Below are 55,907 nucleotides of genomic sequence, written 5' to 3'. Positions count from 1 at the left end.
GCACATGACCCATCGCGCCGATGCGTCGCCGCTGGAGCTTTCCGGCGGCCAGCAGCAACGCGTGGCCATCGCGCGGGCGCTTGCCCAGAAGCCCAAGCTGATGTTGTTCGACGAGCCGACCTCGGCGCTCGACCCCGAACTGGTGCACGAGGTGCTAAAGGTGATGGAGGAACTCGCCGCCGAAGGGCGCACCATGCTGATCGTCACGCATGAGATCGCGTTTGCTCGCGACATCGCCGACCGGGTGCTGTTCCTGGATGGAGGCCGGATCGTCGAACAGGGGCCGGCGCGCGACTTGATACTCTCTCCACGTGAGCCGAGAACCCAGGCTTTCCTCCGCCAGATCCGGCATTGAGGGGCATGCCATGACCGGACCATCGAACTTCATCCTGATCTTGGAAGGGCTTCTCACCGGGGCTGGCGTCACCGTCGTCGTCACGCTGGTGTCCTTGTTCCTGAGCGTGTCCCTCGGCTTCGGCCTCGCCCTCGTGCGGCAGTTCGGAAAGCGCCGCACGCTGCATGCGCTGATCGATGTCTACTGCGAGATCATGCGCAACATTCCGGCGCTGACCCATCTGTTCATCCTCTATTTCGGGCTGGCCAGCATCGGATTCCGGCTCTCATCCATTGCCGCCGCGATCCTCGGCCTCGGGCTGATCGGCGGCGCCGTCACCTGCGATCTGTTCCGGGCGGGCTTTGCGGCCCTGCCGAAAGGCCAGGCCGAGGCAGCACGCGCCGTCGGCTTCACGCCCACCCAGACGATCCTCGATATCCTCACCCCGCAAGCCATGCGCCTCGCGCTGCCGTCGCTTGGGAACTATGCCGTGCAGCTTCTGAAAGACACATCCATCGTTTCCGCCATCGCGGCGCCAGAGATCATGTTCTACGCACGCTCCCTGGTGACCTCGTCTTTCCAGACCACGCTGATCTACACCATGGTTGCCGTGCTTTACCTCGCGCTCGCCCTGCCTTTGATGCAGGCGATCCGTGTTCTCGAAACCCGGTACGGAAGGCTGAAGGCATGACCAGATTCATCCAGCCCTATATCGACCATGCCGGCGAATGGCTGCCGCTTCTTCTGGAAGCGATGGGCAAGACGGCGTTGCTTTCGGTCTCGGCCTTTGCTCTCTCGCTGGTGTTCGGGCTTCTGTTGGCGCTCTGCCGCACCACACGGTGGCCGGCACTCGAGCGGGGCGTGGCGTTCTACGTTACGGCCGTGCGTGGTGTGCCGCTTCTGGCCATTCTCTTCCTGCTCTATTTCGGACTGCCGGGGATCGGCATCACGTTCGACGCCTTCACCGCGGCCATCCTCGGATTGGCGCTCGCCTTCGCCGCGCAGGTGGCGGAACTGTTCCGCGCTGGCCTGATGGCGATCCCCGCCGGCCAGCGTGAAGCGGCGCTCGCCGTCGGTTTCACGCCCTACCAGAGCTTTACGCTGATCGTATTGCCGCAAGTGGTGCGCATCAGCATCGCCCCGCTCATCGTCACCTTCGTTTCGCTGCTGAAGGACTCTTCCCTCGCATCGCTGATTACGGTGGACGAACTGGTGCTGACAGGCCGCGCCATGGCGACGGAATATTTCCTGCCGTTGCAGATCTATGTCGCGGTGGGCGTCTGCTACTTCCTGATCGCCTGGCCCTTTTCGCTTCTTTCCAAGCGCCTCGCGCCGTCCGCGGCCCGCTAACTTCCATTGAAAGACAAGACAATGACGATTCCTTCCCATGAAGGCCGCCCGACCCGGCGCGCCGTCATCCTCATGACGCCGGATATAGACGATCCGGCCGGCGTTCCGACCGAGAAGACCTATGCGGTGAGGGCCAATTATGCAGAGGCGATCAGCGAGGCGGGTGGTGTGCCGCTGATCCTTCCCTATGAAACACATGCGCTCGCGGCAGCACTTGATCTCGCCGATGGCGTGCTGATCACGGGCACGACACCCGGTGCCGAAGGGGTGGCCGAAAGGCGGTTGTTCGAATTGAAGCTCGTCGAACACGCGGTCAATACCGGAAAGCCTCTCCTCGGCATCTGCCACGGCATGCAGCTCATCGGAGAATGGCTGGGCGGCACCTTTGCAAGGAGCCTGCCGGCTGAAACCGTCGACCACATGCCGAGCGCTGTGGCGGATCGCATTGCCCACGAAATATCGGTGGAGCCGGGGAGCGCGCTTGCTGACGTGCTCGGCGGCGGCACGGCAAAAGTGAACAGCCTGCATCGGCATGCGCTGACCGGTGCCGGCCGGTTCCGCGTCACTGCCCGTGCCCGGGACGGGGTGATCGAGGCCTTCGAGGGGGAAACGCCGGGCTTTTGCCTCGGCATTCAATGGCACCCCGAATATCGCCTGACGGATTTCGATCGCGCGATCTTCCGCACGTTCGTGGAGCGGGCCGCCGCGCGCGGAACGGGGGATGGCCTTCCGAAAACACCTTGTCCAGTGCGGGGGCGTCTTGTCGCACTCGGCCTGGCCCTGCCGGAGGCGCCCGCGCCGCCTGGCGCTTTTGTCGGCGCGGTCAGGGTCGGTGATACCGTGACGGTATCCGGCCAGGTGCCCTTGAAGGACAAGGCCGTTCTCCGAACGGGCCATCTGGGAAACGGTGTATCGCTCGAGGACGGGCGAGAATGCGCCCGCTGGGCGCTTCTCAATGCGCTGGCGCAATTGGAGCGGATCGCCGGAAGACTCGACAGGGTGAAAGGATTTGTGCGGCTTGCCGGCTATGTGGCCGCAACGCCGGATTTTACGCAGCACGGAGCGGTGGTCGATGGCGCCTCTGAATTACTGAGGGAGATTTTCCCGACCTGCTGGCCGCATGCCCGCCTCGCCGTAGGTGTCGGATCGCTACCGCGCGGCGTGCCGGTGGAGATCGAGCTGACGGCGCTGCTTGGCGATGTGGAGGGCTGATGCGATGCACATCGCCGTTATCGGGGCCGGCGTGGTCGGCGTTTCATCGGCCTATCTGCTGGCGCGGGCCGGGCACCGCGTCACGTTGATCGATGCGGAGGCGGCGCCGGGCAGGGGGGCAAGTGCGGCCAATGCGGGCCAGTTGTCCTGGGCCTATGGCGATGCCATGGCCTCGCCCGCCTTGCTGCGGCATTTGCCGGCTATCCTGGCGCATCGTGATCCGGCGTTTCGCGTCCGCCTGCGGCTCGATGCGGATTTCTTGCTCTGGGGTCTCCGGTTTCTCAGCCATGCGCCGTCGCGGCGCTGGTGGAAGAACACCAGCGCCATTCTACGACTTGCCGATGAATCCCGGCGGGAAATGGCAACGCTCTTGGCGGAAGCGGATCTGACTTTCGACTACCGTGTCGCCGGCAAGCTGCATCTCTATCCGGATGCACCGAGCCTTGCCGCAGCCCGTCCGACCGTTGAGCGCAAGCGGCAGATGGGGCTAGATCAGCGCATCCTGTCGAGGGCCGAGGCCGAGGCCGTGGAGCCGGCCCTAAAAAAGTATCAGGGCGATGTCGCAGGCGCCGTCTACACCCCGGACGATGCGCTCGGCGATGCAGCGGCATTCTGCCGACAACTGACGGACTTTGCGGCCCACAGATATGCCATATCGAGAGCCTTCGGAAAAAGGGTTGTCGGGTTCGAGCAGCATGCCGGGCGCCTTTCGGCTGTCCGGTTTGCGGATTGCGAGCCGCTGCCGGTTGATGTCGCCGTCGTTACGGCCGGCCCGCTGATCCGCACCCTTACTGCGGCCCTGCCGGAAGCGCGGGCGGTCCAGCCCGTCGCCGGCTATTCCCTGACCGTGCCCTGGCAGCAGGGCGCGCCCCACGTCAGCCTGACGGATGTGAAGCGCAAGCTCGCGTTTGCGGCTATCGGCTATCGGTTCCGCGTCGCGGGCCTTGCCGATATCGTGACACCCGGCTCGGGCTTTGCGCAGGATCGCTTCGCAATCCTGCGGGAGACGGCGCGTGCCGTGCTGCCCGGTTGTTTCGATCAGGCGGAATGGTCGCAGCACTGGTCCGGCGAGCGTCCGATGACACCATCCTCCCACCCGCTCATCGCCCCCTCACGAAAAATCCGCGGCGTCTACGTCAACGCGGGACACGGCATGCTCGGCTGGACGCTCGCGCTCGGGTCCGCACGGCGTCTTGCCGACATGCTGGCCTGAAGGCTCTGGCATCTTCGGCGGGGCCAAGGCGGAACAGGGGGATCCGCATGACCACCGGCTTTCCGTCAGGTCTGCGTCGACGATTGCGCGACGAGCTTTTCCAGACGCCCGATGACGAGGTCGAGGGTTCCGGTGAACTCTTCCAGCTTTGTGGGGCTTATGCCCTGGAAAAGCGCCTTTGCGAGTTCGCCTGTCTCCCGCTTCAGTCGGTCGGTGATTTCTACGCCGGCTGAGGTGAGGTCGAGCAGGATCGCGCGCCGGTCATTCGGATGATCTCTCCGTTTTACGAAACCGGTCTTTTCCAGGCCGTCGATGAGCGTGGTGACGTTGCGGGGGGTGACCTTCAGCGCATCGGCAAGTTCGCGCTGGGTAATGGTGTCCCGGTGCGAGATTGCCCAGAGCGCCGAGGCCCGCGCCCGGGTCAGGCCTCGCTCTTCCAGGCCGCGCTTCATGTCGTCCGACAGGATCACCGTCACCAGGAAGAGACGCGCCAAGGCGATCTCATCTGGCGCAGATGATGTATCATTGTCATTATGTATATTATTCATTATATCGCGATGCGCACTTCTCGAATTAGGAGCTTCGCATGACGATACCGCTTTCCACCCCTCAATCCAACATCGCGCTGATGCGGACGGCCTTTGCGGCGCTTGGCCGCAAGGACGCGGATGCAGTCGTCGATCTGATGCCGCCGGACTTTCTCATCAACATTGCCGGCGTGCCCTACCAGAAAAAGGGAACCGCCACCTGGCGCAAGCATGCTGCTTTGTTGTTTACCGCCTTTCCGGACCTCCAGGTGAGGATCGAGGATATCTTTGCCGCCGAGGACAAGGTTGCTGTCCGGCTGCGCATTACCGGCACCCATGCCGGTGAGTTCCTCGGCATCCAGCCGACCGGCAAGAAGGTCGATTACGAGAGCACCGAGATCTACCGCATTGCGAACGGAAAGATTGCCGAAGAGTGGATCTGCTCCGACATGCTGACCCTGATGGCCCAGATCGGCGGCCAGGGCCTGTCGATGAGCAAACTCGCCTCGATGTGGCTTGCCGGCTATCGCGCATGGTTCGCACTCGGCCTTGGCGTCGTTCTCGGCGCCCTCGGCGCGGCGTTCGTGTCGTTCTGAACGAAAAGCCCCCGGATGTTTCCACATCCGAGGGCTTTGCCTGTCGTCATCGGCGTGTGTCGGATTATTTCACGCCGTTCGCGGCATCCTCGATGATCTTGGCGACGGCGTTTGGCTGAGAGACGTAGACGGCGTGGCTGCCGGCCTGGTCGACGGTGGTGGCACCGGCACGCTTTGCCATGCCGCGCTGGGCGTCGACCGGGATCATGTGGTCTTCGGTGGCGACGAGATACCAGCTCGGCTTTTGTTTCCAGGCGGGAACCGTCACTTCACCGGCGAGCGCCTCGACACCCCACGGAACCTGCGAGTCAGCCATGAAGGCAGCAAGTTCCGGATCGACGTCCGCGGCGAAGGCGGCTGCGAACTTCTGCTTGTCCAGGAAGAGGAAACCATCCTGCGGCGGCAGGATCGGCGGAACGGCTGCACCTTCCGGCGGGTTGGCGATGAGCTTTGCGATGGATTCGCCGGCATCGGGGGCGAAGGCGGCGATATAGACGAGACCCTTCACCTTGGGATCGGTGCCGGCTTCGGAGACGATCACACCACCATAGGAGTGCCCGACGAGGATGACATCGCCTTCGGCAGCAGCGATGGCGCGCTTGGTAACAGCGACATCATCGGCAAGCGAGAGGGTGGGGTTCTGGACGATGGTGACGTTGTAGCCGTCCTTCTTGAGGATGTTGTAGACGCCCTGCCAGCCGGAGCCATCGACGAAGCCGCCATGGACGAGCACGATGGACTTGGCGGGAGCGGACTGGGCGTGGGCGGCCGGCACGACGGCGGCAGCGGCGACGAAGAGGGAGGCGGCGGTAGCGAGCAGGGTGTTGACGATGGACATTGGGTCTCTCCTTTGATGTGATGCGATAACCATTACCGCGATAATCATTTGATACGCGCACCTCGCACCTTTGTCCAGATGTTTTTTATCGCGATAATCATTTTTTGTGGTATGTTGCCCTCATGAACCCAAACCGGAGACCCGCAATGACTGCCCCCCAACCGATCCCGCTCGATAGCCAGCTGTGCTTTTCGCTCTACGGCACGACCATCGCCATCAACCGCACCTACAAGCCGATGCTCGATGCACTGGGCATTACTTACCCGCAATATCTCGTCCTCAGCGTCTTATGGGAGGCGGATGGCCAGACAATCTCGGTCATCGCCGACCGCCTCGCGCTGGAGCCCAGCACCATCACGCCGCTGGTCAAGCGCCTGGAAGCGGCCGGTTTCGTGGTGCGCCAACGCTCGACGAAGGATGAGCGGCTGGTCGGCGTGCACCTGACCGACAAGGGCAGGGGCCTGCAGGCGCAGACCGGCTGCCTGACCGATACCCTGCTGCAACGCTCCGGCATGACTGTGGAGGAAATCATCGCCCTCAACGAAAGCGTCCAGAAGCTACGGGATGCGCTTGTTGCCCCAGCCTCGGAATAAGCGAGAACATCCTCGACCGCTTTACGGTCCAATGCGGAATTGATTGGTATTGCCAATCAATTCCGCCACTTTGTGAATTGGAGCTAATCACCGGTTTGCGTTAGCGTTTGGTCATCGGATGCATGCCAGCATCCGCATGGGAGGAGACCAGATGCTGGACGTGTCGTCGCGAAACGGCCGGACCTTTGCCGAGCGCCTTCGCGCCGGAGACCCCTGCTATACCCTGGGGATCCGCACTGCCCGTTCGGTGGATTTCGTGCGCATGGCGGCGAGTTCCGGCTACGACGCCATCTGGATCGACCTCGAGCACAGCACCATTCCGCTCGATACCACCGCCCAGATGACGGCGACGGCGCGTGACCTTGGGCTCGACGCCTGGGTGCGCGTGCCGGAGGGTGATTTCGGCGTGATCGGCCGAGTGCTCGATGGTGGTGCCTCCGGGCTGATCATTCCCCAGATCGAGACGGAAGAGGATGCGCAAAAGGCCGTCAGCTATTGTCGCTATCCCCCGGAAGGCGGGCGCTCGCACAATGCGCTGACCTCCAGCTTCGGCTTCCGGCGGATCGATCCCAGGGAACGGGCGGCGGCGGCGAACCGGTCCGTCTTCCTGCAGGTGCTGCTCGAATCCACCAAGGCGGTCGACAATGTCGAGGCCATCGCCGCCGTTGAGGGCGTCGATGCCGTAGGGCTCGGCCTCAACGATCTCTCCGCCAATATGGGCATGCTCGGCGATGTCGAGGCCGAGCCCATCATGGCGCTGTGCCGGCGCGTCATCGCGGCCGCGAAAAAACACGGCAAGCTCGCCATCATCGGCGGCCTCAAGGGGCCGGAGCAATACCGCCGGCTCGTCGATCTCGGCGCTGCTCCCTACGTCTTCGCCGCCATCGACACCGACATTTTCGTCGACATTCTCGACCAGCGGATCGCCAGGTGGCAGGCCGCGGTCTCCGCCTGATCCATTATGCCCATTTGCCAAGGATTCTTTCATGACCGAGCCGCTGACCTCCGAACCCATGCTGCCGCTTGCCGGCCTGACGCGTCCGAGCTTCGACGTGCCGAAGGGCGCCTGCGACGCGCATATGCATGTCTTCGGGCCGCTTTCCCTCTATCCCCATGTGGCAAAGCCGCATTACACGCTGCCGGATGGCAAGCTCGATCATTTCCATGACCTGATGAAGGTGTTGCATCTCGATCGCTACATCATCGTGCAGCCGAGTTTCTACGGCACGGACAACCGCTGCATGCTCGACGCCTTGAAACTTGGCGGCGGAGCGTCGCGCGGCGTCGCCATGGTGGAGGACGACGTATCCAACACCGAACTGGAGGCGCTGCACGAGCATGGCGTGCGCGGCTTGCGGCTCGACCTCTTCAAGCGTGCCGACCAGCCGATCGAGGATATCGAGGCCTACATCACCCGCATGGCAGCAAAAATCGCGCCGTTCGGCTGGCACCTGCAATTCTACGTGCCGGGCCGCGTGGTGCGCGACCTCATCGGCTTCCTCGGCACGCTGACGGCCCCCTATGTCATCGATCACATGGGCTATATGGCGGAAGAGGACGGGCTGACGGAGCGCGACTTCCAGAAGCTTCTGACGCTGATGGTGGAAAGTCACTGCTACCTGAAGCTCAGCGGCCCTTATCGCATCGCGAAGGACAAGGGCTACGGGGCCGTCGCCCATGTGGCGAAGGCCATCGTCGAGACGGATCCGCGCCGTGCGATCTGGGGTTCGGACTGGCCGCATATCCCGAAATCCGGCCGAGACACGGGCGAGCTCCTGAACCTGCTCGTCGAATGGGCGCCTGATCCGGCCGACCGCCAGAAAATTCTCGTCGACAATCCCAACAGGTTGTTCGGCTTCGCGTGAGCGGCCGGCATGGACAGGACGGGGAGGAGACGCGCATGTTCATCGAATCACCCAGCATAGCGGCCCTGCAACGCGGCGCGACTGAGGCCGGAACCATGCAAGCTCGATCCGATACGGCGGCGGAACCGCTCCTTTCCGTCCGCAACCTCAACGTCCAGTTCCGCTCGAACGACCGGCTGCTGCATATCGTGCGTGATGTCAGCTACGATGTGCACGCCGGCGAGCTGGTGGCGCTGGTGGGGGAATCCGGCTGCGGCAAGTCGGTCTCCTCGCTTGCGGTGATGCGGCTGCTCCCCGATCCGCAGACAGCGCGCTTTTCCGGCGAGGTGCGGCTCGCTGGACGCGACTATCTTCGCCTGCCGGAGGACGCGATGCGGCGCCTGCGCGGCCGGGACATCGCCATGGTGTTCCAGGAGCCGATGACCTCGCTCAATCCGCTGATGACCGTCGGCCGGCAGATCATGGAGCCGATGCTGGAGCATCTCGGGCTCGATGCCCTGGCCGCCCGCAAACGTGCCGTCGATCTTCTGACGCGGGTCGGCGTTACCGATCCGGAACGGCGGATGGACCAGTATCCGCACGAATTTTCCGGCGGCATGCGCCAGCGCGTCGTCATCGCCATCGCGCTCTCCTGCAATCCCAAGGTCATTATCGCCGACGAGCCGACCACGGCACTCGACGTTACCATCCAGGCGCAGATCCTCGATCTGCTGCGCTCGCTGGTGAAGGAGACCGGCGTCGGCCTGGTGCTGATCACCCACAATCTGGCGCTGGTCGCCCGCTATGCCGATCGCGTCAATGTCATGTATGGCGGGCGTATCGTCGAATCCGGCTCGGTGGAGGAAGTGCTACGCCGGCCGCGCCATCGCTATACGGCGGGCCTGCTGATGGCCGTGCCACGGCTCGACCAGCCACGGCAGGCACGCCTGCATACGATTCCCGGACAGCCGCCGAGCCCGGCGCGCTTCCCCGCCGGCTGCGCTTTCAGCCCCCGCTGTGGCGCGGCGACGGCGGCCTGCGGCAGTGTACCGACCGATACGGTTGCCGGGGGCCGGCACTATGCCTGCTTCCATCCGGTCGTAGATGCGCTGCCGCAGGACGGCCATCCCGCGGCGGCTGGCTCTGAACGCAGCCCTGGCGAAACCGTGCTCAGCGTGCGCGGCCTGACCCGGCATTTTCCTTTGAAGCGCGGCGCGGTGGTGCGCGCGGCGGAAGACGTCTCCTTCGACATCCCGCAAGGCGGCACACTCGGCCTCGTCGGGGAATCGGGCTGCGGCAAGACGACGGTGGTGCGCACGCTGCTGCGCCTCCAGGATGCGACAGGCGGCCGTGCCGATTTCGAGGGCCGTGACATCCTGACGGCCGGCAAGCGCGACCTTCTTGCGCTGCGCCGCCAGATCCAGGTCGTCTACCAGGATCCCTCCACCTCGCTCAATCCGCGCCACCGCATTGGCTCCATCCTTGCCGAGCCGTTGCTGGTGCACGGCATCTGCAAGGACCAGCGGGAGGCACGCACGCGCGTGGAGGAATTGCTCGATCTCGTCGGCCTTCCAGCGGAGATGGCCGAGCGCTATCCGCACCAGATGTCTGGCGGCCAGCGCCAGCGTGTCGGCATCGCCCGTGCGCTTGGCATGAGCCCGCGGCTCATCGTCTGCGACGAGCCGGTCTCGGCACTCGATGTGTCGATCCAGGCGCAGATCATGAACCTGCTGGCAGATTTGCAGGCAAAACTCGGCCTCAGCTATCTCTTCGTCGCCCATGACCTCGCCGTCGTGCGCCACATTTCCGATGTCGTGGCGGTGATGTATCTCGGCCGGGTGGTGGAGACGGCGACGCGGGCCGAACTCTTTTCCAATCCCCGCCACCCCTACACGAAGGCGCTGCTCGCCGCCGTGCCGTCCTTCGCGGCGGATGCAGGCGCGCCGGAGGCAAAAATATCCGGCGAACTGCCGTCACCCCTCAACCCGCCGAGCGGCTGTGTCTTTCGCACACGCTGTCCCATGGCGGTGGAAGCCTGCGGAAAGGCGGTGCCGAAATCCGTCGCCTTTTCCAAGACGCATCACGCCGCCTGCATAAGGGTCTAACGCCATGCTTCCGTTCATCGGCAGACGTCTCCTCCTCGCCATCCCCACGCTTCTCGGCGTGGCGACGCTGACCTTCTTCATGCTCAACGTGTTGCCGGGCGATATTGTGGAAACCATGCTGCGCGCCGAGGGCGGCAACCCGACGGTCGAGCTGGTCGCCGCCGAGCGCAGCCGCCTCGGTCTCGACCGGCCGCTCGTCGTGCAATATGCCGATTTTCTGAAGGACCTCGCGACCTTCGATCTCGGCCATTCGCACTGGACGGTAAAACCCGTCTCGGAGGAGATTTTCTCCCGCCTGCCGGTGACGCTGCAGGTGGCGGCGCTCAGCATGATCGTCGCGATCCTCATCGCCATTCCGCTTGGCACCATCGCCGGCATCTATCCGGGCAGTATCGTCGACTACGCGATCCGTACCTTCGCCATCGCCGGCATGGCGCTGCCGTCCTTCTGGTTCGGCATGGTCGTGGCGCTCGCCATGCTGTGGTATTTCAACTGGCTGCCGCCGCTCGGCACGGCCTCCGTCTTCAAAGACCCGCTGACCCTCCTGCAGCAGTTGATCCTGCCCGCCGTCGCCGTCGGCTATCGCTATTCGGCGATCCTCATCCGCATGATGCGCTCCTCGGTGATCGAAACCATGCACGAGGATTTCGTGCGCACGGCACGCGCCAAGGGGCTCGCGGCGGCCGCCATCATCCGCCGCCATGTCATTCCCAATTCGCTGTTGCCGACGATCACCATGATCGGGCTGGAATTCGCGCTGCTCGTCGGCAGCCTCGTCGTCATCGAACAGGTCTTTTCCCTCAACGGCATCGGACGCCTGTTCATCGAGTCCGTGTCGCGCAGTGATTTCATCGTCATCCAGGGCATCGTCCTAGTGCTGACGGTCATCTTCATCGTGGTCAATTTCCTGGTCGATCTCGCCTATGCGGTCATCGATCCCCGTATCCAGTTGGGTTGAAGCCATGCGCAAATCCGTCGCCACCGAACTTTGGATCACACCGCCCCGGTCGCGCGGGTCGATCGCGAAACTCGTGCTCGGCCAGCCGCTCGGAGCGCTCGGCCTCGTGCTCATCGTGTTGGGCTTTGTCGTCGCCTTCGCAGCCCCCTGGATCGCGCCCTATGATCCGCTCGCCACCGACTACGGCAATGCCATCGCGCCGCCATCGCTCGCACACCTGATGGGCACGGACAGTTTCGGTCGCGACCTCTTCTCGCGCGTGCTCTATGGCGGGCGTACGGCCTTCCTCATCGGCGTCTCCGCCAGCTTCATAGGCTGCACGATCGGGCTGTTCGTCGGCATCACCTCGGCCTATGCCGGCGGCTGGGTGGACACCATCGTCGAGCGCTTCATGGAGATCCTGCTGGCGATCCCGATCACGGTGCTTGCGCTGGTGCTCGTCTCCAGCCTCGGGCGCAACCTGGTCTTCGGCATCGACCTCAACCTCGTGCTGGCGATTGCGCTGCCGATCGTTCCCAAGATGGCGCGTGTCGCCCGCTCGCAGGCACTCACCATCCGCAACCTTTCCTATATCGACGCGGCGGTGACGCTCGGCTTCAGCGACCTGCGCATCATCGTGCGCCACATGGCGCCGAACATTTTCGGGCCGTACATCGTCATGCTCACCGCCTTCATCAGCCAGGCGATCCTGATCGAGGCCTCGCTGTCCTATCTCGGGCTCGGCGTCACCGAACCCACCCCGTCCTGGGGGCTGATGCTCGCCGGCAACGCCTTCAACACCTCGATGACCGCGCCGTGGATCGTGCTCTATCCGGGCCTCGCCATCGCACTCGTCGTCTTCGCCTTCTCGATGTTCGGTGACGCATTGCGCGACGTGCTGGATCCGAAGGCGCGATCGGACCGCTGACAGAATTTTCACGTTTCAGGGAGGAAACGACATGGATATCCGAAGGAAAATCGTGGGGCTCGCCGCTGTTGGCGCACTCCTGCTCAACGGCGCGGTCGCCGCTGCGCAGGAAACGCCGAAGTCCGGCGGCATTCTGCGCTATGCGGTAAGCGACGATCCGGCCAATTTCGATTGCCACGGCGCCAATCACTTTGCCGCGCTGATGCGTCTTGCCCCGCATTACTCGACGCTGCTGCGCTTCAAGCCGGGCAGCTATCCGGATATCGAGGGCGATCTTGCGGAGGGCTGGGAGGCCAATCCGACGGACCTCACCTATACGTTCAAGCTGCGCCAGGGCGTCAAGTTCCACGACGGCACGGATCTGAAGGCCGCGGACGTTGCCGCGACCTATGAACGGCTGGCCTGGCCACCGGAGGGCGTCATCTCCGAGCGGCTGGAAGCTTTCCGCCAGATCGACAAGATCGACGTCGTCGATGACTATACGGTGCGCTTCAAGGTGAAGGAATGGGACGAGTCCGTGCTCGGCACCTTCGCCTCGCCGTTCAACTGCGTCTATTCCGCAGCACTCCTGAAGTCGGACCCGCAATACCCCAAGCAGAAGGTCATGGGCAGCGGCCCCTACGTCTTCGATGAATTCGTGTCCGGTTCCGTCTGGAAGTCCTCGAAGTTCGAGAACTACTTCCGCACGGGCCAGCCCTATCTTGACGGGCTGGAATCCTACACGATGGAAGGGCCGGCCGTAGCGAACGCCATCCAGGCCGGGCAGATCCATACGGATTTCCGCGGCGTCAGCCCGCAGGGTGCCGACCGGCTGAAGCAGAGCCTTGGTGATGCCATCAGCATCAAATCCGGCCCCGCACTCACTCATTTTCTCGTGACCTTCAACGCGGAAAAACCGCCCTTCGACGACGAGCGCGTGCGCCGCGCGCTGAACCTCGCCATCGACCGCTGGGGCGGCGTCAAGGGTCTCGGCCGCACGACGGAGATGCGCTACGCCGGTGGCATCTTCCTGCCCGGCGGGCAATTTGCCGCTTCCGATGCGGACCTGCAGAAGATGGCCGGCTTCGGCACGGATATCGCCGTCGCGCGCGAAGAGGCGAAACGCCTCCTCAAGGAGGCCGGCCAGGAGAATCTGAGCTTCGACCTCACGGTGCGCAACGGCCCGTCGATCGTTGTCGATTTCGGCGTCTTCCTCACCGACCAGTGGCGGCAGATCGGCGTCAATGCCCGCAACGTCGTCGTCGAGACGCCACCATGGGCGGCGGCGATTTCCGACGGATCGTACCAGGCGATCGTCGACATCTATTCGGCGCTGCGCGAAGAGCCGACCGAGCAGATGACGAAGTACATCTCGCACGACGTCTCCGCCCGCTCGGCCGGCCGCTTCACCGACCGCGAACTCGACGACCTCTGGCGCAAGCAGGCGCTGGAGCAGGACAAGGCGAAGCGCAGGACGCTGCTGCGCGACTTCGAAACCCGGCTCTACGAAAAGTCCTATTCCGTGCCGGTCGTCTGGCTGGAGCGCATCGTCGCCATGAACGCGGCGCTGAAGGGCTGGACCTTCAACCCCAGCAACTTCCTCTACCTCGACCAGTCCTCGACCTGGCTCAACGAATAGGCTGCGCAAAAGCCATTTGAAACGGAAGGCTGGGGCGGCAACGCCTCAGCCTTCCTGGTTGTGAAAGGCCGTCTGCGCCAGGCGGATGAGATGGGCGATGCGGGGATTTTCCTCCCCTGCGCGGAAGGCGAGAAAGAGATCCGTCTCGGCATCTGCGTCGGCCAGCGGCATGAAGGCGACATTCGGGATCTTGATGAATTGCAACCCGGAGGGAACCACGGCGATGCCGAGACCGGAGGCGACCAACCCGATGATCGTCGTCGCCTCCTGTGCTTCCTGTACGATGTTCGGGAAGAAGCCGCGCTTGCCGCACAGTTCGATGAACTGGTCATAGATGCCGACGCCGATCTTGCGCGGATAGAAGATGAAATTCTCCTCCGCGAGGTCGGCGATACGGATTTCCGCCTTGTCGAGCAGCGCATGGCCGCGATGCGCCGCCACCACCAGCCGGTCGGTTGCGAGCTTGCGAAACGAGATCCCCGAAACCTGGTTGCGCTGCGGCCGGCGGATCACGCCTACATCCAGCTCCCGTTCGCCGATTGCCTGCAGCTGGGCGATGCTGGTGTGCTCCTTCAGCGTCACGTTGATATCGGGATAGTGGTCACGAAAGGCGTGGATCAGCGCGGGGAAGGGCGACAGCAGCGAGGAGGCGGCGGTAAAGCCGATGCGCAACTGCCCCGCCTTGCCGCCCGCAACCGCCTTCATCTCCTGCTCGCAGCTTTCGATGCGCTCCAGGATGCCGAGCGAATGGTGATAGAGCAGCCGGCCGAATTCGGTGAGCTGCACGCTGCGTTGGGTGCGCAGGAAGAGCGGCGCTCCCAGTTCTTCCTCCAGATTCTGGATGGCGATCGACAGGGGAGACTGGGTGATGTTGAGTTTTTCCGCCGCACGCCGAAAATGCAGCTCCTCGGCCAAGGTACGGAAATAGGTGAGATGCTTGAAGTTCATGGCACTGTCTCATCCGGTGTTTTAGGCTGTGCGATGATAAATGCTCATTGATATATTTTGCAAAACAAAACGCGCAAAAATTGAATTGGCTGGAACGGCCGAATTCTCCCAATATCGGGCAAGAACAGCATTCTGGCAGGGAGGCCGGCATTCGTGGACACGCCAATCGCGACGAAGGAGGGGACACAGATGGACGGGCGCTCCGAACAAGGGCTGATGCGCCAGATCGGCATCCTGCCGACCTCCGGGGCCCGCGCCTGCGAAATCTACTCGATCGACAGCCGGCTTTTCCTTGCCGTGCCGCAGCTTGCCTATGATGTGGCCGGCACGCCGGCACATATGAATGGCGGAGACAGCAACACCGATCTGCTGATCTTCGAATGGGAAGAGGGTAGGTTTGCACCGGTCTCCCGCCTGCCGGTTCCTGGCGGGGAAGATGCCGAATTCTTCGCGATCGGTGACCGACGCTTCCTCGCCACCGCCAGCGCCCGCACGGGGGCGGGACCGTACCAACCCAACATCGATTCCGTCGTCTACCATGAAGTCGGTGGAGAGTGGCTGCCGTTCCAGCGCTTTCCCGGCTTCCTTGCCAAGCAATGGAAGGCTCTCAGCTTTGGCGGGCGGCAATTCCTGGCCTTTGCGCTCGGCGTCACTGTCGAAGGCGTCGAGGCGAGCAATCCGCGCAACTCGACGATCTTCGAATGGGATGGCGCCAGCTTCGTGCCCTTCCTGACGCTCGATGGTCCCTGGGGCTACAACTGGACGAAGATCATCGCCGGCGACCGCGAATTCCTCGCCTATGCTGATCACACCGGCAAATCGGTGCTGCTCGAATGGACTGGCGAGACTTTCGAGGTTTTCCAGCGTTTCGAGGGCAAGACCGGCCGCGCTTTCCATGTCCTGCCGGTGCCCGGTCCGGTGCAGGTCGCCTTCGCCGCCATTGCCGACGATACGGTCGTCTATCAATGGAGCGGCAAAAAATTCGAGGAGATGCAGGTGCTGAGCGGCCCGGGTGGCCGGGAGTTCGCCTCCATCACGAAGAACGGCCGTTCCTATCTCGTACAGGTGAATTTCATCGAGGGCTCGCCGAAGGCGCCGAAGACCGATCTGCTCTCCGTCATCTACGCTTGGTCCGGTGAGGAATGGCAGCTTGTCGACCGCTTCAAGACCTTCGGCGCCACGGATGCCGCCTTCTTCGAGGCGGATGGCAAGACGTATCTCGTCGTCACGAACAGCTTGACGCCGGATGTGCGGTTTTCCCAAGACACCGTCATCTACGAATTTCTAGGTTGAGCGGCGCCCGCGCCGTTTCAGGAGCAGTCCTTCCATGCCTTACAGACCCGATCCCCGTTTTATCAATCTCTACGACCTCTATACGGGCCCGAACAGCATTGCCGCCGAACTTGCGCAGCGCAAACGCGACGCGACGGCCGATACGCCCATCCTCATATCGACGGGTTCCGACCTCGTGCTGTTCCCCGGCCGAGATCGGGAGCCGATCTATGAAAGCTTCCGTCACAGCACCCGCGGTTTCAAGGAACTGACCGCCATCTCCCATCTCGGCACGGCCATGGCCTGGCTTGCCGAAATGCAGGAGGAGGGCATCGACGGCTGGCAGGCCTGGGCTCGCCGTTTCCTTGCCCAGTGCGAGGCCGTGCGTGCGGTCTCCACCGTTTCCTATTGGGAGACCGAGGTGGCGGTGGATGCATGGAAAGGCTGGGAGCCGAAGATCGTCGACCTGGTTGATTATGCCTGCCGCACGGTCGAAGACTTCCTGCATACCGGCCTTGCCGATCCTTCGGTCTTTACCTACCGGGCGCTCCGGGAGCGGTTCCTGGAACCGCCGGAGCCGGGCCGCCTGCTGGTGCCGTTCAACGACGTCATGGTCGCCACCTTCGCGCTGACCTTCCTCGACATCACCCACCGCATCATGCGCTGGATCACACGGCTGGATCTCGATTGGCGGACGCTGATGGTGATGATCTGCGGAAGTTCTGGTCGCCCGACGGCGGGCCTCACCTGGGCCACCAACAATATGTGCCACCTCCTCTGGCGCGCCTCGCAAAAGACCCTCCGGCCGGAATACCTGCTGATCTCGCCGCACGCCCCCAGCCTCAACCTCGACATGATCAAGAGCGGCACCGACCTCAAGGACCTGGAAAAGGCCTATCGCACGCTGTGGTGCAAGACGCGGGTGACGGCGGAGATCGGCGCAAAGATGTTCGACGGTTTCCCGGCCTTCGTGCCGGATATCGGCACGGCCCCGGTCATCACCGATCCGGCTGGCACGCTCAGTGAAATGCCGCGGCTGAAACATCCAAACGACCGTTTCACCGCCATTTCCCGGCTGCGCATGGTCATGGAGGACCCGCGCCAATTGCTCTCCAACTCCGTTGCCGAATTCATCATCGACGAATTGAGCGACAAGGACCTCGACCCCGGGGCGATCACCATCCCCTGTTTTACCGACACCGTCTATCCGCCCGCAGGGTCGCGTGCGGTGGCTGACTGTCCACCCGCCGCCTGAAACTTAAAGGAGCACCCGCATGCAGAATCTCGATGCCGAGACGGCACCCGCACGTCTTCAGAACCTCTACGTTCCCTCTCTCGCGCCGCTCTACGAGCGGTCCTTCATCGGTGGAGAAACATTTCTGCGCGTGGTGGCGGGTGCGTTGCTCGTTACGCACGGATTTCCGAAAATCCTCGACCCGTTCGGCGCCTCCGGCCTGGTGGAGAGCATCGGTTTCTATCCCGGCGCCTTCTGGTCGCTGCTGCTCTCGGTGAGCGAGTTTTTTGCCGGCGTCTGCCTGACGCTCGGGCTGTTCACCCGGGCCGCTGCGCTTGTGGCGACCGTTATCCTGCTCGTCACCGTCTATTTCCACGGCATCGTGCAAGGGCAGGGCCTGTTCGGTGCGGAAAAATCGATCCTCTGGGCGGCGATCACCATTTTCTTCCTGCTGCGCGGCGCCAACCGGCATTCGCTGGACCATCGCATCGGCCGGCAGATCTGACCGGCTCAAATCTCGGGGCTGCATCGCCGGACAGAGGCAGCCGTGCTTCTCTTCACAGACTGCCCCCAGTCTTTGCTCGTCTTCGAGAGCAGGGGCTGGGGAACCGGGACCACAAGCAGAACAGCCGGTTCGATCGGCTTGCTATAATTTGTAACATTGCAAGGAATATCATTGACATTTCAATATGAAGTCGCACAATAAAGATAACAACAATGCGGAGCGCGCGATGCTGGCCATTCTTGCCGACGATCTGACGGGGGCGCTGGATACGGCTGCGCCGTTCGCGGCGCGGGGCATGCATGTGGAAGTGGCCCTCTCGACCAGCGCCGTCGGCGAAGCCCTGCGCGAGGCGCCGGAGGTGCTGTCGATCAATCTCGCTTCGCGCGAGATCGGCGCTGAGGCTGCGCGGCGAGAGACGGAGAGGGCACTAGCGACGCTGCCGGCGGGAACGCGTCTCTTCAAGAAGGTCGACTCGCGTCTCAAGGGCCATATCTCGGCCGAACTCGATGCCATGCCCTATCAGGCGGCGCTGGTGGCGCCGGCGATCCCGGCCTTCGGCCGCATCGTCAAGGACGGCTGTGTGACGGGCTTCGGGGTGGACGCGCCGATTTCCATTGCGGAAAGGCTCGGGTCCCATGCGGCCCGCGCGACGATCCCAGACATTGCCAGCCAAAACGAGTTGCACCTCTGGCTCGAACGGGCGGATGAGGCGGGGATCGATCTTCTTGTCGGCGCACGCGGCCTTGCGGAAGCGTTTGCCGAGGCGATGAGCGGACAGGCCCCGGCACGCGCCGCTGAAATCCCCGCGGGTCCGGGCCTTTTCGTCATCGGCTCGCGCGACCCGATTACCCTTGCGCAGATCGAGGCGCTGCTGGGCCATGGCGATCTGCGCCACCTGCCGGCGCCGAATGGTCGCCTTGACGGCGCGCGCACCGATGGCAGCGCGCTGACGCTTGTGCAGGCGGTTCCGGGCGAGGATATCGCGACCTCGGAAGAGGTGTCGCATGCGCTGGCGCAAAGCGTCTGCCCCGATCTTGCGGCCGCGGCGTCGACGCTGCTGCTTTCCGGCGGCGCCACAGCGGAGGCCGTGCTCAAGAAGATGGGGATCGTGCGGTTCCGGCTGCGTGGTGAATGCCTGCCCGGACTGGGCTTGGCGCATGCCCAAGGACATTGCATTATCGCCAAATCGGGAGGATTTGGCGAGCCGGACACGTTGCGGGAGATCGCAGACCGGCTGTGCCGCAAGACGGGATGAACGATGGGACTGGAGAACGGAACAGCACGCAGGAGCCTTGGCGATCTCGTCTTCGAGCGCATGCATCGCGCCATCAAGTCCGGTGCCTACAAGCCGGACGAGCGCCTGCCGACCGAGCATGACCTGGCGATCGAATTCGAGGTTTCGCGGCCGATCATCCGTGAGGCGCTACGGCGGCTGCGCGAGCAGGGCTTCATCTATTCCCGGCGCGGCGCGGGCAGCTTCGTGCGGGCCGTCGGCATGCGCGAGCCGCTGGGTTTCGGGCAGCTCGAAAACGTCGCCGACCTTCTCAACTGCTACGAGTTCCGCCTGACCGTCGAGCCGGCGGCCGCCGCGGCTGCCGCCGAGCGCCACGATGCGGCGACGCTCGCCGCCATCCGCCAGGCGCTGGAACTGATGCGGGACGCCACCAACCGGCAGTCCCACCGCGAGGATGCGGACTTCCAGTTCCACCTCGCGATCGCGCGCGCCGCGCAGAACAGTTATTTCTTCACCGCCATGGAAGCACTGAAGGACCATATCGCCGTAGGGATGCGGTTCCACGGCGCGTCGGTAAAGCGCGAGACCACCGGCCTCACCCGGGTCTTTGGCGAACACGAGGCGATTGCGGAAGCGATTTCGGCCCGTGACGGCGCGAAGGCGCGGGAGCTTATGTTCCAGCATCTCACCGGCTCGCGGGAGCGGCTTTTCCACGCATCCAAATAGAACGCAAAACCCCGGCAAGGCCGGGGTTTTCCTGTTGGGGAACTGCGCTTCCTAGAAAGCAGCCCGGTAGACGCCGAGCACGTCCTCCACGCTCATATCGATCGGGTTGTTGTCCATCAGGCGGCGGTTCGCGTGCGCTTCGCCGGCATAGAGGGGCAGGTCGTCCGCTACGGCGCCATGGGCGGATAGCGCCATCTCGATGCCGAGATCGCGGCAGAAGCCGTGGGCGGCGGTGAGGAGGTTTTCAGCGGTAAGGTTTTCGCCGAGGCCGAGGGCTTCGGCCACTTCCGCCGTCTTTCCTGCCGCTACGTTCTGGTTGAAGGCCAGGACATGCGGGAAAATAATGGCATTCGCCAGTCCGTGCGGCAGGCGCAACCGCGTGCCGAGAGGATAGGCGATGGCGTGGCCGGCGGCGGTGTTGACCGGGCCGAGGCAGATACCGCCATAGTAGGAGGCAAGCATCATGCCCTCGCGGGCCTCGGTGTCCGTGCCGTCGCGCACCGCGCGGGCGAGGTATTTGCCAACGAGCCGGAAGCCCATGCGGGCAAAGCCGTCGATCATCGGATGGGCGCGGCGATTGGTGAAGGCCTCGACGCAATGCGCCATGGCGTCCACGCCGGTCGCCGCCGTCACCGCCGATGGCACGGAATAGGTCAGTTCCGGATCGAGCACGGCGAAATCGGCGATTAGATGCGGGCTTTCGACCGCGATCTTGGTGCCCTTGCCGGGATCGGTGATCAGCGAACGGATGCCGGCCTCTGAGCCCGTGCCGGCGGTGGTGGCGACCTGGACGAGGCGCGTGCGGCGCCCAGCGACCCGGTTCGGGCCGGCGACGTCGGCGAGCGTCTGCTCGCCATCCCATAGTGCGGCAACCAGTTTTGCGACGTCGAGCACCGAGCCGCCGCCAAGGCCGACGATGAGGTTCGGCCGGTTTTGGCGCGCGGCTTCGATGGCGGCCTCCAGCGTCGTAATGTCAGGCTCGCCGGGGATCGCGTCGAACACGGTGACACGGCTAGCGAGCTTCAGGCGGTCGATGAAGCCGGCGGTGATCGGCGTTGCGATCACCAGTACCGAGGCAGCGTCGGAGGCCCAGGCGCCGACCTCGCCGATCGTGCCGGCGCCGACGGCGAGCCGACGCGGTTGGTGGAGCGTGATGGGGGCGATGCTCATGGTCTCATCCTCGCTTGGCGGCGCCCGACACCAGCTTGCGGGCGTAGGCTATGGCGGAATTCATGTTGCCGTGGTCGGCGATACCCTTGCCGGCAATGTCGAAGGCCGTGCCGTGATCGACCGAGGTGCGGTCGATCGGCAGGTCCACGGAGACGTTCACGGCGGTATCGAAGGCGACGAGCTTGACCGGAATGTGCCCCTGGTCGTGATACTGCGCGACGACCAGATCGAAGGCGCCGGCATAGGCGCGGTAAAACAGTGTATCCGCGGAGATCGGACCGTAGACGTCGATACCTTCCGCACGCGCTGCCTGGACGGCCGGTGCGATCTGTTCGTCGTCTTCCGTGCCGAAGAGGCCGTTCTCGCCGCAATGGGGGTTAATACCGGCAACCGCGATCCTGGGTGCTGCGTAACCGGTGCGCTTCAGGTGGGCGTCTCCGGCGCGGATGGTCGCAAGCACCCGCTCCGTCGTTGAGCGGCGGATGGCTTCCTGCAGGGAGACATGGGTCGAGACGTGGATGACCTTGAGGCGCTCGGAGGCAAGCAGCATGTAGGCGGCCTTGGAGCCCGTCAGGCTGCGCAGCATGCCGGTATGGCCGTCATAGTGGTGGCCGGCGAGGTTCAGCGCTTCCTTGTTGATCGGCGCAGTGACGATGCAGCCGATGGTGCCAGCCTGCGCATCGCGTACCGCCTTTTCGATGAAGCGGAAGGCTGCATCGCCGGCGGCCGGGCTGAGCTGCCCCCAGGCGAGGGGTGCGCCCTCGATCGGCAGGTCCACGACATGCGGTGCTAGGTCGATCGTGATGTCGAGGGCTTCGCACGCGGCCTCCAGCGTCTTGAGATTGCCGTAGATGCGGATCGTCACGCGCTCTTCCGGCGTCATGCCGGCCAGCGCGCGCACCGAAATCTCGGGGCCGACGCCGCACGGGTCGCCCATGGTGATGCCGATGATGTCGCTCATGAAAGTCTCCGTGTGTCGGCGCGGTCCCAGCCGGGTGCCAGGCGGACATATTTGATCGCACGCCGGTGATAGGTGTAGGCGAGGTGCAGGGTGCCGTCGGCTTCCGCCAGCAGCCAGGGATAGGACATTTCCTTGTTTCGGCCGTCGGTCGAATCGTTGGAAAGGCAGGTGCCGGGACCGTCCTCGATCAGAAGCCGGACGGGGAAGGTATTGCCGCCATCCTCAGACAGGCAGAGCGCGACCGGTGCGCGTGGTACGCCCCAGATCGGCGTGCAACCGCCGGCAGGGTCGGCGTCTGGGCGGTCGTCGTTCTCGCCGAGTTCATCATAGAGCGACGCGCGGCGGTCGGCGGACTGGGCCGCGTTCACCGGATTGCAGATCATTGCGACGCGGCCGTCGTTAAGGCGGATCGCGGCGATGGAGGAATTGTTGTTCGGCACATCGGTCGCCTGCGGCGCGGACCAGGATTGCCCGCCATCACGGCTCTCCGTTCTGTAGACGAAGTCCGCCTGGCGCCGGCGGAAGAAGGCGGCAAGGTGCTCGCCCTCCAACGAAACCGGTGACATGTGCACGCAGCCGATGGATTGGGCGATGTCCTCGAGCTGCCAGGTCTCTCCACCGTCCCGCGAGATGCCGACCGCGGCGGTGTCATGGCTGCCGTTCCATTTCTGGCCGGGACGCTGGACGCAGCGGAAGATCGGCAGCAGCCACGCCCCATCCGCGCGCACCGTGAGCGGTGCGCGAACGAAGCAGCCGCGCGGCAGATCGAGATAACGCCCTTCCTGCGCCACCAGCGCTAGCGGATCCGAGGCGTCGCGCCGGATTTCGGCCATGCGGATCCGGCATTCATCCTGATTGCCTGATGGTTGCGAGGTGTGGAAGAGCCAGAGCCTGCCATCGGGCGCGGTGAAGAACACGGGATTCTGCTCTGAATGCGCCGGGTCGAAGCTCAGCCGTTGCGGCGGTCCCCAGTTCGCTGCGCCCTTCGGCAGCACGGAGGCGAAGATCGAGATGTCCGACTTGCCTTCCAGTGTGCCGCCAAACCAGGCGCAGGCGAGCGCGCCATCGGCAAGCAGATGCTGAAACGCGGCATGATTCTGGATCATGGGCGACGGCAGCAGGGCTTCGTCTCGTCCGGGCAGCGTGCTTTGAAGCAGGCCATTCATGTGGCGGGCGATTTCCGCGGGGTCCATTGGCTCCTCCTGTATGGTGTTGAAAATCACCGAAATTACAAAGTTGTCAAGTTTGAGAATGTTATCAAGCTTGGAAAATTCACATATATACTACGTTAAGTATCAGAATTTATTATATAAATAATTTAGTAGCGGCTCGATTTAATTTTACATTGCAAAATAATTTGACAAACTTGTATGAAAAGAGGATGGTCTGGCCAACTTGGCAAGAGGATGCCGGGAGGAGGATTTTCATGCCGGAAGCCGGCAATTCACGGAAGGCGACGATGGCTGTGCTCTTTGCGGCCGGTGCTGCGGTGCTCGCGGCAGCTGACGCCGTGATCGTGCGCGCCCTGCATGGCGCCGTGCATCCCTTCGTGATCGGCTTCTTCCGTGCCTTTTTCGGCGCTGTCATTCTCCTGCCTTTCATTCTTGTTCGTCCGGCCGTGCTGCGCTCGACGCATCCGCTTCGCCAGCATGCCGTTCGCGCCGGTTTCAAGTTGCTGGCCATGGTCGCCTTCTTTGCCGCCTTCAGCTGGGGGCCGCTGGCCGACGTGACGGCGATCGCCTTCACGTCGCCGATCTTCCTAGTGCTTGGTGCCGCGCTGACGCTTGGTGAACGGCAAGGCCCGGCGATGATTGGTGCGGTGGCGATCGGTTTTGTCGGTGCGCTGGTCGTCATCGGTCCGTCGGGCACGGGGATCAGCCTTGCCATCGCGCTGGCGCTTGCCGGCGCGGTGCTCCAGTCGGCCATCCAGTTGATCCTGAAATCCATGTCGAAGGGCGACCGGACCTCGACGCTCGTCGTCTGGAATCTTCTGCTGACCGTGCCGATTGCGCTTCTTTTCGCCCTGCCGTTCTGGACGACGCCGGGGCCGCGGGAGGTGGGGCTGCTTGCGCTTCAGGGTGTCGTCGGCGCCGCCTGCATGGCCATGATGACCCATGCCTTTTCGCTAGCGCCTGCCACGATTGTCGCACCCGTCGATTTTCTGCGTCTGCCGCTCGTGGCCCTCGGAGGCTTTGCACTGTTTGGCGAACACATCGCCGTCACCACGCTTTTCGGTGGTGGGCTCATCTGCTGTGCGGCGCTGGTCGCCGCGCGATCCGGAAAAACAACATCTGCCTGAACACGATTTCACTAGGGAGGAAATGCCGTGAAGAAAATGCTTGTTCTGGGGGCTCTCATGCTGGGCTCCGCCTTGTCCCCCGCCTTTGCCGGCTCGGGACCGATCAAGATCGTGCTCGCCGAGGAGGCCGACCTGCTCGAGCCCTGCATGGCGACCCGCTCCAATATCGGCCGTGTCATCCTGCAGAACGTCAGCGAGACGCTGACCGAACTCGACGTTCGCGGCGACAAGGGCGTCATGCCGCGCCTTGCCGAAAAGTGGGAGCAGAATGCCGATGGCAGCTGGCGGTTCCACCTGCGCCAGGGCGTGAAATTCTCCGACGGCACGGCGTTTGACGCAAAGGACGTCAAGCACAGCTTCGAGCGCATCATGAGCGACAAGAACGCCTGTGAGTCCCGCCGCTATTTCGGTGGTATGACCGTGACACCGACCATCGTCGACGACTACACGATCGACTTCAAGGCCGATCCGGTCCAGCCGATCCTTCCGCTGCTTTTGTCGCTCGTCACCATGGTGCCGGAAGAGACGCCGCTGGAATTCGTGCGCGAGCCCGTCGGCACCGGCCCCTACAAGCTGACCAACTGGACACCGGGCCAGCAGATCGTGCTGACCGGCCGTGACGACTATTGGGGCGCCAAGCCCGAAGTGACCGAAGCGACCTACCTGTTCCGTGCCGACCCGTCGGTTCGCGCGGCCATGGTGCAGGCCGGCGAAGCTGACCTGTCGCCGTCGATCTCGCAGCTCGACGCCACCAACCCGGCAACGGATTTTTCCTATCTCGACAGCGAGACCGTCTACCTGCGCATCGACCATAATATCGCACCGCTGAACGACGTGCGCGTTCGCCGCGCGCTCAACATCGCAATCGACCGCCAGGCCTTCCTCGGCACACTCGTTCCGGACAGCGCATTGCTCGCCACCGCTATCGTGCCGCCGCCGACGCTCGGCTGGAACCCTGACGTCAAGGTCTTCCCCTATGATCCGGAAGGCGCAAAGAAGCTGCTCGAGGAAGCCAAGGCCGACGGCGTCAAGGTCGATACCCCGATCACCATCATTGCGCGCTCGGCAAACTTCCCGAACGTCACCGAGATCATGGAGGCCATCCAGGCGCAGCTCCAGGAGGTCGGTTTCACGGTCGAGCTGAAGTTCGTCGAGGTCGCCGAGCACGAGCAGTACTACTCGAAGCCCTTCAAGGAAGGCCGCGGTCCGCAGATCGTCGCCGCCATGCACGACAACTCGAAGGGCGATCCGTCGTTCTCGATGTTCTTCAAGTATGCGACCGAAGGCACGCAGTCCGGCTTCTCCGATCCGAAGGTCGACGACCTGATCAAGCGAGCCTCGGCCGCCGTCGGCGAGGAACGCGCCAAGCTCTGGTCGGAAGTGATCGCCTACGTGCATGACGACGTCGTTGCCGACGTCCTGCTGTTCCACATGGTCGGTTTTTCTCGGGTTTCCGAACGCCTGGAATTCAAGCCGACGATGGCGACCAACGGAACGCTCCAGCTTTCGGAAATCAAGATCAAGTAATCTGTCCTGGCGAGCACTATGCTCGCTGGTCACAACAGCAATCAAGGCGGCGGGATGATCACGCCGCCCGATTCCCCTGAGGGCGCCATGCTGAAATTCGTTCGAAAACGCGCTGTGGCCAGTCTGATCTCGCTCGTCGGACTGATCGTCATAGTCTTCTTTCTCTCGCGCTTGACGGGGGATCCGGCCGCCTTGTTCCTGCCGGTCGAGGCTTCCGCGGAGATGAAGCAGCAGTTCCGCGAACTGCATGGCTTGAACGATCCGCTGCTGGTGCAGTTCGGTCGCTATGTCGGTGATGTCGTTACCGGCGATTTCGGCGAATCGCTCCGCAAGGCACGCCCGGCGCTTGATGTCGTGCTCGAAGCCTTCGTCTGGACCCTCTGGCTTGCGCTCATAACCATGACGCTCGTCACCGGCGCCGCAATCGTCGTAGGCTCGCTCGCCGCTTTCCGCGCCGGCGGCTTCTTCGACCGTCTTTCCTCGATCATTTCCCTTGTCGGCGCTTCGGTTCCCGATTTCTGGATCGCCATCGTCGCGATCGTCGTCTTCTCAGTCAATCTCGCCTGGCTGCCGACTTCCGGCACCGGCTCGTTGCTGCACTGGATCCTGCCGATCTGCGTGCTCTTCATTCGCCCGTTCGGCATTATCGTGCAGGTGGTGCGCGGCTCGATGATTGGTGCACTGTCCTCCGCCTATGTGAAGACGGCGCGCGCCAAGGGGGTCAAATCCGGCCCGATCATCTTCGTGCATGCGCTGCGCAACGCCATGCTGCCGGTCATCACCGTTATCGGCGACCAGGCGGCGAGCCTGCTCAACGGCGCGGTCATCGTCGAGACCATTTTTGGCTTTCCCGGCGTCGGCAAGCTGATGATCGATTCCATCCTGCAGCGCGACTTCAACGTGGTGCTCGCCGCGATCCTCGTCACGGCGCTCGCAATCTTCCTCATGAACCTGTTGATCGACCTTGCCTATGCATTGCTCGATCCGCGGATCCGCCACTGAGGAGCATGCCATGACCCTCCTGACCACCGACACCGCCATCACCGAGGAACTGCCGTTCGCCAAGCGCATGTTCCGCATGCTGCTGGCCGACAAGTTCGCGCTCTGCGCGGCGATTTTCCTTATCGTCATCCTGATCCTTGCAATCATCGGGCCGAACTGGCTGGGTGATCTTGCAACCAAGCAAAACCTGCGCGGCCGTAATGCAGCACCCTTCGACTGGCAGCGCGGCTGGGTTTGGTGGATGGGTGCGGATGCGCTCGGCCGCCCGCTGCTCGCCCGCATCGTCGTCGCCACGCAAAACACGCTGATGGTCGCCGCTGGCGCGGTCGTGCTCTCGGCGGTCATTGGCACGGTTCTCGGGCTCATCGCGGGCTTCTCGTCGGCGCGCGTCAATCAGGTGATCATGCGCCTTGCCGACGTCATCATGTCCTTTCCGTCACTGCTGATCGCGGTGATTGTGCTCTATATCCTCGGGTCGTCGATCCTCAACCTCATGCTGGTATTGGCGATCACCCGCATCCCGGTCTATCTGCGCACCGCGCGGGCAGAGGTGCTGGAGATCCGCGAGCGCATGTTCGTGCAGGCTGCGCGCGTCATGGGCGCGTCCTCCAAGCGCATCCTCTTTCGCCATATCCTGCCTGTCGTTTTGCCGACGTTGACGACGCTTGCGACACTCGACTTCGCCTATGTGATGCTGGCCGAAAGCGCGCTGTCCTTCCTCGGCATCGGCATCCAGCCACCGGAGATCACGTGGGGGCTGATGATCTCGCAAGGCAGGCAATATCTCACCAATGCCTGGTGGCTGTCCTTCTGGCCGGGCCTTGCCATCATCCTCACCACCATGTCGCTGAACCTGCTGTCGAACTGGCTGCGCATCGCGCTCGATCCGGTGCAGCGCTGGCGCCTTGAAATGAAGGGCCGCACGAATGGCTGAGCATCTTCTCGAAGTCCGCAACCTGTCGGTCGAGTTCCACACGGCGGTCGGCGTGGTGAAGGCGGTTCGCAACATCTCCTACCATCTCGACCGCGGCGAGACGCTGGCCATTCTCGGCGAGAGCGGGTCGGGCAAGTCGGTCTCCTCCTCGGCGATCATGAACCTGATCGACATGCCGCCGGGCCGCATCAGCTCGGGTGAAATCCTGCTCGACGGCGTGGACCTGCTGAAAATGCCGGCGCAGCAGCGACGTGAGGTGAATGGCCGCCGCATCGCCATGATTTTTCAGGATCCGCTGAGCCATCTCAACCCGGTCTATACGGTCGGCTGGCAGATCCGCGAGGCACTGACGACACATGGAACCGCCTCGGCGCAGGCGAAGGCGGAGGCGCTGCGCCTCCTGACGCGCGTGGGCATTCCGAACCCCGAGCAATCACTCGACAAGTATCCGCACGAGTTTTCGGGCGGTCAGCGTCAGCGTGTCATGATCGCGATGGCGCTTGCGCTGCGTCCCGACCTCCTCATCGCCGATGAACCGACGACGGCGCTCGACGTGACCGTCCAGGCCGAGGTGCTCGCCCTGCTGGAGGAATTGCAGCAGGAGACCGGCATGGCCGTGCTCATCATCACGCATGACCTTGGCGTTGTCGCCGAGATCGCGGACCGCGTCGTGGTGATGGAGAAGGGTGTGCTGGTCGAGACCGGCACTGTCCGCGAGGTCTACAAGAACCCGCAGCATCCCTATACCAGGAAGCTGATTGCCGCAGCACCCGGCAAGGGCGAGATGCACGCGCCCGCCGCCCGCGCTGAACCGGTGCTTTCGGTGCGCGACGTGCGCAAGCGTTATGGTTCCTTCGAAGCGTTGAAGGGCGTGTCCTTCGATCTCATGGCTGGCGAGACCATGGCCGTCGTCGGGGAAAGCGGTTCAGGTAAATCGACGCTTGCCCGCATTCTTCTGCGTCTCGACGAGCCAGATGCCGGCAGCGCCATGTGGAAGGGCCGCGATCTCTTCACCATGTCCCCGGCGGACCTCTACAAGCTGCGCCGTGACTTGCAGATGGTGTTCCAGGACCCGACGCAATCGCTCAATCCGCGCATGACCGTCTACCAGCTCATCTCCGAGGCCTGGGTCATTCATCCCGACATTCTTCCCAGGGCGAAATGGCGCGAGCGCGTGGCTGAGCTTCTGGTGCAGGTTGGCCTCGGCCCGGAACATATGGGGCGTTATCCCCACCAGTTCTCCGGTGGCCAGCGGCAGCGCATCGCGATTGCCCGGGCGCTCGCACTCGAACCACAGCTCATCATCTGCGACGAGGCGGTCTCGGCGCTCGATGTCTCGGTGCAGGCGCAGGTCATCGCGCTGCTCGACAAGCTGCGCCGTGAGATGGGCATCGCCTTCATCTTCATCGCCCATGACCTGCCGGTGGTGCGCGATTTCGCCGACCACGTCATGGTCATGCAGAAGGGCGATATCGTCGAACTCGGCACGGTGCGCGAGGTGTTCGACACGCCGCGGGAAAACTACACCCGCGCCCTTCTCGCCGCAGGGCTCAACCCCGATCCCGATATCCAGGCCGCTCATCGCGCCGCCCGCCTGCAGAGCGCCTCGTAAGGCGCTGTCCCACAAAAGGAAGACACCCATGACCAAGCAAGCCTTCGTGGCCCTCGTGACCTGCTTCAACGAGGATGAAACCATCAACTATCAGGCGACGCGAGCGCAGGTCCGCCGACAGGTCGAGGTCGGCAACAACATCATGTGTGCGGGCACCAACGGCGACTTCACGGCGCTGACCTTTGAAGAGAAAGTGCGCTTGACGGAAGAGGTGGTCGACGAGGTCGGCGGTCGCGTCAAGGTGATCGTCAATGCCGGCATGCCGGCGACTTTCGAGACGATAAAGCTGGCCCGCGAGTTCGACCGCATCGGCGTCGATGGCATCGCCGTCATCACGCCCTTTTTCATCGCCTGCACGCAGGACGGCCTCATCCGCCATTTCTCGACCGTGGCGGACGCGGTGACGACGCCGGTCTACCTCTACGACATTCCGGCCCGCACGCAGAACCACATCGAAGCGGAAACCGCCCGCGCACTTTCTGGCCACGGCAACATCGCCGGCATCAAGGATTCGGGAGGAGCGAAGGAGACGCTGGAGGCCTATCTTCAGGTGGCGAAGGAGGTCGAGGGTTTCGAGGTCTATTCCGGTCCCGACCATCTGGTGCTCTGGGCCTTGCAGAACGGCGCCGCCGGCTGCATTTCCGGCCTTGGCAATGCCATGCCGCATGTGCTTGCCGGCATCCTGAGGGCCGTCAATGGAGGTGATGCCGCGGAGGCGGAAAAGCAGCAGGCGATCTTCGCCGCCTTCCGCACGGACCTTTACGCGCTCGGTTTTGCACCCGCCATGGTCAAGCGCGCCCTCTACCTGCAGGACGCCTCCGTCGGCGCCAGCCGCCAGCCGGCCTTGCTGCCGAATGCCGAGCAGGACGCCCGTATTGCGGATATCCTGCGCCAATACGGGCTGCGCTAAACACTTTTCGGCGAGGCCGCACATGAGCGCTGCAGCTCCTGTGCGGCAGCCTGAAACGACCCGGGCTACAAGAAATAGCGATGTATTTTTCGAGTCGGCAAATTTACTCAAAATTGAGTTTAATCAACCATCTCTGATGCCACTCAAGTTGTATCAAGGTGATGATATGCCCGAAATCGATATTAAACGCCCTTTGTGGATTACGATAACAGCCTGCGGCTTTGCGGCAGTGCTATTTTCCAGCGTTGCGATCGGAGGGACGGCCTGGTACCGGCAGTCGATTGCGACCAATGACGCCTTGCAGCGGGAAGTCGCGAGCGACCTGGCGCTGATCGAGACCGACATGGCAGCCCAGCGCAAGGCTGCTTCCGCTCTCGCGCTGACGCTCGCCGCCGAGCCCGAGGTCGCCGGCCTGATCACCAGCAATGCCCGTGACGAGATCATTGCCCGACATGCGGCCGCCTGGCCCGTCGTTGTCAGCGAAGGCGGTCTGCAGCTGATGACCTTCATCAATGCGAAGGGCGAGGCCGTCGCACGCATCCATACGCCGGATAAGTTCGGTGACGACATGAAGGGCCGCCGCAAGACCGTTGTCGAGGCCTTGTCGAGCGGCAAGCTCGTGGCGGGCATCGAGCCGGGCCGCACCGCGGTCAGCATGTTCGCTTCCGCGCCCGTCGTCAGCGGCGGCGAGATCGTCGGCGTCGTCGATGTCGGGACCAGCCTGACGAACGCCTACTTCGAACCGCTCGCAGCGCGCATCGGCGGCGAGGTAGCGGTCCATATCCTTGTCGACGGCAAGCTGGCAAAGCAGGCATCGACGACCGAGGCTTCATTGCTTTCCGAAGACGACCTGACGGCGGCCTTCGCCGGAGAGGCAGTTCAGAAGCGCGTGAGCGCCGGTGACACGACGTTCGTCGTCAAGGCCGTGCCGTTCAACAACTATTCCGGCACCAAGATCGGCATCATGGAGATTGCATCCGACGTCAGCGCTGTCGTCAACGACGGCAAAACCGCCGTGTGGATGACGGTCGCCGGCACGGTCGTGGTTTCGCTGCTGTCGCTTCTCGGCTTCTTCCTCTTCGCCCGCGCGCTGGCCGGTACGCTCGGTCGCCTCACCGGCACCATGACGCGGCTGGCCGGCGGGGATCTCACGGCAACCGTCGAAGGTGATGCGCGTCCCGACGAGGTCGGCGCGATGGCACGTGCGGTCAAGGTCTTCAAAGACAACGGCCTCAAGGCACGCGAACTCGAACAGCAGGCGGAAGCCCTGCGCGATCAGTCCGAAGAGCAGCGGCGCATCACGGCCGAACAGGAGCGCATACGCGCGGAAGCGATGGAACTGGCGACCAATGGGCTTGCTGGCGGTCTGCAGCAGCTCGCTTCCGGCAATCTCGCCGTTCAGCTGAACCAGTCGTTCTCCGAGGAGTTCGAGAGCCTGCGCGACGACTTCAACCGCGCCGTGCGGCAGTTGCGCGATACGATGTCGGCCGTGGCGGATGCGACGGGCTCCATCGACAGCGGCTCTCGCGAAATCAGCCAGAGCGCCGATGACCTTTCCAAGCGCACCGAGCAGCAGGCGGCCTCATTGGAAGAAACCGCCGCCGCCCTCGACCAGATCACGACCAATGTCGCGAACTCTTCCAAGCGCGTCGAGGAGGCCCGCACGGTCGCCATTCAGGCGAACCAGAGTGCCAGCCAGTCGGGCGAGGTGGTTGCGAAAGCCGTCGATGCGATGGGCAAGATCGAGCAGTCTTCGAACCAGATCTCCAACATCATCGGCGTCATCGACGACATCGCCTTCCAGACCAATCTGCTTGCGCTGAATGCGGGCGTCGAAGCGGCGCGTGCGGGCGAAGCCGGCAAGGGGTTCGCCGTCGTCGCACAGGAAGTCCGCGAGCTTGCGCAGCGTTCCGCAATGGCCGCGAAGGAAATCAAGGGTTTGATCAACAATTCGTCCGTCGAGGTCGAAAGCGGCGTTCATCTCGTCAGCCAGACGGGTGCGGCCCTCAAGACGATTGAAGGCTATATCGTCGCCATCAACCAGCACATGGATGCGATCACGACCTCATCCCGCGAGCAGTCGATCGGGTTGACCGAGGTAAACACGGCCGTCAACCAGATGGACCAAGTGACCCAGCAGAATGCGGCAATGGTGGAAGAAGCCAATGCCGCCGGTGCCACGCTCGCGAACGAGGCGGCTCGGCTGCGCGATGTGGTTGCGCGGTTCCAGCTGGGGAGCGGCACATCTGCGGGCTCCCCGGCACGCCGTGCGGCACCCGCTTTGGCGGCCGCTCATGCAGCCCCTTCGAACTCGCCCGCCCGCAACATGGTCAATCGCATTGCCAGCGCCTTCACCGCCCGCGGCTCGGCGGCAGTCGCGGTCGACAAGGATTCCTGGGAAGAATTCTAAATCCATCACTGGCGCCGCTCCGAGACCAGACGGCCAGGAGCGGATAGACTACATCACTGCTGATGCGACACGCGTCGAACCCGAGAGGTTCGGCGCGTGTCGTGCTGTGCGGCTTTGCCGTAAGCCTCTTGCCTCGCGACCGATGAACCTTGAGTTGACCGACACCCTCGGACCCTAAATGCCTAAAGCCGCGCCAGCCTTGCCCGGCGATAGGCATCCGGAATGGACAGGGCCCAGATGAAAAGGCCACCGGCGTGCCGGCCGATGAATGATTGATCCGGCGTCGTCGTCATGAAGGTGAGGATCGAGAAGAGCATGACGAAGAGGGCGAAGGTGAGCCCGCGCCGCGGCTCTCCTATCGCCACATGACCCGCGCCCGGCAAAGCGACGGCAAGAGCGAGAACGAGATAGGGATTGGGTTCTTTTCCCATTGCACAGTCCTTAGCTAACACCGACCGCTGCGCGTTGCGCAGCACTGCCTGCGAGCGAGCGGAGTTCCATGGCGAGATCGAGCGCTTGGCGTATCGTGCTCTGGGGCACGGTATCGACGGCGAAGCGCGCCTGCCGCAGCAGGAGATGGGCCGATCGCTCGCCTTCCGCGGCCTGCACCACCACGCGGATCATGCGCGGCGTGACGACAGCCTCCTTCAGCCGTGGGTCCGCAACCAGGCCGGCAAGGCTATGCCGCAAGGGTTGCCACTGCTCATCCCTGGCGTTCGCGCTGCCGCGCATGAGCATGGGAACCTGCGTCATCGGCGGCGTCAGCCATTCGTTCAGGCCGTGCACTGCCGAATAGTATTCCGACCCGGTCGGCCGCGCGAGCACGCCGATTGTCGGCCAAGCGTGGGAAATGCCGTCTTGCAGCGTGACCCGCAGCCAAAGCTGCGGCAGCCGGCGTGTCACCATCGTATCGGTGACGACATCGAGCGTGACCTGGGTGCCGTCCTCCAAAACCCCGCTCACCATAGGATGGTGATCGGCGGAAAGCCCGAAACGGGGGGCCTCCAGGACCGCCCCCGCCTCGTCCAGCAGCCGATGCCGCTGCGCCACCGTCTTGCGATGCTCTCTGGTAGCGAGCACCGCGAGAAGGGCGCATGCGGCCAATGAGAGGATCAGGAACAGGGCCTGGGAAAGGATCATGTGACCATACAGCAGGAAGTGTCAGGCGTTGGCGGCCGCAAAGCCGCCAACGGTCTCATCAATAGCCTTCAGGCCTCGGCCACGGCATGGTAAACTGGTCGCCGCGCCGCACATAGCGGTAGCGACGGAAGTGAAACCACAGCGACGCCACGATGTAGAAGCCCGTCATGGCGATGAGCTGCGTGCCGTACCCCAGGAACACCGCGAAGTAGGCCGTGCCGCAAAGCAGCAGCAGCACGATGGTCGGCAGGGGATGGAACGGGTGGACGTATCCGCGTTTGATGCTCCCCAGCGGCCATTTGTTACGGAACATCACCATGTTAAAGGTCATGAACGTATAGCCGAGCAGACCCGACAGGATCGAGAAGGTCACGACCTGGTCGAGCGGTGCGCCCAGCGCGAAGATCAGCGCGATCGGCACGAGAAAGACGATCGAGCGATAGGGTGTGCGGTAGACGGGATGCACCGCGCCGAACCAGATCGGCAGGTAGCGGTCGCGGCCCATGGAGAACCACGCGCGGGACGCATCGTTGATGCAACCGTTGGCCGAGGCGAGGGTCGAGAACATCGTGCCGACGAAGAGCAGCACCATGAGGCCGCTGTTTCCCGTCACCCGGGCGGCGTCGAACAGTGGCGTTCCGGCCTGGCCAAGATATTCCCAGGGGATGAGGCCGGAGCATACATACCAGGTCATCGTTGCGGCAATCAGCAGCGTCATGATCCCTGCCATCGTGCCGTAGGGCAGCGAACGGGCGGGTGAGCGCACTTCCTCTGCCGCCTGGCAGGTGCCTTCGATCCCGAGATAGAACCATAGGCCGAAATGCAGCGCGGCGATGATGCCGACCCAGCCGTAGGGCATCGGATCGGTCGTCACGGCGGAAAAGTCGAGCGGTACGGCGGAGCCTCCGAATTGCACGACCAGAAACAGTGTGACAATGGCGAGAAATGCGATCGCCGTGATGACCAGGTTGAACGTCAGCGTCGCAAGGACGCCGCGATAGTTCAGCCAGGCAAGGAACATGATCGCCAGCACGATGAAGGGTTGCTGATTGAGGCCGCTGTGCCCCTGCAACCCGGCGACGGTATCCAGGAGGAAGCCGATCGTGATCGCGTTGCCGGCTTCGAGCATCGTGTAGGCCATGACCAGAAAGAGACCCACATTGAAGGCCATGAGCGGGCCGACGATGTGTTTGGCCTGGGCATATTGTCCGCCGGCGGCCGCAACCGTCGACGTCACCTCGGAATCGATCATGGCGACGCAGGTGTAGAGCAGGCCGGCAACCCAGCAGGCGACGAGGCCGGCGATCATCCCGCCTTTGCCCACCGAGAAGTTCCAGCCCATATATTCGCCGACGAGAACGATGCCCACGCCAAGCGCCCAGATGTGGGCAGGTCCGAGGACGCGCAAAAGTTGCAGTCTTGCCGGTTGGCCGGCATTCGCATTGGTATTCGACATTGCCGCCGCCCCCTCAGATCACGTGTCGCTCGGCCTCGGCCTCGATCTCGCCTTCGCGCGATGAGGTCAGCAGGTCGTTGTCATAGGTGGTGTCGATGCGCGCCATGTCGGTGAGCATCAGGATGGCGAAGAGCGCCGAGAGCGCCCACGCGGCGTATTCCAGGATGTTCCAGGTATCCATGTCGTCGCCTACTTCTTTTTGGGGCCGAAGCGCTCTTCGATCACGTCGCGGTACTCCTTGTCGGAGAGCCTCACCACGAGGATGAAGTAGCCGATGACGAGGACGGCCATGATGATGAGGGCCGACCAGCTGAAGGAATAATCGAAGCGGGCGGTGATCATGTCGTTGACAGCGGCAGGATCGGTATAGCCGAGTGCCGCCCACTGGGCCTGTTCGTTGGCGTTCTGACCGAGCGCTTCCCAGGTCGGGTTCTCGATCGGCGCCGGCGTCTTGGCCGCCCCGGCGAGGCCGAGATAGAGCGGGATGTACAGCGCCCCCACGGTCAGCGCCAGAAGCGTCAACACGTCGAAGATCTGTCCGCCGAGGCTTTGTTTCGGGGGCTTATACGCCATGATGCTCCCCTCCGCGCCGGCGGGCCCGCATCTCGTCGAGATGCTTGAGATCGAGGCCGTAAATGAACTCTTTGTCTTCGACGTAGTGCCGCAGCATGGCAACGATCGCCGCCGTGTTGAAGAGCAGCACCAGCGCGCAGAAGACCGCAAGAATTATGCGAATGGCCGGCACGGAAATAAACGGCCAAACGATGAAAAGTGCAAAAAGCATCGTGCACCACAGCACGACGACGAATACAATGAGGCTTGCCCGGTCGCGCGCGTGCATCTGGTCGATGCGCCGCGCGAAGTGCACGTCAGCACCTCCGCTATGCGATACCATTCGTTCTCCTCCCGAAGCGAATTTTGCCTTTTAGGCAATTTAATTTCGCTGGAGGAATATGAACCCGTGACCTCAGAAGTCAAGCGACGCCTGTGCGATTTTGTCGCATCTTGGAACGAATCCGCTGCCGCTGCCGCGCGCGATCGTGCGGCTGAAAATGGTGAGACGGTTTGTGCTGGTTGCCGGCGTTCAGGACGTGGCGGTCCGTCGGAGCGCCAATCAATTGGCGGTGGTGATCGCCGGACGCTCCGGCGATCACCAAGGGCTAATGGTATCAGGCGGCTTTTCGAGCGCGATAACCCGCGCCTGTTCCCGAACCAAGCTCGAACTGGCTCAGCAGCCGGTTCAGCGCATTAACTTCCATCGCAAGACTATGGCTTGCGGCAGTCGTTTCCTCGACCATTGCCGCGTTCTTCTGGGTGTCCTGGTCCATCTGGTTTACGGCCGTATTGATCTGCTGGAGGCCCGATGCCTGCTCTTGTGCGGATTCCACGATCGCGGCGACGTGCAGGTTGATTTCCTGCACCTCGGTGACGATGGCATCCAGAGCCGTGCCGGTATTGCCAACCAGCTGAACTCCTTCCCCGACATGGAGATTTGACGCCGAAATAAGCGCCTTGATCTCCTTCGCCGCATTGGCCGAGCGCTGCGCGAGTTCGCGCACTTCCTGCGCCACGACCGCAAAGCCCTTGCCGGCTTCGCCGGCCCGTGCCGCTTCCACGCCCGCATTCAAAGCCAGCAGGTTGGTCTGGAAGGCGATCTCGTCGATGACGCTGATAATGTTGGAAATTTCGTTCGAGGATTTTTCGATGCGTTCCATGGCGCCCACGGCCTGGCGAACCACCTCTCCCGAGCGCTCCGCCCCGACGCGGGTGCGGGCGACCAACTGGCCCGCCTCATGGGCACGCTTTGCCGCGTCTCGCACCGTCGTCGTTATCTGTTCCAGAGCCGCTGCGGTTTCTTCAACGGCGGCGGCCTGCTGTTCGGTGCGCTTCGCCAGGTCGTCGGCGGCGGACTTGATTTCGTTGGCGCCGGCATCGATGCCCCGTGCATTCTCCGATACATGGACCAACGCGTCCTGCAGCTTCGCGGCGGAGTTGTTGAAGTCGTTTCGAACGGAATCGAGCTGTGCCACGAACGGCTGCGTGATGCGGAAGGAAACATCGCCCTCCGAAAGCTTCGCCAATGCGCCCGCCAGGCTGTCGATCGCAAACTTCACGTCAGCTGCTTCCTTTGCCGCTTTCCGCTGTTGCGTTGCGCGTTCTTCTTCGCTGAGATTGCGGTTGGATTCGGCCTCGCGTTCGAGCCGGGCCTTTTCCCTGTTGTTCTCCAGCAGTACTTCGAGCGAGCGGGCAAGATCGCCGATCTCGTCCTTGATTCCACTGTCCTTCAGGTTGAGCTGAAGGTTTCCCTGTGCGATCTGCGCCGTCTCGCCGATGATGTTGGAGATGCGGCCTATGAAACGACGCGCGATAAGCCAGCCGGCGAGCGCAAGCAGCACCGTTGCGGTCACGATGATGGCCAACGCGTCACGCATCATGGCGTCGAGCTGCGCGAGCACCGTGCTTTTCGGCACGGAGACAATGGCATACCACTTCATGTCCGCGGTTAGCGAGACGGGCGTGGCCACCGCGAAATGAACCGTCCCATCCGATGTCGTCACTTCCCGCTCAACACCGGGACTTGCAATGAGTGCGTCCCAGCCTACCGTTTGCGCGCCGCCATCGACCAGGCTCTTGCCGATCAATGCCGGATCGGGATGGCCGACGATCTTGCCGGCACTGGTAACGAGGCTGAGGAAGCCCGTGCCCATGGGACGGACGGCCGCGAGCGCCTCGCTTGTGTCCTCAAGGGAAAGATCGAGGCCGGCCACGCCGAGCGTCTTGCCATCGACGACGATCGGTTTTGCGACCGAGGTGATCAGGACGTCCTTGCCGTCGATCGCATAGGGATACGGCTCGATGACGACGGTCTTCTGCGTTGTGAACGGAAGCTGATAGTAGTCGCCGGGACCTGCCGTCGCATAGTCGGTGAGGGCCGTGTTGGTGATCTGGCCATTGCCGCCGCGAACCCAGTAGGGAACGTAGCGTCCCGTCGCATCGTATCCTGCCTTTCCGGCAAAGTCCGCGTCCTTGCCGTCGAAGGCGTCCGGCTCCCAGCCGGTCCAAAGCGCCAGAATGTTCGGGTTGCTTTCGAGCATGTCGCGCAGGATATCGTCGGCCTTGCCGCGGTTGGCGTCGCCGCCTTCCTTTATGGTTTCCAGAACTGAGGCCAGGTTGTTTATGATATGCACCGTGCCGCCGATTTCCTTCTCGGAAACCAGGGCTTCGGACTTTGCGATCTGCAGCATGCGCTCCAGGCTGGTGCTTCGTACGTCCTCATAGGATCGATAAAAAAGCACGGCCGAGGCGGCAATCGTCGCGATCACGCCGCATGCGGCAACAGACAGAATATTCCGGCCAGTGGCCGATCGGAAAAGCATTTTCAATCCCCCAAATGCTCGCCCTCGATTGTTTCGCTCTTGGACGAGACTCCCCCCATGACGCTGGCAACAGCCCATTTGGCGAAGCTTAGGGTTTTATGCTTAACGAATTGCACTCGGTTGCAGACACCATTCGCCCGCGCGGCGGAGCGTTCGACATGCCGTCCTGCGGTGTCGCCTCCGCCTGCATTCATGCCTGATAGGGGCTCGCCATTCGCAGCCAACGGACGTCCAGATCGCCGGCGAGCAGCGTGTGGCGCGACTGAAGAAAACTCTGCACATAGGGTTGCGAGAGGTGAGCCTCGAGGTGAGCGACGCTCGCCCAAACCTCGTAGAAGACAAAGACATCAGGATCATCCCGGTCGCGATGCACATGGTACTGTAGCGCACCGTCTTCTTTGCGCGTCGGTCCGACAAGCGCGAGGAGGGCGGCCTGCAGCGCTTCGGCTTTTCCGGGCTTGGCGCGTGCCTGGCCGACCAGCGCATAGGGGCTCGATTCGTCTCGTTCTGGCGCCGGGAGGTTCAAGGCAGGGCTCGACATAGGGTCTCCTTATGGTACGGTTCTGTTCGTACCTATCATTGCAATAGGTATGATGCAATCCGTACCTTTGGAATGAAGATCATGGATAAGGAAGGCCATCCGGACGAGGACGAAATCACGCTCGGCGCTGTCTTGTCAGCACTGGCCGATCCTCTGCGGCGACGCGTCGTCATGGAACTGGCGCAGGCACCTACAGGCACGGATCGTACCTGTGTGTCGTTCGGGCTTCCGGTCAGCAAGGCGACGTTGACGCATCATTTCCGCGTTCTTCGGGAGGCCGGGCTGATCCGCCAGGTCGATCGCGGCAACAGCCGGGCGGCGACCCTCAGGCGTGATGAGATCGACAGGCGCTTGCCCGGCCTGCTCGACCTAGTTCAGGCGGAAGGGGACGGCGAGCCGGCCGCTTGACCATGATCGGCATGGCCGAGCTGCTATCAGCGTAACGCTGGGTTCCACGGCAAGCCCGCGTGTGAACCAGCCGTTCGATCGCGGCACACTGGAGCGTTCTTTTCCACAAAGCGTCCGCGAAAGAGTGCCTGATTTCTTTAATTGACAAAATTTATAGAGAATTATCAAGCCAGATTGGAGGATACCGATGTCCACATTCAGGCTGTCTCGCCTTGCAGGCAGTTTCAACCGCCTATCCGCGGCCGGTCATGTCTCGTCGATGAGCGAGGCGCGATATGCGGTGGCGCCAGAACGTTGCGATTTGAATGACGTCGGTCCTTCGCGTGGCAAGGCGCTGCGGCGCAGAAATGTGCGCCAGCAGGCCTTGCATGCCGATCAAGTTTCCGTTGCGAGAAGAAGGACTGCCTGATGGATATCCGCAAGATCAATGATGACTACTCGGTGTCGCCCCAGATCGAGGCCGAGGACGTCGACATCGTCAGCCTGCTAGGTTTTCGGTCGATCGTCTGTCATCGCCCGGACCATGAGCAGGCCGACCAGCCTGAATTCTCCACGATCGCCGCGCGTGCTGCCCAACTCGGCATAGAGGTGCGGCATATACCCGTCGTTCCAGCAGGGCTGACGAGCGACGCGGTCGACAGCATGGCTCAGGCGCTGCGTGAGCTGCCAGGGCCTGTTCTCGGTTATTGCCGCTCAGGCGCGCGCTCGACGAAGATCTACGAACAGGCGCTTCAGCCACTTTGATCCACCGCAAATCGTTGGAGCCGCCCATGCCCGGACAGGAAAGCAATGTCGTCTTCCTCCCCGTCGAGGACGTCGCCCGCCGTGAAGTCACGGCACTTTGGGAAACCCTGCGGCTGGAGGCCGGGGCGGCAGTCCACCGCGACCAGACGCTGGCCCGCGCCATGGGGTCCGCCGTGCTCATGCATGCGAGTTTCGGCCACGCGCTCTCGCACCGCTTGGCGGTCAAGCTTGCCGATCACGACGTCGATCGCGACGAGTTGCTGGCGCTGATCTACGGCGCCTATATCGATCGGCCGAGCCTCCTCGGCGCGGCGACAGCCGATCTCCAGGCGGTGAAAGACCGCGATCCGAGCAACAGTGAAGTCTTGATCCCTTTCCTGTATTTCAAGGGTTTTTCCGCGCTGCAGGGCCACCGCGTCGCCCACTGGCTCTGGACGACGGGCCGCCGCCATCTCGCCCGCCACATCCAGAGCCGGATTTCGGAGGTTCTTGCCATCGATATCCATCCCGCCGCCGAGATGGGGCGCGGCATCATGCTGGACCACGGCAGTGGCCTCGTCATCGGCGAGACGGCCGTTGTGGAGGACGATGTTTCCATCCTGCAGAACGTTACGCTCGGCGGTACCGGCAAGGACACCGGTGACCGACATCCGAAAGTCCGCCGCGGCGTGCTGATCGGTGCGGGCGCGAAAATCCTCGGCAATATCGAGATCGGCATCGGCGCCAAGGTTGGCGCGGGCAGCGTCGTTGTCGCGCCGGTCGCACCTTATACGTCGGTTGTCGGCGTGCCGGCGAGACCGATCGGCAAACCGCACACCGCGCTGCCGGGCATCACCATGGACCAGACGCTCAGCGAGCCGGAATACATGATATGATGAGGACGAAGCGGCTGAATTTGCGAGCCTTCCCCCGTTCCTGAAACCTCCCGATCACGCCAACTGTCAGGCCTTCGCCACGACAAGGTCGATTTCCACCAGGGCATCGCGTCCGAGTGCCGCGACGCCAACGGTCGTACGGGCCGGCAGATGGCGATCCTCGCTGAAATGCTGGTGGTAGACCGCATTGAGGCCGGCATAGTCGCGGGCGAAGTTCGTGAGATAGATACGCGCGAAGACGGTGTCTTCCAGACGGTATCCGACGGCATCGAGGATATGGCGGAGATTGCGGAAGACGCGTTCGGTCTGGGCCTCGATCGAGGCGGGGAGGGGCGCCTGCGGATCCTCTGGATCAATCGGCAACTGGCCCGTCACGTGCAGCAGGCCTCCCGCTTCCACGGCGTGCGCATAGCGGGCGGTTTTTGGCGGCGGGGCGGCGTCGGCGACGAAGTGGCGGCGCAGTGTCCGCATGGGGGCAAAAATCCAGTTCGAAGATCGGGTGCCGGCCGGCGGCCGGCACCCGAACCGCTGTCAGCTCCAGGGATGGCGCGGCGGGTTGATGCCGTTGAGATAGAAGTTTCCGACGTGGAAGAACTTCCAGCGCACGGGATCGTGCAGTGTATGCGCCCGCGCATTGCGCCAGTGGCGGTCGAGATTGTGTTTTGCGAGCGTGGAGCGCGTGCCCGCCAGTTCGAACAGTTTGTTCGTGGCAAGGATCGCGATTTCCGTCGTCAGCACCTTGGCCTCAGCGGTCTTGACGGTCGCGTCTGCAATCGTCTCCTCCGTCGAATTCTCGAGGCCGGCGTCGATGGCCTCGCCGGCGATGCCAAGCAGGGCTTCGGCCGCATGCAGCCTGATCTTCAGGTCGCCGATGGCGGCGATGGTGAAGGGGTCCTCGCCTGCGGTCTCCTTGCCGCTGTCGATCCACGGCCGACTCTGCGTCTTAATGAATGCGATCGCGTCCTCGATCGCCCCGCGCGCGATACCCGCGTCGATGGCGGCCTGGATGATCTGCGAGACGGGGCCGGCGATGGTCGGCCGGTCGAACGCCGCAACGGGCAGCAGGCGGCTCTTCGGCACGCGCACATTGTCGATCCTCACCGAGCCCGAGGCGGTGGTGCGCTGGCCGAAGCTCGACCAGTTGTTCGTCACCGTGATGCCGGGCGTGTCCCGTTCGGCGAAGACAAGATAGCCCTGTTCCTGCGCATCGACCGCGACGATCGGGATGAAATGGGAGAGGAGGGCGCCCGTCGTATAGAATTTTTCGCCATTCACCACCGCCTCGTCGCCGTCAATGGTGACGCGCGTCTCGAAGGCGGCGACGGTCTTGCTGTTCAGCTCGGAAAAGGCATTGCCGAAGCGCAGGCCGGAGAGAACCCAGCCGAAGAACTCCTTCTTCTGTTCTTCCGTGCCGTCGAGATCGATATGACCGTTGATGGCGAGGTGGTTCTGCGTGATCTGGGCGATCGACGGATCGGCGGCGGCGAGAATTGCGATCACACGCGCTAGGGTCTTGTAGGATACGCCGGGGCCGCCATAGGCTTTCGGAATGTTGATGCCCCAGAGGCCGCTCTGCGAATAGGCGTCGATCTCGGCGATCGGAAGCAGGCCCTCCCTGTCGCGAAGGGCCGCGCCCGGCGCGAAATCGGCGGCAAGGCGCCTAGCAACGGCGATCGCCTCGTCATCGCTCTTGATGACATGGGCGGGCACTTGCGGCCGCGGACGCGCCGGAACCGGATCATCCGAATTCACGCGCGGATGCTGCGTGTAGTCGATAGGCTGTTTTTCGATAATCCCCATGGCGATGCTCTCCTGTCTGGTCAGGCGAGAGTGGCAATTTAAATATAAAATCCATAGATATTATATATTATAAGAAGGCCGTCTTGTGGAAAATTCTTCGAAGGATCGTCTCCCGCCAGCGGCGTTCGATGCCTTTCATGCCTCTTGCGCCTGCGAAAGCGGCGGGGCTGGACGACGGCAGCCGTGCTGGCACTTCAACCTCGGTTTACCTATTGCCGGTAAAAGGGACCTTCGCCTCCCATGGCGTTGCACGTCCCAACCTCCGGTGACTCATGTCCGAGACCTTCGATTCCGATATCTTCAACCTCGCCCCCACAGCCATGTGGATCGAGGATTTCAGCGAGGTCAAGGCGCTCTTCGGCACGTGGCGCGCCCAGGGCGTGACGGATATCCGGACGTTTCTCAACGAGGACAGGGACCGCGTTGCGCAATGCTCCCAGCGTATCAAGGTGCTCGCCGTCAACAGGAAGGTGCTGGAACTCTTCGAGGCGGATGACATCGACCATTTGCGTGCGAACCTGTCGACCATCTTCCGCGGCGACATGCTCGAAACGCATGTGATCGAACTGGCGAAGTTGTTCGATGGCGAACTGAGCTTCGAGAGCACCACGTCGAACTATACGATCTCCGGCCGCCGCCTCGATATCCAGCTTCGCGGAGCCGTCATGCCGGGCTACGAGACGTCGCTCGGCAAACTGCTGCTGACGACCGAAGACATCACGGCACGCGAGGATGCACGCCGGGCGGAGGCCGTGCAGAGGCGTCATGCGGAAGGCATTTTTGAGCATTCGCCCGTCTCGTTGTGGATCGAGGATTTCAGCCGGATCAGGCTGCTGCTCGAAGACATTCGCGCACGCGGCATCACCGATTTCCGCACGTTCATGGACGTGCATCCCGAATTCGTGCGCCAATGCATGAGCGAAATTCGCGTCATCGACGTCAACCGCGCGACGCTCGACCTGTTTTGCGCGACAGAGCGAAACCAGTTGCTGCATCGTCTGAGCGATGTTTTCCGCGACGACATGGAAAAGCCGTTCCGCGAACAGCTCATCGAATTGTGGAATGGAAACCTCTTCCATCATCGCGAGGTTGTGAACTATGCGCTTGACGGCACCGTGCGCCACATCCTGCTGCATTTCTCCGTCTTCCCGGGACATGAGCTCGATTGGTCCCGTGTACAGGTCGCCCTTACCGATATCACCGCGCGCAAGAAAGCGGAGGCCTATCTCGAATATCTCGGCAAGCACGATGTGCTGACCAAGCTCTATAACCGGGCTTTCTACGCGGAGGAGATCAACCGGCTGGAACGAAAGTCGTTGCGTCCTGTTTCGGCGATCATCTTCGACCTCAACGGCCTGAAGGAAGCCAATGATCAGCTCGGCCACGATGCCGGCGACGCCTTGCTGCGCCGCTTCGGGGAAATTCTGAACGGCGCCGTCGCGCAGCCCAACCATGCCTGCAGGATCGGTGGCGACGAGTTCGCCGTCCTCATGCCCGGTGCGGATGCGAAAGCGGCGGTGACCATGGCCGAAACCATCAGCGAGCTGCTCAAGATCAACAACCAGTTCTACTCGAGCGCGCCGCTACGCATGTCGTTTGGAGCCGCCACCAGCGAGGGAGGGGAAACGATCGAGAGTGTAGTAAGGCGCGCGGATGTTCAGATGTACGAGCACAAGCGGGCTTATTACGAGGCCAATGGTGCCAGCGGCATTGCCAAGGCGCGATCAGCGCGACGCGCCACCTGATCATCGGACATCACGTCGGGAGCGGCCATAGGTGTCTTGAATTGAGGCGATCGAGTCGATATCGAACGTACTCGAACGTATCCGCAAAATTTCCGAAAGTTTGACCGGTATGACCCCAGAATTTCTCGTCACGCATTCCGGGGGCTTCCACGCGGATGAACTTCTGTCGAGTGTCGTCCTGACGCGCCTGTTTCCCGCTGCACGCCTGATCCGCAGCCGGGCGCCGGAATGGATCACGCCGGGCACCGACAGGATTATCTACGATGTCGGCGGGGCCTACGATCCGGATGCCGGGATTTTCGATCACCATCAGCGCGGGGCACCGCTGCGCGATGACGGCCAGCCGTTCAGTTCCTTCGGCCTGATCTGGCGCCGGTTCGGGCGGGACTATCTCGCTGCTTTCGGTGTTCCGGCCGAGGATATCGAAACCGTTCATGCGGGCTTCGATGCGGACTTCGTCTTGCCGGTCGATCTCATGGACAACGGCGCTTTGAGCCCATCGACCGCCGGCGCAATGGCCAAGCTGACGCTGCCCGTCCTTCTGGAGACGCTGAAGCCCGTCTTCGACGAGACGGAGCCGGATGCGGACAACCTTGCATTCCACGACGCGCTTTTGATTGCGCGCAGTTTCGTGGAAGCGAGCATAAGGCAGAGTGCCGCGAAGCTGCGGGCACAATCGATCGTGCGCCAGGCGATAGAGGCGACGGGAGATGGCCAGGTGCTGGAGCTTCCTATGGGAATGCCCTTCCGGCCGGCGATCGTAAAGGCAGGCGCGGACCATATCCTCTTTGTCGTCCATCCACGCGACACCGACTGGTGCCTGACAGGCGTTCGGCGGTCGAGCGAAGGGTTTGAACTGCGCGCCGATCTGCCGGCGGCCTGGGCCGGCCTTACCGGTCAGGATCTCGAAACCGCCTGCGGCGTTGCCGGCGCAACATTCTGCCACAACGGCCGCTTCATCGCCGCTGCAAAGACCCGTGAGGCTGCGCTCGAAATGGCGAGGATCGCGGTCGCACAGGCCCTGAGTTCACAGCCTCCAGCCGCTCTCACCGCATGATCCTGCGGTGAGGCAGCCTTCCAAGCCGTATTCGCCCCATCCTGAACCGTAGGGCGAACGTGCAGCAGGCCTTTGCAATCGCATCTTTACGCCGGCTTCCCTTTATCCAGGCGGACAGATCGCCCCGGTATCGACCCACGCCTGGATGATCTTTCCGAACTCTTCCTGTGTGCCCGGGGCCGGTTCGCGGCCATCGCCGGGATGCCATCCCCATCCGACCAGGTCGTCCTTCGCCATATGCTCGACGATTTCGACCATGGTCTTGTCGCCGTTGCGCGCCGGGTCCTTCAACTGCGTGCAGATTTGGCCAAGCGTCTTGCCTTCCCAGGCCATCTCGATGGGGGCGAGATGCCAGGCGGGATTGCCGGGTATGCTCTTCAGGGTATCCGCCTGGCCGATGACCGGCGTGTTCTGTTCGCTGTGGCAGGTGTTGCACTGCATGCCCACGAGGCCCATGCCGCCGTCGCCGCGGAAGACCGGCGGCTGGTGCGGATGCATCGACATGCCTTGCAGCGGGCGGTCCGTCGCCGGATGACAGTTGATACATCGCGGATGCTGGATGACCTTGCCGGCTTCCTCGAAGAGGGCGAGCGAGCGCGCCCGTTCGTCGGAAATCGACTGGAAGGATTCTGCGGGACGCAGCGAATTGGTGTTTTGCGCCACGACCGCCGGAGCGAGCAGGATGCCCGCGCCGACGATAAGACAGTGTGCCGCGACACCCGAAAAGAGAAGTTTGATTTTCATCTGACGGTATCCCTCACGCGGAAATGAGACTGACGATGGGAAGCTGACGCACGGGAGCGTTTGTCAGCTTTCGCCACGCATTGGCGACCGCCGGCCCCACGGGAGGCACGCCGGGTTCGCCGACACCGGTCGGACTTTCCGCAGACCTGATAATCTCCACCGCGATATCGGGCATTTCGTTGATGCGGATCGAACGGTAGTCGTGGAAATTCGACTGCATGATCCGCCCGCCCTTGCCAAGGGTGATGGCGTCGAAGAGCACGGCGCCCAGCCCGTAGCCGATGCCGCCCTCCATCTGAGCCTTGATGATGTTGGGGTTGACGGCGACGCCACAATCGACCGCGCACCACACTTTGTGGACGCGTGGTGCGCCATCGGACCCGACTGAGACCTCCGCCACCTGCGCGACGAACGAACCGAAGCTTTCGACGACCGCCACGCCGCGGGCTCGCCCCTCCGGCGGGGTCGATCCCCAGTCCGCCATCTCGGCCGCCTTGCGCAGAACGCCGGCATGGCGCGACTCTTTGTCGAGAAGCGCAAGCCTGCCTTCCACCGGGTCGCGGCCCACACGCGCCAGCAGCTCATCGACGAAGGTCTCGACGGCGAAGCCGGTATGGGTATGCCCGACGGAGCGCCACCAGAGCGGTGGGATCGGGAGCGTCACATTGTGCGAGGTGACCTTCAGGTTAGGGATGCGGTAGGGCAGGTTCGAGGCTCCCTCCACCGAGGTGGAATCGAGGTCCGCCTTGGCCATGATCGACTGGCCGACGATGACCTGCTCCCAGGCCGTGATCCGGCCCTCGGCATCGATCGCGCCGCGCATCCTGTGGGCATACATCGGGCGGTAGAACCCGCCCTGGATATCGTCCTCGCGGGTCCACATGTGCTTGAGCGGACGGTCGCCGCCGATCGCCGCATACACCATCGCGGCTTCCTGCATATAGGGTGAGCCGAACTGCGCCTTGCGGCCGAAACTGCCGCCCGCGAGCTGCGTGTTCACGCGGACCTTCGATTCGTCCAGCTTGAGGATTTCTGCCGCCACCTGCTGGTCGAAGCCCGGGAACTGTGCGCCGTTGTAGATATCGACGGAGCCGTCCGCCGCCTTGATGAACACGGCGTCGAGCGGCTCCATGGGTGCATGGGCGAGGAAGGGAAATACGATTTCGGCTTCCACCGTCTGGAGCCCGTCCTGCCGGAAGGCCTCGTCGACATTGCCGGTATTCGTGGCCTCGAGGCCCGGCTCCTTGAAGTGCCTGATATATTCGGCGGCCAGTTCCGCCGAGGACCGGGTTTCCGCCTTGGCGAGGTCCCATTCGATCTGGAGCGCATCGCGCCCCTTCAGCGCCGAAAAGGTATTGTCCGCATAGACCGCTATGCCCTGCGGGATCTGCTTGACGTCAACCACACCGCGCACCTTGCGGGCCTCGCCGTCGTTGAAGGATTTCACCGTCGCGCCAAAATGCTTGGGATGGGCAACGACGGCCGTGAGCAGGCTCTCCGGCGTGATATCGAGCGTGAAGATCGCCGTGCCGTTGGTCTTGCCAACGGTGTCGAGTTTCGGCAGGTCCGTTCCGATCAAAACGAAGTCCTTGGAATCCTTCAGTTTCGGATCCTCAGGCACCGTCTGTGTCGCGGCCTTGTCCGCGAAGGCGCCGAAGCCGCTTTCCCTGGACGATCCGACATGTTTCAGCCGGCCTTTCTCGACGGTGATTTCCGTCGCCGGCACGTTCCATTCCTCGGCAGCGGCGGCGATGAGCATGGCGCGCGCGGTGGCACCCGCCTTGCGCATCTGCTCATAGGCATTGGCAATCGAGCTTGACCCGCCCGTGCCCTGCAGGCCGAAGGCGAGATTGGCGTAGATTTTGTTGTCCGTCGGCGAGTGGACCGCGCGCATCTGGCTCCAGTCGGCATCGAGCTCTTCCGCGACAAGCGTCGCCAGCCCTGTGAAAGGCCCCTGGCCGAACTCGATATGTTTTGACAGCACGGTGACGGTGTCGTCCGTGCCGATCTTGACGAAAGCGTTCATCGGCACGAGCTCGGCTGCGCCGCCGGCGGGAACGCCCGTTGGTGCGGCCGAAAGGAATTTCGGCGCGATCGCCACGCTGATGACAAGGCCGGCTCCGGCGAGGAAACCGCGACGGGTGGTTGTGATGTCGTGGATTGTCATCGCTCAACCCTCCATCGAATTGGCGGCATTGTGGATGGCCGCGCGAATGCGATGGTAGGTGGCGCATCGACAGAGATTTCCGGTCATGGCGCCGTCGATCTCATCGTCGCTCGGCTTGGGCACCATCTGCAAGAGAGCCACCGCCGACATGATCTGGCCGGATTGACAGTAGCCGCATTGCGGCACGTCGAGCCCCGTCCAGGCGGTCTGGACGGCTTGCGCCTCCTTGCCTGAAATTCCTTCGATCGTCACCACGTCCGAGCCATCGATCATCGCAATCGGCGTGATGCAGGAGCGCCGCGGCATGCCGTCGAGATGCACGGTGCAAGCCCCGCACTGTGCGACGCCGCACCCGTATTTCGTGCCTGTCAACTTCTCGAAATCCCGGATGACCCACAAAAGTGGCGTATCGGGATCCCCATCGAAACTGCGTTGTTTTCCATTGAGCGTGAAAGTCACCATGTCCATGCTTCCTTCCAAAGGAGCCGAGTGGGGGCGGGCTTATCGTCAAAGACATATGGCGTCAGTCGAAGATGAAAAGGGACTGAGCGAAAGAGAGGATTAAGGCGGTTCGGTGTTGGCGGATCAAGTCAAATGCGTGTGACAGCGGCCGGGGGCTGAGGCTCCGGGGTCGAGATGAGCCCCGGGGCATTGCGCGGCCAGCCGGCATGGACGCCGAGCTGGATTGTTCAGCGGCATCGGTGCAGCATGTGACAGCATATAGTACCCTGGGGTTATTGGCTTCACCGCTATCTTCCTTGACCCTTCACATCGTTATTTGGAGGAGGGGAGCATGACGCAGACTATCAAACTCGACCGGACCCTTGGCTTGTGGTCCGTCGTATTGTTCGGCCTTGCCTATATGACGCCGATGATCGTGTTCGGCACGTTCGGCGCCCTGGCATCGGCGAGCCAGGGAACCACGGCGATGGCCTACTTCATCGCGGCGCTGGCGATTTTCCTGACGGCGGCAAGCTACGGCATCATGGCAAAAGTCTATCCGGTCGCCGGATCCGGCTATAGCTATGCGCGAAGATCGTTGAATCCGGGCGCCGGCTTCCTCGTCGGCTGGGCGGTGCTGCTCGATTACTTCTTCCTGCCCATGGTCATCTGGTTGATCGGTGCGGCCTATCTGACGGCCGCCTTCCCGGCGGTGCCAGCCTGGCTCTGGATCGTCGGCTTCATCGTTCTGACGACGGCCGTCAACGTCATCGGCATCGCCTTTGCCAACCGGGTGAATGTCGTGCTGATGCTGGTTCAGCTTTCCGTGCTGTTCATCTTTCTTGCGCTTGCCGCGCGCTATGTCGTGGCGCTCAACGGCGTCGGCGGGCTCGCCTCTGTGCGGCCGTTCTTCGAACCCGGGGTGCCGTTCAGCGCCTCCGTCGCCGGTGCGGCGATCGCGGCCTATTCGTTCCTCGGCTTCGATGCCGTCTCGACCTTGACAGAAGAAACCCGCGATCCGACGCGCACCATGCCGAAGGCGATCATGATCATCGCGGTCATCGGGGGGCTCATTTTCACCGGTTCCGCCTATATGACGCAGCTTGCCCATCCGGGCGGTGAATTCACTGCGGTGGATTCGGCCGCCTCGGAAATCGCGCTGATGATCGGCGGCGATCTCTTCGTTACCGTGTTTCTGGCAACGCTTGTGGTCGCCCAGTTCACCTCCGGCCTCGCGGCGCAGGCAAGCGTCGGCCGGCTGCTCTTCGCCATGGGCCGTGACGGCGTGCTGCCGGCCAGCATCTTTGGCCAGTTGCATGAGAAATGGCGCACGCCCGTGCTCAACCTCGTCTTCGTCGGCATCGTCGGCCTCTTGGCCCTGACGCTGGACGTGACGACCTCCACCTCCTTCATCAATTTTGGTGCGTTCCTCGCCTTCACCGCCGTCAACGTCTCGGTCATTGCGCTCTATCTCAAGGGCAATGCCATCGTCCGGCCGCTTGGCCCGGTCCTAGGGCTCGTGGTTCCCGCGGCCGGGGCGCTCTGCGACCTGTTCCTGCTGTGGAACCTCGATGGCCACGCCAAACTTCTCGGCGTCATCTGGCTGGTGATCGGTGTCGGTTACCTTGCCTATCTTACGCGCTTCTTCCAGCTTGCTCCGCCGGAAGTGGAATTTCAGGAATGATTGCCGGAATTGCCTAGCGCCGGCTGAGGAAGAGATGAAACAGTTCCGCCTGGCTGGAAATGGTGAGCTTGGCATAGGCCTGGCGGCGGTGGACCTTGACGGTGTTGGGCGAAAGGCCAAGCGTGGCGGCGATGGAGTAGCTCGAATGACCCTTGAGAATGAGGGTCACGATCTCCAGCTCCCGTTTGGAAAGCAGGGGATGGCTGATCGTCGGCGCCGCCCGTTCGTCTTCCCCCGGCAGGGTGAAGCGCTCACGCCAATGGCGTTCCGCCAGTGCCTTGAGGAGAGGCGCCGCGCTTTCCAGTCGGGTGATGTCCCGGTTGGAAAAGGGCCTCGCATCTCCCATGCGCGAGAGCGAGAGCACCGCATCGGCATGGCGCAGCTTCAGGATGAAGCCGATCTCGTCGACGATGCCCGTCGCCCGGTAGTGGCGGCGGTAATACTCCGTCTCGGCAAAACGATCCGGTGCCAGGCGCCGCATGACCAGCACGCCGTCGCGCCCGGAGCGCACCGCATCGTAGAACGGGTCAAGGATATAGGCGCCGGCGAGATAGTGGTCGACGATGGTGGTGCGGTCGCCGACAATGCGCGCATTGTCGAGGTCGAAGGCCTTGCCGCCCGGGGCATAGGCAAAGCCGTTCATCATCTCGAAGGAGACAAGATGACGAAGCGAACGCTCCAGCGCCTCGGGAAATGCAGGTTCCCCGAGCGCCGCCACGGCCTCGGCGAGGCCCGAATGCCACAGGTCGACATAGGCGCCCGCTGCGCCGGATCTTGCCGCCACGTTCTTTCCCCTTGTCTTTTCAAGGAGACCTAGCACGGGATCCGCGATCCCGACAGGACCAGCCCGTTCGACGTGTTGCCGATCGGGCCGACGTCACGGCGTTGTCGGTTGCTCGATCAGGTGGCGGGCCACCGCCTCGTAGGCCGGCAGCGATGTCGGGTCATTGGCGGCGTTGCCGGCGACGGGGTGCGAGGAGAAGCGGGCGATGACCATCTCGGCAGTGGGGTCGATGTAGATCGCCTGGCCGTGCACGCCGCGCGCCATGAAGGCGCCGTTTGCATTGTGCGTGATCCACCACATCGCGCGATAGCTCCAACCCTTCAGCGCCGGGTAGCCGCCCTTCTCGAAGGCCGCCTTGTCGCCACCGGCGCGGATGCTATCGATCGCCTTCTGCGGGATGAGGCGCTGGCCACCTGCCATGCCGCCATCGAGCAGCAGCTGGCCGATGCGCGCCATGTCGCGCAGGCCGGCGTTCAGGCCGCCGCCTGCGAAGGGCGTGCCGGTGGAATCGACTGTGTAGTAGGCGTCTTGCTCGGCGCCGATCTTGCTCCAGATCCGCTCCGACAACAGGTCCGCCACCGATTTTCCCGAGATGCGTGCGATGATCCAGCCAAGCGCATCGCTGTTGATCGTCTTGTAACCGAAGGCCGGACCGTGTTCGCCCTGCTTCACCACCGTCTTCAGGTAGTCGAAATAGCTGCGGGGGCCGGTGTAACCCTCGGGCTTGGGAAGGGGATTGCCGGCGGCCGAGTAGATCCACACGTCGGCATTGGGGTCGGCATAATCCTCGCTGTAGCGCAGGCCCGTCGTCATATCGAGCACTTGCCGTATCGTCGCGTCGCCGAAGGCGCTTTGCGCAAGTTCGGGAACGACGGTCGCGACCTTGACCTTGTCGTCGAGCGCGCCTTCGGCAACCAGAACTTCGCCGAGAAGGCCAGTCAGCGATTTCGTCACCGACATGGCGCCGTGCTGCCCCGCCTCCGTGAGGCAACCGGAATAGTGCTCATAGACGAGCACGCCCTTGTGCAGCACCACGATGCCGTCCGTGTAATTGGCCGAGAGCGATTGCAGCCAGGTCATGTCCTGGTCGGCGCCGGTCGGGCGGAAGGTGACGCCGTCGATGGCGGGATCGATCTTCCGTTCGAGCATCGTCGGCGCGCCGAGGCCGCGGCTCACATTGGTCGTCGGCATCAGCTGGCGGAAATGGCAGACCGTCCAGCGCGATTTCGGGAAGCTGAAATAGTCGCTGTCCGAAAAGCGGATGATCTTGTCTGCCGAGGGTGGAAAGCCCTGCATCCAGCCGAGGGTGCGAGGGTCTGACTGCTCCGCCGAAAGCGGGGCGGCGTCCTGGCCCGAGGCGCCGTGTGGCAATGCCAGAACCGGCAGGGCGACCGCGAGCGCGACCGACAGGGTTTTAGAAATTGACGATGACATTGACGAAGCCTCCAAGCCAGTTCGGCGAATTTTCCTTGGTCAGGGAATCCATGCCCTTGCCGGGAATGGAAATGCTGACGCCGGCCGTCAGAAAGGTGTTGGGATTGATGACGCGCGAATATTCGAGATAGACGTCGTCCGCGAGGTGGTAATCGCCCACGCCGGCGATCGGGGTGGGTGTACCGTCGATGATGTCGAGGCGCGTGCCCTGGCCGAACTGGATCGGGCTGTTCAGTTCATTGGCGCGGATATGCGCATAGCGCAGCGTCCAGGTGTCGGCCTCCGTCGGCCTCACCTGCAGGCTGAGCTGGTGCGCGTTGACGTTCGAATTGAGGAACATCATGGACGACTTTGTGCCCGTCGACCAGGCATTGGGATTGCCTTCATAGTACAGGGGGTCGAAGCGCTCCACGCGTGAGGTCGAAGGATCGTCGCCGGAGAAGGTCTGGTAGCTGTAGGCGATCGTCGGCGCCCAGGACAGTTCCTCGAATACATAGCCGATCTGGATGCGGCCGCCCCATGCCTGCAGGTCGATCTCAGGATTCCACTGGTAGGCGAGGTCGCCCCCGATGAAAAACCCCGCCATCGCCCCATCGAAGGGCTGGGTCCGGCCATAGGCGTTGACGAAGCTCAACCCGTCGCGCGCACCCGGCATGATCACCGGCGGGCCGATACCGCCGTCCGCAGCCCGCGGATAGGGCGAGTTGGATTCCAGGACATGCCCGATCGTGAGGCCGCCATACTGTCCATCGTCCGTCTCATAGCGCAGGTCGCCTCCGGCGATCTTCGTTCCGCTGTCCGTGTCGGAGAGTTCGTTCGCGTCGATGAAAAAGGCCGTCGCGGTCACGTCGTCCTGGCCGAACCGCAGGAGGGCCGTCTGTTCCCATGCCGTGCGGGGCCCGAGCTTCAGGGCGCCGCGTTCGAAGCCGCTCGACCCGCCATTGGCGATGAGCATGCCTGTTCCGGCCTTGAACGGGCGCGGCCCGAGGGAAATATCGAAGAAAGGGCCGGTTTCCGCCGTGGAGCGCAGGCCGAGATAGCCGTCTTCCAGCGTGATGGCACCTGTGCCGCCCGCGTCGAAGGCATCCGTGCCAAGGGTACCCGACGCGACGAAGGACAGTTTTCCGTAGATTGCCAGCAGGTCGCCGGCATCCGCGGTGAAGCTGATGCCGGGCATCAAATACCCTTCGAGCCATCGCGTATCGCTGTCGAAATTGGCCTCCGGTGCGAAGGTATCGGCGAAGTTCCAGAACAGGTTCTGCTCAGCCACCACATTGACGCCCGCCTGAAAGTGTAGCCGCACTTCCAGGCCAGGCTCGTCGATCAGGAGCATCGGATCCTGGGCGCTTGCAGCAGCGGGCACGAGCCCCAGACCGATGGCCAGTAGGGTTGCGGTCGTCCGCCGACCGTCCCTCATATTTCCCATGCCGCACTCCGATACCGGTTTGGAAACCCAAACAGAGATGACCGCGCCAACATAGGAACGGATTCGCTAGAGTACCCCATTCGATCTCGATTGGAGCGCAAAAAGGTCGTTCCCGGTTTTGACGAGATATGGCGGCCGTCCCGGAGCTGTGCCTTTCACGCTTCGATTGCGAAGCGTTGGAGGCGCGGCGCGTCGACCACGGCAACGTGACTTGATGATCGCTCGCCCGAATAAGCCGGCGCCGGCCGGAAGGTGTCAACGACCTTTCGACCTAACAAGCCAGACGGGGCTAGGTCGTTTCCGAATATGATTTACTCAGGGGATATCTCAAAAGCAGTCCGAAGACGATTTGAAGCAAGGCGTTCAACGTCTATGCGCTTTTGAGGTGGTATAGTCTCGCTTGAGACCGGTGGTGTGGACGCGTGGCCTTAGCCCCGCGTCCACACAATACTTATTTGCCAGCTGGCTCAGGTGGATCGAGTTTCGCGATGCGGTCGATCCAGACCCGACGGTACATCAGAGAACGCGAACGTTTTCGGCTTTCGACTTGCCGGTCTTGCGATCCTGGCCGACGTCGTAGCTTACGCGCTGGCCTTCGCTCAGCGAACCGCCCTGAAGCGCGGATACGTGTACGAACACGTCCGTTCCTCCGTTTTCAGGCGTGATGAACCCGAAACCCTTTTCTCCATTGAAAAACTTAACTGTGCCAGTGGCCATAACTTATCCTCGACGATTCTACAGCTGATTGCCGCGGAGAAAACCTATAGCTGTTGCACGTTATTCGCAAGACATTCGTAGATGATAAAATTTCCTGTGTATGCAGCCTCCAAATTGAGCGAGTTGTGTCTCGTCTGCCCATAGCAGCCTGCCGGATTTGGATGCCCAACTGCTCGGGGTGATTGCAGCAACCCCATGGCGATGCTGCCGGCGGCGCGCGTGGAGGCGACTTCCGCATTTTATCTCTATCGGCCGTGTACTTACGGCTGTTTCAGGAGAAAATGGATTGTATAACGCCATCGGGCCCAAGTCCTATTGCGAAGGCCCGGTCAGCGCCCGGCTATAAGTGTTGAAACGAGCGCCCGGGCGGGCAGATAGTTTGCGCGACGCGGTCGTCTCTTGTTGATATCCTGTCTGATCGGCGTCTTCGACATCGGCGTCATCGAGGTGTGGATGGGGAAAGCAAGCTACATCTACGCGTTGGCATCGGTGGCCCCTCGTCGACAAGAACGACACGATGTCTTTCCC

54 protein-coding genes (1 of these 54 only partly in view) are annotated in these 55,907 nt (G+C 62.9%); 31 read left to right on the top strand and 23 right to left on the bottom strand.

The window, feature by feature from the left end; genetic code table 11:
* The 5 genes in view from BSY16_RS28430 to BSY16_RS28410 are tightly spaced (at most 21 nt apart) and all read left to right on the top strand, a layout consistent with a single transcriptional unit that may run on beyond the window.
* Window positions 1-355, top strand: partial view of an amino acid ABC transporter ATP-binding protein gene (locus BSY16_RS28430; RefSeq protein WP_069063109.1) — the 3' end only. It extends 398 nt beyond the left edge of the window; the window shows 355 of its 753 coding nt (coding positions 399-753); its start codon lies off the left edge, out of view; it ends in the stop codon at window positions 353-355.
* 10 nt (window positions 356-365) lie between these two features.
* Window positions 366-1,025, top strand: coding sequence for an amino acid ABC transporter permease (locus BSY16_RS28425; RefSeq protein WP_069063108.1), 660 nt, complete (start codon window positions 366-368; stop codon window positions 1,023-1,025).
* Window positions 1,022-1,684, top strand: coding sequence for an amino acid ABC transporter permease (locus BSY16_RS28420; protein ID WP_069063107.1), 663 nt, complete (start codon window positions 1,022-1,024; stop codon window positions 1,682-1,684). The genes BSY16_RS28425 and BSY16_RS28420 overlap by 4 nt, the downstream gene beginning before the upstream one ends.
* Before the next feature lie 21 nt (window positions 1,685-1,705).
* Window positions 1,706-2,896, top strand: a complete 1,191-nt coding sequence (locus BSY16_RS28415; protein ID WP_069063106.1) for an Atu1372/SO_1960 family protein — start codon at window positions 1,706-1,708, stop codon at window positions 2,894-2,896.
* A gap of 4 nt (window positions 2,897-2,900) precedes the next feature.
* Window positions 2,901-4,109 carry an FAD-dependent oxidoreductase gene (locus BSY16_RS28410; protein ID WP_069063105.1) on the top strand — a complete coding sequence of 403 codons (1,209 nt, stop codon included), beginning with the start codon at window positions 2,901-2,903 and terminating at the stop codon, window positions 4,107-4,109.
* A 65-nt stretch (window positions 4,110-4,174) separates the two neighbouring features.
* On the opposite strand, the gene BSY16_RS28405 is transcribed toward BSY16_RS28410, so the two are convergent.
* Window positions 4,175-4,603, bottom strand: a complete 429-nt coding sequence (locus BSY16_RS28405; protein WP_210187420.1) for a MarR family winged helix-turn-helix transcriptional regulator — start codon at window positions 4,601-4,603, stop codon at window positions 4,175-4,177.
* A 92-nt stretch (window positions 4,604-4,695) separates the two neighbouring features.
* On the opposite strand from BSY16_RS28405, the gene BSY16_RS28400 reads away from it, so the two are divergent.
* Window positions 4,696-5,232 (top strand): ester cyclase, encoded by a 537-nt coding sequence (locus tag BSY16_RS28400; RefSeq protein WP_069063103.1) that lies wholly within the window; start codon window positions 4,696-4,698, stop codon window positions 5,230-5,232.
* A gap of 64 nt (window positions 5,233-5,296) precedes the next feature.
* Here BSY16_RS28400 and BSY16_RS28395 read toward each other — a convergent pair whose 3' ends face one another.
* A complete protein-coding gene (locus tag BSY16_RS28395) occupies window positions 5,297-6,070 on the bottom strand; it encodes an alpha/beta hydrolase (protein ID WP_083243159.1) in 774 nt (257 codons plus the stop codon).
* Window positions 6,071-6,216: 146 nt separating this feature from the next.
* On the opposite strand from BSY16_RS28395, the gene BSY16_RS28390 reads away from it, so the two are divergent.
* The 7 genes from BSY16_RS28390 to BSY16_RS28360 all read left to right on the top strand — a co-directional run bounded on the left by BSY16_RS28390 (window position 6,217) and on the right by BSY16_RS28360 (window position 14,095).
* The gene (locus BSY16_RS28390; RefSeq protein ID WP_069063102.1) at window positions 6,217-6,663 is read left to right on the top strand and encodes a MarR family winged helix-turn-helix transcriptional regulator; all 447 of its coding nucleotides are present in this window, start codon (window positions 6,217-6,219) and stop codon (window positions 6,661-6,663) included.
* A gap of 151 nt (window positions 6,664-6,814) precedes the next feature.
* Window positions 6,815-7,618, top strand: a complete 804-nt coding sequence (locus tag BSY16_RS28385; protein WP_069063101.1) for an HpcH/HpaI aldolase family protein — start codon at window positions 6,815-6,817, stop codon at window positions 7,616-7,618.
* Window positions 7,619-7,649: 31 nt separating this feature from the next.
* A complete protein-coding gene (locus BSY16_RS28380; RefSeq protein WP_069063100.1) occupies window positions 7,650-8,528 on the top strand; it encodes an amidohydrolase family protein in 879 nt (292 codons plus the stop codon).
* A 35-nt stretch (window positions 8,529-8,563) separates the two neighbouring features.
* Window positions 8,564-10,612: an ABC transporter ATP-binding protein gene (locus BSY16_RS28375; RefSeq protein ID WP_286157275.1), complete on the top strand. Its 2,049-nt coding sequence runs from the start codon at window positions 8,564-8,566 to the stop codon at window positions 10,610-10,612.
* Window positions 10,613-10,616: 4 nt separating this feature from the next.
* Complete coding sequence (locus BSY16_RS28370; protein ID WP_069063099.1) at window positions 10,617-11,570, top strand: ABC transporter permease; 954 nt, start codon at window positions 10,617-10,619, stop codon at window positions 11,568-11,570.
* Between the two features lie 4 nt (window positions 11,571-11,574).
* Entirely contained in the window at window positions 11,575-12,477 is a 903-nt protein-coding gene (locus BSY16_RS28365; protein WP_069063098.1) for an ABC transporter permease, read from the top strand.
* 31 nt (window positions 12,478-12,508) lie between these two features.
* Window positions 12,509-14,095: an ABC transporter substrate-binding protein gene (locus BSY16_RS28360; RefSeq protein ID WP_069063097.1), complete on the top strand. Its 1,587-nt coding sequence runs from the start codon at window positions 12,509-12,511 to the stop codon at window positions 14,093-14,095.
* A gap of 45 nt (window positions 14,096-14,140) precedes the next feature.
* On the opposite strand, the gene BSY16_RS28355 is transcribed toward BSY16_RS28360, so the two are convergent.
* Entirely contained in the window at window positions 14,141-15,043 is a 903-nt protein-coding gene (locus BSY16_RS28355; RefSeq protein WP_069063096.1) for a LysR family transcriptional regulator, read from the bottom strand.
* Between the two features lie 153 nt (window positions 15,044-15,196).
* Here BSY16_RS28355 and BSY16_RS28350 point away from each other — a divergent pair, with 153 nt between their 5' ends.
* The 5 genes from BSY16_RS28350 (at window position 15,197) to BSY16_RS28330 (ending at window position 20,014) form a co-directional block, all read left to right on the top strand.
* Window positions 15,197-16,336, top strand: a complete 1,140-nt coding sequence (locus BSY16_RS28350) for a hypothetical protein (RefSeq protein ID WP_150130171.1) — start codon at window positions 15,197-15,199, stop codon at window positions 16,334-16,336.
* Window positions 16,337-16,370: 34 nt separating this feature from the next.
* Window positions 16,371-17,570, top strand: coding sequence for a DUF5624 domain-containing protein (locus BSY16_RS28345; protein WP_069063095.1), 1,200 nt, complete (start codon window positions 16,371-16,373; stop codon window positions 17,568-17,570).
* A gap of 19 nt (window positions 17,571-17,589) precedes the next feature.
* Complete coding sequence (locus BSY16_RS28340; protein ID WP_069063094.1) at window positions 17,590-18,054, top strand: DoxX family protein; 465 nt, start codon at window positions 17,590-17,592, stop codon at window positions 18,052-18,054.
* Window positions 18,055-18,280: 226 nt separating this feature from the next.
* Window positions 18,281-19,309 carry a four-carbon acid sugar kinase family protein gene (locus BSY16_RS28335; RefSeq protein WP_069063763.1) on the top strand — a complete coding sequence of 343 codons (1,029 nt, stop codon included), beginning with the start codon at window positions 18,281-18,283 and terminating at the stop codon, window positions 19,307-19,309.
* Window positions 19,310-19,312: 3 nt separating this feature from the next.
* A complete protein-coding gene (locus tag BSY16_RS28330; RefSeq protein WP_069063093.1) occupies window positions 19,313-20,014 on the top strand; it encodes a FadR/GntR family transcriptional regulator in 702 nt (233 codons plus the stop codon).
* Between the two features lie 51 nt (window positions 20,015-20,065).
* Here the strand turns inward: BSY16_RS28330 and BSY16_RS28325 are convergent, their stop codons facing one another.
* The 3 genes from BSY16_RS28325 to BSY16_RS28315 are packed head-to-tail and all read right to left on the bottom strand — an operon-like array spanning window position 20,066 to window position 23,338.
* Window positions 20,066-21,184, bottom strand: coding sequence for an iron-containing alcohol dehydrogenase (locus BSY16_RS28325; protein ID WP_069063092.1), 1,119 nt, complete (start codon window positions 21,182-21,184; stop codon window positions 20,066-20,068).
* Between the two features lie 4 nt (window positions 21,185-21,188).
* The gene (gene pdxA, locus BSY16_RS28320; protein WP_069063091.1) at window positions 21,189-22,145 is read right to left on the bottom strand and encodes a 4-hydroxythreonine-4-phosphate dehydrogenase PdxA; all 957 of its coding nucleotides are present in this window, start codon (window positions 22,143-22,145) and stop codon (window positions 21,189-21,191) included.
* A complete protein-coding gene (locus tag BSY16_RS28315) occupies window positions 22,142-23,338 on the bottom strand; it encodes a sialidase family protein (RefSeq protein ID WP_069063090.1) in 1,197 nt (398 codons plus the stop codon). The genes pdxA and BSY16_RS28315 overlap by 4 nt, the downstream gene beginning before the upstream one ends.
* A gap of 233 nt (window positions 23,339-23,571) precedes the next feature.
* Here BSY16_RS28315 and BSY16_RS28310 point away from each other — a divergent pair, with 233 nt between their 5' ends.
* The 7 genes from BSY16_RS28310 (at window position 23,572) to BSY16_RS28280 (ending at window position 32,839) form a co-directional block, all read left to right on the top strand.
* A complete protein-coding gene (locus BSY16_RS28310; RefSeq protein WP_083243156.1) occupies window positions 23,572-24,444 on the top strand; it encodes a DMT family transporter in 873 nt (290 codons plus the stop codon).
* Window positions 24,445-24,480: 36 nt separating this feature from the next.
* Window positions 24,481-25,971 carry an ABC transporter substrate-binding protein gene (locus BSY16_RS28305; protein WP_502696035.1) on the top strand — a complete coding sequence of 497 codons (1,491 nt, stop codon included), beginning with the start codon at window positions 24,481-24,483 and terminating at the stop codon, window positions 25,969-25,971.
* 87 nt (window positions 25,972-26,058) lie between these two features.
* On the top strand, window positions 26,059-26,973 hold the full coding sequence (locus BSY16_RS28300) for an ABC transporter permease (RefSeq protein ID WP_069063761.1): 915 nt from the start codon (window positions 26,059-26,061) through the stop codon (window positions 26,971-26,973).
* Window positions 26,974-26,983: 10 nt separating this feature from the next.
* Window positions 26,984-27,907 carry an ABC transporter permease gene (locus BSY16_RS28295; RefSeq protein ID WP_069063088.1) on the top strand — a complete coding sequence of 308 codons (924 nt, stop codon included), beginning with the start codon at window positions 26,984-26,986 and terminating at the stop codon, window positions 27,905-27,907.
* Entirely contained in the window at window positions 27,900-29,519 is a 1,620-nt protein-coding gene (locus BSY16_RS28290) for an ABC transporter ATP-binding protein (protein WP_069063087.1), read from the top strand. Before BSY16_RS28295 ends, BSY16_RS28290 begins: the two co-directional genes overlap by 8 nt.
* A 28-nt stretch (window positions 29,520-29,547) precedes the next feature.
* Window positions 29,548-30,429, top strand: coding sequence for a dihydrodipicolinate synthase family protein (locus BSY16_RS28285; RefSeq protein ID WP_069063086.1), 882 nt, complete (start codon window positions 29,548-29,550; stop codon window positions 30,427-30,429).
* A 166-nt stretch (window positions 30,430-30,595) separates the two neighbouring features.
* Window positions 30,596-32,839: a methyl-accepting chemotaxis protein gene (locus BSY16_RS28280; protein ID WP_069063085.1), complete on the top strand. Its 2,244-nt coding sequence runs from the start codon at window positions 30,596-30,598 to the stop codon at window positions 32,837-32,839.
* A gap of 182 nt (window positions 32,840-33,021) precedes the next feature.
* Here the strand turns inward: BSY16_RS28280 and BSY16_RS28275 are convergent, their stop codons facing one another.
* The 8 genes from BSY16_RS28275 to BSY16_RS28245 form a co-directional block, all read right to left on the bottom strand.
* Window positions 33,022-33,270: a hypothetical protein gene (locus BSY16_RS28275; protein WP_069063084.1), complete on the bottom strand. Its 249-nt coding sequence runs from the start codon at window positions 33,268-33,270 to the stop codon at window positions 33,022-33,024.
* A 10-nt stretch (window positions 33,271-33,280) separates the two neighbouring features.
* Window positions 33,281-33,979, bottom strand: a complete 699-nt coding sequence (locus BSY16_RS28270; protein ID WP_069063083.1) for a hypothetical protein — start codon at window positions 33,977-33,979, stop codon at window positions 33,281-33,283.
* Between the two features lie 58 nt (window positions 33,980-34,037).
* Window positions 34,038-35,435 carry an APC family permease gene (locus BSY16_RS28265; protein WP_069063082.1) on the bottom strand — a complete coding sequence of 466 codons (1,398 nt, stop codon included), beginning with the start codon at window positions 35,433-35,435 and terminating at the stop codon, window positions 34,038-34,040.
* A gap of 13 nt (window positions 35,436-35,448) precedes the next feature.
* Window positions 35,449-35,616: a hypothetical protein gene (locus tag BSY16_RS32190; protein ID WP_150130170.1), complete on the bottom strand. Its 168-nt coding sequence runs from the start codon at window positions 35,614-35,616 to the stop codon at window positions 35,449-35,451.
* 8 nt (window positions 35,617-35,624) lie between these two features.
* The gene (locus tag BSY16_RS28260) at window positions 35,625-36,008 is read right to left on the bottom strand and encodes a hypothetical protein (protein ID WP_069063081.1); all 384 of its coding nucleotides are present in this window, start codon (window positions 36,006-36,008) and stop codon (window positions 35,625-35,627) included.
* The gene (locus BSY16_RS28255; RefSeq protein WP_069063080.1) at window positions 35,998-36,330 is read right to left on the bottom strand and encodes a hypothetical protein; all 333 of its coding nucleotides are present in this window, start codon (window positions 36,328-36,330) and stop codon (window positions 35,998-36,000) included. Before BSY16_RS28255 ends, BSY16_RS28260 begins: the two co-directional genes overlap by 11 nt.
* A gap of 274 nt (window positions 36,331-36,604) precedes the next feature.
* Window positions 36,605-38,812, bottom strand: a complete 2,208-nt coding sequence (locus tag BSY16_RS28250; RefSeq protein ID WP_069063079.1) for a methyl-accepting chemotaxis protein — start codon at window positions 38,810-38,812, stop codon at window positions 36,605-36,607.
* Window positions 38,813-39,002: 190 nt separating this feature from the next.
* Window positions 39,003-39,353, bottom strand: coding sequence for a putative quinol monooxygenase (locus BSY16_RS28245; protein ID WP_083243155.1), 351 nt, complete (start codon window positions 39,351-39,353; stop codon window positions 39,003-39,005).
* A gap of 81 nt (window positions 39,354-39,434) precedes the next feature.
* Here BSY16_RS28245 and BSY16_RS28240 point away from each other — a divergent pair, with 81 nt between their 5' ends.
* From BSY16_RS28240 to cysE, 3 genes are all read left to right on the top strand, one after another.
* Window positions 39,435-39,761 carry an ArsR/SmtB family transcription factor gene (locus tag BSY16_RS28240; protein ID WP_069063759.1) on the top strand — a complete coding sequence of 109 codons (327 nt, stop codon included), beginning with the start codon at window positions 39,435-39,437 and terminating at the stop codon, window positions 39,759-39,761.
* Between the two features lie 408 nt (window positions 39,762-40,169).
* Window positions 40,170-40,505: a protein tyrosine phosphatase family protein gene (locus tag BSY16_RS28235; protein WP_069063078.1), complete on the top strand. Its 336-nt coding sequence runs from the start codon at window positions 40,170-40,172 to the stop codon at window positions 40,503-40,505.
* 26 nt (window positions 40,506-40,531) lie between these two features.
* Window positions 40,532-41,380 (top strand): serine O-acetyltransferase, encoded by an 849-nt coding sequence (cysE, locus tag BSY16_RS28230; RefSeq protein WP_069063077.1) that lies wholly within the window; start codon window positions 40,532-40,534, stop codon window positions 41,378-41,380.
* Between the two features lie 66 nt (window positions 41,381-41,446).
* Here cysE and BSY16_RS28225 read toward each other — a convergent pair whose 3' ends face one another.
* On the bottom strand, window positions 41,447-41,851 hold the full coding sequence (locus BSY16_RS28225) for a RidA family protein (RefSeq protein ID WP_069063076.1): 405 nt from the start codon (window positions 41,849-41,851) through the stop codon (window positions 41,447-41,449).
* Between the two features lie 60 nt (window positions 41,852-41,911).
* Window positions 41,912-43,180 carry an SfnB family sulfur acquisition oxidoreductase gene (locus BSY16_RS28220; RefSeq protein WP_069063075.1) on the bottom strand — a complete coding sequence of 423 codons (1,269 nt, stop codon included), beginning with the start codon at window positions 43,178-43,180 and terminating at the stop codon, window positions 41,912-41,914.
* 272 nt (window positions 43,181-43,452) lie between these two features.
* On the opposite strand from BSY16_RS28220, the gene BSY16_RS28215 reads away from it, so the two are divergent.
* Together BSY16_RS28215 and BSY16_RS28210 are read left to right on the top strand one after the other, a co-directional pair.
* Window positions 43,453-44,925 (top strand): sensor domain-containing diguanylate cyclase, encoded by a 1,473-nt coding sequence (locus BSY16_RS28215; protein WP_069063074.1) that lies wholly within the window; start codon window positions 43,453-43,455, stop codon window positions 44,923-44,925.
* A 109-nt stretch (window positions 44,926-45,034) separates the two neighbouring features.
* The gene (locus BSY16_RS28210; RefSeq protein WP_069063073.1) at window positions 45,035-45,982 is read left to right on the top strand and encodes an MYG1 family protein; all 948 of its coding nucleotides are present in this window, start codon (window positions 45,035-45,037) and stop codon (window positions 45,980-45,982) included.
* Window positions 45,983-46,084: 102 nt separating this feature from the next.
* Here the strand turns inward: BSY16_RS28210 and BSY16_RS28205 are convergent, their stop codons facing one another.
* Genes BSY16_RS28205 through BSY16_RS28195 form a run of 3 tightly spaced genes read right to left on the bottom strand, consistent with a single transcriptional unit; the run spans window position 46,085 to window position 49,355 of the window.
* On the bottom strand, window positions 46,085-46,726 hold the full coding sequence (locus BSY16_RS28205; RefSeq protein ID WP_069063072.1) for an Isoquinoline 1-oxidoreductase subunit: 642 nt from the start codon (window positions 46,724-46,726) through the stop codon (window positions 46,085-46,087).
* A 13-nt stretch (window positions 46,727-46,739) separates the two neighbouring features.
* On the bottom strand, window positions 46,740-48,893 hold the full coding sequence (locus BSY16_RS28200; protein WP_069063071.1) for a xanthine dehydrogenase family protein molybdopterin-binding subunit: 2,154 nt from the start codon (window positions 48,891-48,893) through the stop codon (window positions 46,740-46,742).
* A gap of 3 nt (window positions 48,894-48,896) precedes the next feature.
* Window positions 48,897-49,355: a (2Fe-2S)-binding protein gene (locus BSY16_RS28195; protein WP_069063758.1), complete on the bottom strand. Its 459-nt coding sequence runs from the start codon at window positions 49,353-49,355 to the stop codon at window positions 48,897-48,899.
* A gap of 331 nt (window positions 49,356-49,686) precedes the next feature.
* On the opposite strand from BSY16_RS28195, the gene BSY16_RS28190 reads away from it, so the two are divergent.
* The gene (locus BSY16_RS28190; RefSeq protein ID WP_069063070.1) at window positions 49,687-51,018 is read left to right on the top strand and encodes an APC family permease; all 1,332 of its coding nucleotides are present in this window, start codon (window positions 49,687-49,689) and stop codon (window positions 51,016-51,018) included.
* A gap of 13 nt (window positions 51,019-51,031) precedes the next feature.
* On the opposite strand, the gene BSY16_RS28185 is transcribed toward BSY16_RS28190, so the two are convergent.
* The 4 genes from BSY16_RS28185 to BSY16_RS28170 form a co-directional block, all read right to left on the bottom strand.
* Complete coding sequence (locus BSY16_RS28185) at window positions 51,032-51,802, bottom strand: helix-turn-helix transcriptional regulator (protein WP_286157274.1); 771 nt, start codon at window positions 51,800-51,802, stop codon at window positions 51,032-51,034.
* 93 nt (window positions 51,803-51,895) lie between these two features.
* Window positions 51,896-53,236: a serine hydrolase domain-containing protein gene (locus tag BSY16_RS28180; RefSeq protein WP_069063069.1), complete on the bottom strand. Its 1,341-nt coding sequence runs from the start codon at window positions 53,234-53,236 to the stop codon at window positions 51,896-51,898.
* A complete protein-coding gene (locus BSY16_RS28175; RefSeq protein ID WP_069063068.1) occupies window positions 53,217-54,662 on the bottom strand; it encodes an alginate export family protein in 1,446 nt (481 codons plus the stop codon). Before BSY16_RS28175 ends, BSY16_RS28180 begins: the two co-directional genes overlap by 20 nt.
* A gap of 516 nt (window positions 54,663-55,178) precedes the next feature.
* Complete coding sequence (locus BSY16_RS28170; RefSeq protein WP_069063067.1) at window positions 55,179-55,379, bottom strand: cold-shock protein; 201 nt, start codon at window positions 55,377-55,379, stop codon at window positions 55,179-55,181.
* Window positions 55,380-55,907 lie beyond the last annotated feature (528 nt).

Origin of the sequence: Sinorhizobium sp. RAC02 (genome assembly GCF_001713395.1) — a bacterium.
GTDB lineage: Bacteria > Pseudomonadota > Alphaproteobacteria > Rhizobiales > Rhizobiaceae > Shinella.
Note: the sequence above shows the minus strand (reverse complement) of the source record. Positions and strands in the feature narration are given on the sequence as shown.

Excerpts from the sequence above, each read along its gene's own strand:
- BSY16_RS28195 (WP_069063758.1), bottom strand. The coding sequence starts at position 49,355 with ATGGTGACTTTCACGCTCAATGGAAAACAACGCAGTTTCGATGGGGAT.
- BSY16_RS28260 (WP_069063081.1), bottom strand. The coding sequence starts at position 36,008 with ATGGCGTATAAGCCCCCGAAACAAAGCCTCGGCGGACAGATCTTCGAC.
- BSY16_RS28175 (WP_069063068.1), bottom strand. The coding sequence starts at position 54,662 with ATGGGAAATATGAGGGACGGTCGGCGGACGACCGCAACCCTACTGGCC.
- BSY16_RS28425 (WP_069063108.1), top strand. The coding sequence starts at position 366 with ATGACCGGACCATCGAACTTCATCCTGATCTTGGAAGGGCTTCTCACC.
- BSY16_RS28255 (WP_069063080.1), bottom strand. The coding sequence starts at position 36,330 with ATGGTATCGCATAGCGGAGGTGCTGACGTGCACTTCGCGCGGCGCATC.
- BSY16_RS28345 (WP_069063095.1), top strand. The coding sequence starts at position 16,371 with ATGCCTTACAGACCCGATCCCCGTTTTATCAATCTCTACGACCTCTAT.
- BSY16_RS28420 (WP_069063107.1), top strand. The coding sequence starts at position 1,022 with ATGACCAGATTCATCCAGCCCTATATCGACCATGCCGGCGAATGGCTG.
- BSY16_RS28355 (WP_069063096.1), bottom strand. The coding sequence starts at position 15,043 with ATGAACTTCAAGCATCTCACCTATTTCCGTACCTTGGCCGAGGAGCTG.
- BSY16_RS32190 (WP_150130170.1), bottom strand. The coding sequence starts at position 35,616 with ATGGATACCTGGAACATCCTGGAATACGCCGCGTGGGCGCTCTCGGCG.
- BSY16_RS28385 (WP_069063101.1), top strand. The coding sequence starts at position 6,815 with ATGCTGGACGTGTCGTCGCGAAACGGCCGGACCTTTGCCGAGCGCCTT.
- BSY16_RS28170 (WP_069063067.1), bottom strand. The coding sequence starts at position 55,379 with ATGGCCACTGGCACAGTTAAGTTTTTCAATGGAGAAAAGGGTTTCGGG.
- BSY16_RS28250 (WP_069063079.1), bottom strand. The coding sequence starts at position 38,812 with ATGCTTTTCCGATCGGCCACTGGCCGGAATATTCTGTCTGTTGCCGCA.
- cysE (WP_069063077.1), top strand. The coding sequence starts at position 40,532 with ATGCCCGGACAGGAAAGCAATGTCGTCTTCCTCCCCGTCGAGGACGTC.
- pdxA (WP_069063091.1), bottom strand. The coding sequence starts at position 22,145 with ATGAGCGACATCATCGGCATCACCATGGGCGACCCGTGCGGCGTCGGC.
- BSY16_RS28315 (WP_069063090.1), bottom strand. The coding sequence starts at position 23,338 with ATGGACCCCGCGGAAATCGCCCGCCACATGAATGGCCTGCTTCAAAGC.
- BSY16_RS28395 (WP_083243159.1), bottom strand. The coding sequence starts at position 6,070 with ATGTCCATCGTCAACACCCTGCTCGCTACCGCCGCCTCCCTCTTCGTC.
- BSY16_RS28325 (WP_069063092.1), bottom strand. The coding sequence starts at position 21,184 with ATGAGCATCGCCCCCATCACGCTCCACCAACCGCGTCGGCTCGCCGTC.
- BSY16_RS28400 (WP_069063103.1), top strand. The coding sequence starts at position 4,696 with ATGACGATACCGCTTTCCACCCCTCAATCCAACATCGCGCTGATGCGG.
- BSY16_RS28285 (WP_069063086.1), top strand. The coding sequence starts at position 29,548 with ATGACCAAGCAAGCCTTCGTGGCCCTCGTGACCTGCTTCAACGAGGAT.
- BSY16_RS28380 (WP_069063100.1), top strand. The coding sequence starts at position 7,650 with ATGACCGAGCCGCTGACCTCCGAACCCATGCTGCCGCTTGCCGGCCTG.
- BSY16_RS28200 (WP_069063071.1), bottom strand. The coding sequence starts at position 48,893 with ATGACAATCCACGACATCACAACCACCCGTCGCGGTTTCCTCGCCGGA.
- BSY16_RS28280 (WP_069063085.1), top strand. The coding sequence starts at position 30,596 with ATGCCCGAAATCGATATTAAACGCCCTTTGTGGATTACGATAACAGCC.
- BSY16_RS28225 (WP_069063076.1), bottom strand. The coding sequence starts at position 41,851 with ATGCGGACACTGCGCCGCCACTTCGTCGCCGACGCCGCCCCGCCGCCA.
- BSY16_RS28365 (WP_069063098.1), top strand. The coding sequence starts at position 11,575 with ATGCGCAAATCCGTCGCCACCGAACTTTGGATCACACCGCCCCGGTCG.
- BSY16_RS28265 (WP_069063082.1), bottom strand. The coding sequence starts at position 35,435 with ATGTCGAATACCAATGCGAATGCCGGCCAACCGGCAAGACTGCAACTT.
- BSY16_RS28180 (WP_069063069.1), bottom strand. The coding sequence starts at position 53,236 with ATGTCATCGTCAATTTCTAAAACCCTGTCGGTCGCGCTCGCGGTCGCC.
- BSY16_RS28370 (WP_069063099.1), top strand. The coding sequence starts at position 10,617 with ATGCTTCCGTTCATCGGCAGACGTCTCCTCCTCGCCATCCCCACGCTT.
- BSY16_RS28300 (WP_069063761.1), top strand. The coding sequence starts at position 26,059 with ATGCTGAAATTCGTTCGAAAACGCGCTGTGGCCAGTCTGATCTCGCTC.
- BSY16_RS28210 (WP_069063073.1), top strand. The coding sequence starts at position 45,035 with ATGACCCCAGAATTTCTCGTCACGCATTCCGGGGGCTTCCACGCGGAT.
- BSY16_RS28330 (WP_069063093.1), top strand. The coding sequence starts at position 19,313 with ATGGGACTGGAGAACGGAACAGCACGCAGGAGCCTTGGCGATCTCGTC.
- BSY16_RS28305 (WP_502696035.1), top strand. The coding sequence starts at position 24,481 with ATGCTTGTTCTGGGGGCTCTCATGCTGGGCTCCGCCTTGTCCCCCGCC.
- BSY16_RS28275 (WP_069063084.1), bottom strand. The coding sequence starts at position 33,270 with ATGGGAAAAGAACCCAATCCCTATCTCGTTCTCGCTCTTGCCGTCGCT.
- BSY16_RS28410 (WP_069063105.1), top strand. The coding sequence starts at position 2,901 with ATGCACATCGCCGTTATCGGGGCCGGCGTGGTCGGCGTTTCATCGGCC.
- BSY16_RS28335 (WP_069063763.1), top strand. The coding sequence starts at position 18,281 with ATGCTGGCCATTCTTGCCGACGATCTGACGGGGGCGCTGGATACGGCT.
- BSY16_RS28295 (WP_069063088.1), top strand. The coding sequence starts at position 26,984 with ATGACCCTCCTGACCACCGACACCGCCATCACCGAGGAACTGCCGTTC.
- BSY16_RS28245 (WP_083243155.1), bottom strand. The coding sequence starts at position 39,353 with ATGTCGAGCCCTGCCTTGAACCTCCCGGCGCCAGAACGAGACGAATCG.
- BSY16_RS28390 (WP_069063102.1), top strand. The coding sequence starts at position 6,217 with ATGACTGCCCCCCAACCGATCCCGCTCGATAGCCAGCTGTGCTTTTCG.
- BSY16_RS28290 (WP_069063087.1), top strand. The coding sequence starts at position 27,900 with ATGGCTGAGCATCTTCTCGAAGTCCGCAACCTGTCGGTCGAGTTCCAC.
- BSY16_RS28310 (WP_083243156.1), top strand. The coding sequence starts at position 23,572 with ATGCCGGAAGCCGGCAATTCACGGAAGGCGACGATGGCTGTGCTCTTT.
- BSY16_RS28190 (WP_069063070.1), top strand. The coding sequence starts at position 49,687 with ATGACGCAGACTATCAAACTCGACCGGACCCTTGGCTTGTGGTCCGTC.
- BSY16_RS28375 (WP_286157275.1), top strand. The coding sequence starts at position 8,564 with ATGTTCATCGAATCACCCAGCATAGCGGCCCTGCAACGCGGCGCGACT.
- BSY16_RS28415 (WP_069063106.1), top strand. The coding sequence starts at position 1,706 with ATGACGATTCCTTCCCATGAAGGCCGCCCGACCCGGCGCGCCGTCATC.
- BSY16_RS28220 (WP_069063075.1), bottom strand. The coding sequence starts at position 43,180 with ATGGGGATTATCGAAAAACAGCCTATCGACTACACGCAGCATCCGCGC.
- BSY16_RS28340 (WP_069063094.1), top strand. The coding sequence starts at position 17,590 with ATGCAGAATCTCGATGCCGAGACGGCACCCGCACGTCTTCAGAACCTC.
- BSY16_RS28205 (WP_069063072.1), bottom strand. The coding sequence starts at position 46,726 with ATGAAAATCAAACTTCTCTTTTCGGGTGTCGCGGCACACTGTCTTATC.
- BSY16_RS28270 (WP_069063083.1), bottom strand. The coding sequence starts at position 33,979 with ATGATCCTTTCCCAGGCCCTGTTCCTGATCCTCTCATTGGCCGCATGC.
- BSY16_RS28240 (WP_069063759.1), top strand. The coding sequence starts at position 39,435 with ATGGATAAGGAAGGCCATCCGGACGAGGACGAAATCACGCTCGGCGCT.
- BSY16_RS28360 (WP_069063097.1), top strand. The coding sequence starts at position 12,509 with ATGGATATCCGAAGGAAAATCGTGGGGCTCGCCGCTGTTGGCGCACTC.
- BSY16_RS28235 (WP_069063078.1), top strand. The coding sequence starts at position 40,170 with ATGGATATCCGCAAGATCAATGATGACTACTCGGTGTCGCCCCAGATC.
- BSY16_RS28215 (WP_069063074.1), top strand. The coding sequence starts at position 43,453 with ATGTCCGAGACCTTCGATTCCGATATCTTCAACCTCGCCCCCACAGCC.